The organism is Dyadobacter pollutisoli, from assembly GCF_026625565.1.
GTDB lineage: Bacteria > Bacteroidota > Bacteroidia > Cytophagales > Spirosomataceae > Dyadobacter > Dyadobacter pollutisoli.
In genome coordinates this window covers 60,172-117,842 of record NZ_CP112998.1, presented here as the reverse complement: position 1 = coordinate 117,842, position 57,671 = coordinate 60,172, and the positions used below count along the sequence as shown (strand labels likewise).

At 41.9% G+C, this 57,671-nt stretch carries 56 protein-coding genes (2 of these 56 only partly in view); 9 read left to right on the top strand and 47 right to left on the bottom strand.

All coding sequences use genetic code 11. The annotated features are described in order from the left end of the window. The 6 genes from ON006_RS00555 to ON006_RS00530 all read right to left on the bottom strand — a co-directional run. A protein-coding gene (locus ON006_RS00555) for an efflux transporter outer membrane subunit (protein ID WP_244824604.1) crosses the window boundary here: on the bottom strand, positions 1 to 172 show its start. It extends 1,232 nt beyond the left edge of the window; the window shows 172 of its 1,404 coding nt (coding positions 1–172); the start codon lies at positions 170 to 172; its stop codon lies off the left edge, out of view. An 8-nt stretch (positions 173 to 180) separates the two neighbouring features. Further along, positions 181 to 3,360: an efflux RND transporter permease subunit gene (locus ON006_RS00550; protein ID WP_244824603.1), complete on the bottom strand. Its 3,180-nt coding sequence runs from the start codon at positions 3,358 to 3,360 to the stop codon at positions 181 to 183. A 7-nt stretch (positions 3,361 to 3,367) separates the two neighbouring features. Further along, positions 3,368 to 4,531, bottom strand: coding sequence for an efflux RND transporter periplasmic adaptor subunit (locus ON006_RS00545; RefSeq protein WP_244824602.1), 1,164 nt, complete (start codon positions 4,529 to 4,531; stop codon positions 3,368 to 3,370). Between the two features lie 63 nt (positions 4,532 to 4,594). Beyond that, positions 4,595 to 5,161 carry a carboxymuconolactone decarboxylase family protein gene (locus tag ON006_RS00540; RefSeq protein WP_244824601.1) on the bottom strand — a complete coding sequence of 189 codons (567 nt, stop codon included), beginning with the start codon at positions 5,159 to 5,161 and terminating at the stop codon, positions 4,595 to 4,597. A gap of 14 nt (positions 5,162 to 5,175) precedes the next feature. Next, positions 5,176 to 5,742 carry a cupin domain-containing protein gene (locus ON006_RS00535; RefSeq protein WP_244824600.1) on the bottom strand — a complete coding sequence of 189 codons (567 nt, stop codon included), beginning with the start codon at positions 5,740 to 5,742 and terminating at the stop codon, positions 5,176 to 5,178. 11 nt (positions 5,743 to 5,753) lie between these two features. Beyond that, positions 5,754 to 5,975 (bottom strand): 2TM domain-containing protein, encoded by a 222-nt coding sequence (locus ON006_RS00530; RefSeq protein ID WP_244824599.1) that lies wholly within the window; start codon positions 5,973 to 5,975, stop codon positions 5,754 to 5,756. Between the two features lie 1,826 nt (positions 5,976 to 7,801). Between ON006_RS00530 and ON006_RS00525 the strand changes: the two genes are divergently transcribed. Beyond that, the gene (locus ON006_RS00525) at positions 7,802 to 8,971 is read left to right on the top strand and encodes a hypothetical protein (protein WP_244824598.1); all 1,170 of its coding nucleotides are present in this window, start codon (positions 7,802 to 7,804) and stop codon (positions 8,969 to 8,971) included. Further along, positions 8,968 to 10,815 (top strand): sensor histidine kinase, encoded by a 1,848-nt coding sequence (locus ON006_RS00520; RefSeq protein ID WP_244824597.1) that lies wholly within the window; start codon positions 8,968 to 8,970, stop codon positions 10,813 to 10,815. The genes ON006_RS00525 and ON006_RS00520 overlap by 4 nt, the downstream gene beginning before the upstream one ends. Before the next feature lie 69 nt (positions 10,816 to 10,884). Here ON006_RS00520 and ON006_RS00515 read toward each other — a convergent pair whose 3' ends face one another. From ON006_RS00515 to ON006_RS00475, 9 genes are all read right to left on the bottom strand, one after another. Next, positions 10,885 to 12,660 (bottom strand): esterase/lipase family protein, encoded by a 1,776-nt coding sequence (locus tag ON006_RS00515; protein WP_244824596.1) that lies wholly within the window; start codon positions 12,658 to 12,660, stop codon positions 10,885 to 10,887. Between the two features lie 76 nt (positions 12,661 to 12,736). After that, positions 12,737 to 13,192 carry a hypothetical protein gene (locus ON006_RS00510; protein WP_244824595.1) on the bottom strand — a complete coding sequence of 152 codons (456 nt, stop codon included), beginning with the start codon at positions 13,190 to 13,192 and terminating at the stop codon, positions 12,737 to 12,739. A gap of 228 nt (positions 13,193 to 13,420) precedes the next feature. Next, positions 13,421 to 14,290 (bottom strand): hypothetical protein, encoded by an 870-nt coding sequence (locus tag ON006_RS00505; RefSeq protein WP_244824594.1) that lies wholly within the window; start codon positions 14,288 to 14,290, stop codon positions 13,421 to 13,423. Positions 14,291 to 14,930: 640 nt separating this feature from the next. Next, positions 14,931 to 15,707 (bottom strand): DUF2272 domain-containing protein, encoded by a 777-nt coding sequence (locus tag ON006_RS00500; RefSeq protein WP_244824593.1) that lies wholly within the window; start codon positions 15,705 to 15,707, stop codon positions 14,931 to 14,933. A 350-nt stretch (positions 15,708 to 16,057) separates the two neighbouring features. Next, entirely contained in the window at positions 16,058 to 17,044 is a 987-nt protein-coding gene (locus tag ON006_RS00495) for an esterase-like activity of phytase family protein (protein WP_244824592.1), read from the bottom strand. A 40-nt stretch (positions 17,045 to 17,084) separates the two neighbouring features. Beyond that, positions 17,085 to 19,262 (bottom strand): hypothetical protein, encoded by a 2,178-nt coding sequence (locus ON006_RS00490; RefSeq protein WP_244824591.1) that lies wholly within the window; start codon positions 19,260 to 19,262, stop codon positions 17,085 to 17,087. Then, positions 19,262 to 20,305, bottom strand: coding sequence for a S8 family peptidase (locus tag ON006_RS00485; protein ID WP_244824590.1), 1,044 nt, complete (start codon positions 20,303 to 20,305; stop codon positions 19,262 to 19,264). The genes ON006_RS00490 and ON006_RS00485 overlap by 1 nt, the downstream gene beginning before the upstream one ends. Then, positions 20,305 to 21,591, bottom strand: a complete 1,287-nt coding sequence (locus ON006_RS00480) for a hypothetical protein (protein WP_244824589.1) — start codon at positions 21,589 to 21,591, stop codon at positions 20,305 to 20,307. Before ON006_RS00480 ends, ON006_RS00485 begins: the two co-directional genes overlap by 1 nt. Positions 21,592 to 22,972: 1,381 nt before the next feature. Further along, a complete protein-coding gene (locus ON006_RS00475; protein WP_244824588.1) occupies positions 22,973 to 23,209 on the bottom strand; it encodes a helix-turn-helix domain-containing protein in 237 nt (78 codons plus the stop codon). A gap of 115 nt (positions 23,210 to 23,324) precedes the next feature. Here ON006_RS00475 and ON006_RS00470 point away from each other — a divergent pair, with 115 nt between their 5' ends. Together ON006_RS00470 and ON006_RS00465 are read left to right on the top strand one after the other, a co-directional pair. Continuing rightward, positions 23,325 to 24,116 (top strand): RNA polymerase sigma factor, encoded by a 792-nt coding sequence (locus tag ON006_RS00470; protein WP_244824587.1) that lies wholly within the window; start codon positions 23,325 to 23,327, stop codon positions 24,114 to 24,116. Positions 24,117 to 24,119: 3 nt separating this feature from the next. Next, a complete protein-coding gene (locus ON006_RS00465) occupies positions 24,120 to 25,211 on the top strand; it encodes a hypothetical protein (protein ID WP_244824586.1) in 1,092 nt (363 codons plus the stop codon). A 369-nt stretch (positions 25,212 to 25,580) separates the two neighbouring features. On the opposite strand, the gene ON006_RS00460 is transcribed toward ON006_RS00465, so the two are convergent. The 14 genes from ON006_RS00460 to ON006_RS00395 all read right to left on the bottom strand — a co-directional run bounded on the left by ON006_RS00460 (position 25,581) and on the right by ON006_RS00395 (position 35,907). Beyond that, on the bottom strand, positions 25,581 to 26,426 hold the full coding sequence (locus ON006_RS00460) for a relaxase/mobilization nuclease domain-containing protein (protein ID WP_244824585.1): 846 nt from the start codon (positions 26,424 to 26,426) through the stop codon (positions 25,581 to 25,583). Beyond that, positions 26,423 to 27,082, bottom strand: a complete 660-nt coding sequence (locus ON006_RS00455) for a plasmid mobilization protein (protein WP_244824584.1) — start codon at positions 27,080 to 27,082, stop codon at positions 26,423 to 26,425. The genes ON006_RS00460 and ON006_RS00455 overlap by 4 nt, the downstream gene beginning before the upstream one ends. A gap of 253 nt (positions 27,083 to 27,335) precedes the next feature. After that, positions 27,336 to 27,860 (bottom strand): hypothetical protein, encoded by a 525-nt coding sequence (locus ON006_RS00450; RefSeq protein WP_244824583.1) that lies wholly within the window; start codon positions 27,858 to 27,860, stop codon positions 27,336 to 27,338. Continuing rightward, on the bottom strand, positions 27,853 to 28,551 hold the full coding sequence (locus ON006_RS00445) for a P-loop NTPase family protein (protein ID WP_244824582.1): 699 nt from the start codon (positions 28,549 to 28,551) through the stop codon (positions 27,853 to 27,855). The genes ON006_RS00450 and ON006_RS00445 overlap by 8 nt, the downstream gene beginning before the upstream one ends. Beyond that, the gene (locus ON006_RS00440; protein WP_244824581.1) at positions 28,541 to 28,930 is read right to left on the bottom strand and encodes a hypothetical protein; all 390 of its coding nucleotides are present in this window, start codon (positions 28,928 to 28,930) and stop codon (positions 28,541 to 28,543) included. Before ON006_RS00440 ends, ON006_RS00445 begins: the two co-directional genes overlap by 11 nt. Beyond that, positions 28,914 to 29,237, bottom strand: coding sequence for a hypothetical protein (locus ON006_RS00435; protein ID WP_244824580.1), 324 nt, complete (start codon positions 29,235 to 29,237; stop codon positions 28,914 to 28,916). The genes ON006_RS00440 and ON006_RS00435 overlap by 17 nt, the downstream gene beginning before the upstream one ends. Then, entirely contained in the window at positions 29,234 to 29,503 is a 270-nt protein-coding gene (locus tag ON006_RS00430; protein WP_244824579.1) for a helix-turn-helix domain-containing protein, read from the bottom strand. The genes ON006_RS00435 and ON006_RS00430 overlap by 4 nt, the downstream gene beginning before the upstream one ends. Before the next feature lie 106 nt (positions 29,504 to 29,609). Next, positions 29,610 to 30,386: a hypothetical protein gene (locus ON006_RS00425; RefSeq protein WP_267609940.1), complete on the bottom strand. Its 777-nt coding sequence runs from the start codon at positions 30,384 to 30,386 to the stop codon at positions 29,610 to 29,612. Positions 30,387 to 30,492: 106 nt separating this feature from the next. Then, positions 30,493 to 30,897, bottom strand: a complete 405-nt coding sequence (locus ON006_RS00420) for a hypothetical protein (protein ID WP_244824577.1) — start codon at positions 30,895 to 30,897, stop codon at positions 30,493 to 30,495. Positions 30,898 to 31,219: 322 nt separating this feature from the next. Beyond that, positions 31,220 to 32,059 (bottom strand): oxidoreductase, encoded by an 840-nt coding sequence (locus tag ON006_RS00415; protein ID WP_244824576.1) that lies wholly within the window; start codon positions 32,057 to 32,059, stop codon positions 31,220 to 31,222. Positions 32,060 to 32,102: 43 nt separating this feature from the next. Then, the gene (locus ON006_RS00410) at positions 32,103 to 32,642 is read right to left on the bottom strand and encodes a YceI family protein (protein WP_244824575.1); all 540 of its coding nucleotides are present in this window, start codon (positions 32,640 to 32,642) and stop codon (positions 32,103 to 32,105) included. 72 nt (positions 32,643 to 32,714) lie between these two features. Continuing rightward, positions 32,715 to 33,596: a helix-turn-helix domain-containing protein gene (locus tag ON006_RS00405; RefSeq protein ID WP_244824574.1), complete on the bottom strand. Its 882-nt coding sequence runs from the start codon at positions 33,594 to 33,596 to the stop codon at positions 32,715 to 32,717. Between the two features lie 369 nt (positions 33,597 to 33,965). Beyond that, positions 33,966 to 34,499, bottom strand: a complete 534-nt coding sequence (locus tag ON006_RS00400; protein ID WP_244824573.1) for a hypothetical protein — start codon at positions 34,497 to 34,499, stop codon at positions 33,966 to 33,968. A 7-nt stretch (positions 34,500 to 34,506) separates the two neighbouring features. Beyond that, the gene (locus tag ON006_RS00395) at positions 34,507 to 35,907 is read right to left on the bottom strand and encodes a hypothetical protein (RefSeq protein WP_244824572.1); all 1,401 of its coding nucleotides are present in this window, start codon (positions 35,905 to 35,907) and stop codon (positions 34,507 to 34,509) included. A 481-nt stretch (positions 35,908 to 36,388) separates the two neighbouring features. Here ON006_RS00395 and ON006_RS32170 point away from each other — a divergent pair, with 481 nt between their 5' ends. Continuing rightward, a complete protein-coding gene (locus tag ON006_RS32170) occupies positions 36,389 to 36,613 on the top strand; it encodes a Kazal-type serine protease inhibitor domain-containing protein (RefSeq protein ID WP_244824571.1) in 225 nt (74 codons plus the stop codon). A 174-nt stretch (positions 36,614 to 36,787) separates the two neighbouring features. Here the strand turns inward: ON006_RS32170 and ON006_RS00385 are convergent, their stop codons facing one another. Then, positions 36,788 to 37,543, bottom strand: a complete 756-nt coding sequence (locus ON006_RS00385; RefSeq protein WP_244824570.1) for an IS3 family transposase — start codon at positions 37,541 to 37,543, stop codon at positions 36,788 to 36,790. Between the two features lie 13 nt (positions 37,544 to 37,556). Continuing rightward, entirely contained in the window at positions 37,557 to 37,691 is a 135-nt protein-coding gene (locus ON006_RS00380) for a transposase domain-containing protein (protein ID WP_244824639.1), read from the bottom strand. A gap of 240 nt (positions 37,692 to 37,931) precedes the next feature. Between ON006_RS00380 and ON006_RS00375 the strand changes: the two genes are divergently transcribed. Genes ON006_RS00375 through ON006_RS00365 form a run of 3 tightly spaced genes read left to right on the top strand, consistent with a single transcriptional unit; the run spans position 37,932 to position 41,149 of the window. Next, complete coding sequence (locus ON006_RS00375) at positions 37,932 to 39,185, top strand: site-specific integrase (protein WP_244824569.1); 1,254 nt, start codon at positions 37,932 to 37,934, stop codon at positions 39,183 to 39,185. Then, positions 39,178 to 40,149 carry a tyrosine-type recombinase/integrase gene (locus ON006_RS00370; protein WP_244824568.1) on the top strand — a complete coding sequence of 324 codons (972 nt, stop codon included), beginning with the start codon at positions 39,178 to 39,180 and terminating at the stop codon, positions 40,147 to 40,149. The genes ON006_RS00375 and ON006_RS00370 overlap by 8 nt, the downstream gene beginning before the upstream one ends. After that, the gene (locus tag ON006_RS00365; RefSeq protein WP_244824567.1) at positions 40,136 to 41,149 is read left to right on the top strand and encodes a site-specific integrase; all 1,014 of its coding nucleotides are present in this window, start codon (positions 40,136 to 40,138) and stop codon (positions 41,147 to 41,149) included. The genes ON006_RS00370 and ON006_RS00365 overlap by 14 nt, the downstream gene beginning before the upstream one ends. A 91-nt stretch (positions 41,150 to 41,240) precedes the next feature. Here ON006_RS00365 and tnpC read toward each other — a convergent pair whose 3' ends face one another. The 16 genes from tnpC to ON006_RS00285 all read right to left on the bottom strand — a co-directional run bounded on the left by tnpC (position 41,241) and on the right by ON006_RS00285 (position 56,714). Beyond that, the gene (tnpC, locus tag ON006_RS00360) at positions 41,241 to 42,593 is read right to left on the bottom strand and encodes an IS66 family transposase (protein WP_244824566.1); all 1,353 of its coding nucleotides are present in this window, start codon (positions 42,591 to 42,593) and stop codon (positions 41,241 to 41,243) included. A gap of 33 nt (positions 42,594 to 42,626) precedes the next feature. Then, on the bottom strand, positions 42,627 to 42,998 hold the full coding sequence (tnpB, locus tag ON006_RS00355; protein ID WP_244824565.1) for an IS66 family insertion sequence element accessory protein TnpB: 372 nt from the start codon (positions 42,996 to 42,998) through the stop codon (positions 42,627 to 42,629). A gap of 1 nt (position 42,999) precedes the next feature. Beyond that, positions 43,000 to 43,308, bottom strand: a complete 309-nt coding sequence (gene tnpA, locus ON006_RS00350) for an IS66 family insertion sequence element accessory protein TnpA (RefSeq protein ID WP_244824564.1) — start codon at positions 43,306 to 43,308, stop codon at positions 43,000 to 43,002. 240 nt (positions 43,309 to 43,548) lie between these two features. After that, complete coding sequence (locus ON006_RS00345; RefSeq protein ID WP_244824563.1) at positions 43,549 to 43,860, bottom strand: transposase; 312 nt, start codon at positions 43,858 to 43,860, stop codon at positions 43,549 to 43,551. A gap of 50 nt (positions 43,861 to 43,910) precedes the next feature. Beyond that, positions 43,911 to 44,552 carry an HNH endonuclease gene (locus ON006_RS00340; protein ID WP_244824562.1) on the bottom strand — a complete coding sequence of 214 codons (642 nt, stop codon included), beginning with the start codon at positions 44,550 to 44,552 and terminating at the stop codon, positions 43,911 to 43,913. 47 nt (positions 44,553 to 44,599) lie between these two features. Further along, a complete protein-coding gene (locus tag ON006_RS00335) occupies positions 44,600 to 46,606 on the bottom strand; it encodes a DUF3732 domain-containing protein (protein WP_244824561.1) in 2,007 nt (668 codons plus the stop codon). Further along, positions 46,607 to 47,089, bottom strand: a complete 483-nt coding sequence (locus ON006_RS00330) for a three component ABC system middle component (protein ID WP_244824560.1) — start codon at positions 47,087 to 47,089, stop codon at positions 46,607 to 46,609. After that, positions 47,089 to 48,234, bottom strand: coding sequence for an ABC-three component system protein (locus ON006_RS00325; RefSeq protein ID WP_244824559.1), 1,146 nt, complete (start codon positions 48,232 to 48,234; stop codon positions 47,089 to 47,091). The genes ON006_RS00330 and ON006_RS00325 overlap by 1 nt, the downstream gene beginning before the upstream one ends. Positions 48,235 to 48,373: 139 nt before the next feature. Next, positions 48,374 to 49,450 carry a hypothetical protein gene (locus ON006_RS00320; protein ID WP_244824558.1) on the bottom strand — a complete coding sequence of 359 codons (1,077 nt, stop codon included), beginning with the start codon at positions 49,448 to 49,450 and terminating at the stop codon, positions 48,374 to 48,376. Then, positions 49,447 to 50,730: a hypothetical protein gene (locus ON006_RS00315; protein WP_244824557.1), complete on the bottom strand. Its 1,284-nt coding sequence runs from the start codon at positions 50,728 to 50,730 to the stop codon at positions 49,447 to 49,449. Before ON006_RS00315 ends, ON006_RS00320 begins: the two co-directional genes overlap by 4 nt. A gap of 269 nt (positions 50,731 to 50,999) precedes the next feature. Next, complete coding sequence (locus tag ON006_RS00310; RefSeq protein WP_267609902.1) at positions 51,000 to 51,830, bottom strand: IS3 family transposase; 831 nt, start codon at positions 51,828 to 51,830, stop codon at positions 51,000 to 51,002. Positions 51,831 to 51,835: 5 nt separating this feature from the next. After that, positions 51,836 to 52,120 carry a transposase gene (locus ON006_RS00305; protein WP_244825190.1) on the bottom strand — a complete coding sequence of 95 codons (285 nt, stop codon included), beginning with the start codon at positions 52,118 to 52,120 and terminating at the stop codon, positions 51,836 to 51,838. Positions 52,121 to 52,158: 38 nt separating this feature from the next. Continuing rightward, a complete protein-coding gene (locus tag ON006_RS00300; protein ID WP_267609939.1) occupies positions 52,159 to 53,088 on the bottom strand; it encodes a PDDEXK nuclease domain-containing protein in 930 nt (309 codons plus the stop codon). A gap of 82 nt (positions 53,089 to 53,170) precedes the next feature. Next, positions 53,171 to 53,797: a recombinase family protein gene (locus ON006_RS00295; protein WP_082217960.1), complete on the bottom strand. Its 627-nt coding sequence runs from the start codon at positions 53,795 to 53,797 to the stop codon at positions 53,171 to 53,173. A 470-nt stretch (positions 53,798 to 54,267) separates the two neighbouring features. After that, positions 54,268 to 55,023 carry a response regulator transcription factor gene (locus ON006_RS00290; RefSeq protein ID WP_244824699.1) on the bottom strand — a complete coding sequence of 252 codons (756 nt, stop codon included), beginning with the start codon at positions 55,021 to 55,023 and terminating at the stop codon, positions 54,268 to 54,270. Continuing rightward, positions 55,020 to 56,714: a sensor histidine kinase gene (locus ON006_RS00285; RefSeq protein ID WP_244824700.1), complete on the bottom strand. Its 1,695-nt coding sequence runs from the start codon at positions 56,712 to 56,714 to the stop codon at positions 55,020 to 55,022. The genes ON006_RS00290 and ON006_RS00285 overlap by 4 nt, the downstream gene beginning before the upstream one ends. Before the next feature lie 591 nt (positions 56,715 to 57,305). On the opposite strand from ON006_RS00285, the gene ON006_RS00280 reads away from it, so the two are divergent. Continuing rightward, positions 57,306 to 57,671, top strand: partial view of a hypothetical protein gene (locus ON006_RS00280; protein ID WP_244824701.1) — the 5' portion only. 327 nt of this gene lie beyond the right edge of the window; 366 of the gene's 693 nt are visible here — the first part of the coding sequence; its start codon is at positions 57,306 to 57,308; the stop codon falls past the right edge of the window.

Here is a 57,671-nt window from a genome sequence, read left to right as displayed (position 1 = left end):
TATCGGTAAAAAATGCGTTCCATGGAAGGTCCGCAATGCTGCTCGTATCTTCATCAGGCTGGTCGCGAAAATGATCGGGGAATGCCGCAGTGACTTTCGGGGTATCCCTGGAAATTTTACAACCGTTTGCGGCTAACATCATCAGAATCAAGAGGGTCGTTATATTTTTCATCTGACTGGTTATACAGCGGTTAATACAAATTGACCCGCAGATGCATCAATGACAGCTACCGGCTTTCCGGAAAGTTTTTCCTGCAAAGCCTGAAAAACGACAAACTGTACCGGGATGATCAAAAGCCCCAGAATCACCCCGGATATCATCCCGCCCGCAGCTCCAATGCTGATCGAATGATTGCCCTGGGCGGAGGGACCGGTTGCCGACATCATCGGAATCAGTCCTGCAACAAATGCAATGGAGGTCATCACAATGGGCCTGATGCGTAGCCTGGCGGCTTCAATAGCGGAAGTTTTTAAAGACAAACCCGCATGCCGCCGCTGGACGGCAAATTCTACAATCAGGATAGCGTTTTTGGCCAATAAACCAATCAGCATGATCAGCGCCACCTGCACATAAATGTTGTTTTCAATCCCAGCCAGCCCAATCGCTAAAAATACACCGAGGATACCGGTCGGGATGGAAAGGATTACAGCCAGAGGAAGAATGTAACTTTCGTATTGAGCAGAAAGCAGGAAGTATATAAACAGCAGGCTCAAACCAAAAATGACGGCAGACTGGCCTCCGGAAGCAATTTCTTCCCTGGTTTGTCCTGAAAATTCGAAGGAGTAACCCGCCGGAAGCTGCTCAGACGCTACTTTCCGAATGGCTTTAATGGCGTCACCTGAGCTTTGCCCCGGCTTTGGAATGGCCGTTATGCTGATGGAATTGAATAAGTTATACCTCGAAGCAGTTTCTGAGCCGTAAACCCTTTTAAACTTGACCAATGTAGTGAGCAGGACCATATCGCCCAGCTTATTTTTGACCAATATCCCATCCATGGAAGCGAGTTCTGCCCGGTCTTTTTTGTCTGCCTGCACCATTACGCGGTAATATTTGCCAAAGCGGTTAAAATCCGAAGCCTGTGCACTGCCGAAATAACCCTGCATCGTAGCCAGGATATCTTTGGTGCCGACACTCAATTGTTCCGCTTTCATATTGTCAATTTCCATTTCAAACTGCGGGTAGTCGGCCCGGAAAGTGGTGAATGCTACTCCGATTTCGGGTTGTTTCATAAGCTCGCCGATAAAGCTGCTGCTGATGCCGCTGAATTTGTCGAGCCTGCCGCCCGTTTTGTCCTGCAGGACAAGATCGAGACCATCCACATTGCTGAAACCGGGTACTGTTGGAAAGGTGAACACAAAGAAATCTGCCCCTTTGATGGCAGATAATTTCTGACGGACAGTATCGACAATGGCATTGATATCTTTCACCTCTCCGCGCTCATCGGTTGGTTTTAAAAGTACAAAAGAGATACCCGCTGAAGGACTGATGGATAATGTCAGGAAATTGAATCCGCCTACGACCAGTACCTCTTTTGTTGCCCCGACAGATGCCAGTAATTTTTCGGCTTCCGCCATTACTTTATCGGTCCTGTCCAATGAAGCACCGGCTGGCATGGAGAGCGATATCGCGATAAAGCCCTGATCCTCTGCGGGAATAAAACCAGAGGGTGTTCGGTTAACCATCCAGACCGCCAATGCAACCACCAGCAAAAGTCCGCCCATACTTGCCCACTTGTACCGGATCAGGTAGTCCAGGCTGCCGGTATATTTAAAAATCAGTTTGTCAAAACCGGAGTTAAATCCGGCAAAAAATTTGTCCTTAAAAGTCAATTTTTTATCTGTCGCGCCTGCTTGCTGATGATTGGATTTCAGAAAAAGAGCTGCCAATGCGGGGCTGAGCGTTAAGGCATTCACAGCAGAAATGACGATGGCGATCGCAAGCGTAAATGCAAATTGCCGGTAAAAAACGCCTGTGGAACCTTCCAGAAACCCAACCGGCAAAAAGACGGCTGCCATCACGAGTGTTATGGAGATAATCGCGCCCGTAATCTCGCTCATGGCAGATACCGTTGCTTCTTTGGGTGGCAGGTGTTCATTCTGCATTTTGGCATGCACGGCTTCCACGACCACAATCGCATCATCGACTACAATACCAATGGCGAGGATCAATGCAAATAATGTGAGCAGATTGATCGTAAACCCAAAAAAGGACATGAAAAAGAATGTCCCCAGAATCGCGACGGGCACTGCAATGGCAGGTATGAGTGTGGACCGAAAATCCTGAAGGAAAAGGAAAACAACAATGAAGACGAGTACAAATGCTTCGAGCAGGGTATGTTGCACTTGTGAAATGGATTGGTCCAGAGAATCCTTGGTGTTATAAATGACCATGTACCTGACGTCTTTGGGAAAATCCATGGAAGACTTTTCAAGAAAGGCTTTGACCGCCATCTGGATCTCGCTGGAATTGGAACCCGGCAGCTGAAATATGCCGATCGGGAGCGCTGTGCGGCCTTTCACGCGTGATTTGCTTCCATACGAGTACGAGCCGAATTCTATTCTGGCGACATCTTTCAGTCGAAGCACGGAGCCGTCGGCATTGGCGCGTATCGCAATGTTTTCATATTCTTCCGGCTTATTCAGCTTGCCTTTGTATTTGATCACATACTCGAAAGACTCCTCGCTATTTTCGCCAAACTTGCCCGGCGCCGATTCCAGGCTTTTATCCTGGATAGCGGCATTGACATCGCCTGGCGTCAGATTATAGGTGGCCATCTGAGTCGGATTCAGCCAGACCCGCATGGAATAATCCTGATTGGAACCGAGTATAAATGTTTGTCCGACGCCGGGTATCCGTTTGATGGCCGGTATCAGGTTGATCTGCGCATAGTTGGCCAGGAATGTCTGATCGTATGATTTACTGTTTTCGGAGTACAGGTTGAGCACCATGATCAGGCTGTTTTGCTGCTTGGCCGTGTTAATACCCTGCTGAATCACCTCTGCGGGCAATTTGCTGGTCGCCTGCGCAACCCGGTTCTGCACATTCACCGCCGCCTGGTCAGGGTCTGTTCCCAGTTTGAAATAAACCGTAATCGCAAGCGAGCCGTCATTGCTGGCTGTCGAGCTCATGTAGGTCATCCCCTCAACACCATTGATGGATTCTTCAATCGCAGGGGCAACGGATCTCAGCACCGTTTCCGCATTGGCACCGGGGTAAACCGCGTTAACCCGAACTGCGGGCGGCGCAATATCGGGAAACTGCTGAAGGGGCAGGCTTTTAAGTCCGAGTAACCCAAGAATGACCAGGATCACCGAAATGACGGTAGCAAGTACGGGCCGGTCTATCAATTTCGCGATCATAGTGAGTTTATTTGAGTGCCGAACGAGGGTTGTTATACGTCACTAACATCTCCGGCTGGATGGTTTGTCCTTCCTGCAAATGGTCTATGCCGCTCATGACGATCCGGTCGCCTGCTTTGAGCCCTTCTTTAACCAGGTAACTAGTCCCACTTTTGCCAGCAATCCGAATAGCTTGCCGGCTGAGCTTGTTTTTTTTATCCAAAGCAAAAACAAAGACTTTGTCCTGGATCTCTATCGTAGCTGCGGCAGGTACCAGCACTGCATCACGATGACTAAGACCAAGCCTGACCTTGCCCGTATTACCGGACCGGAGCAATCCCTGCTGATTTCGAAAACTTGCCCTGACGGTGATCGAGCCAGTATTTTTATCAAACTGACCATCAAACATGTCGACTTTTCCCTTTTGTATAAAAATGCTTTCATCCGAAAGAACAAGATCTACTTCCGGTACCTGCCTGATTTTTTCCCCCAGCGAATTGCCAGGGTATTGTGCTTTGAAGTTGATAAAATCCTGCTCGCTTAACGAAAAGTAAACGTGCAGCTGAGAAACATCCGACAGTTCGGTCAATGGTGCGGGATCCGATGGGCCCACCAATGTTCCCTGCTTTTTGGCTAACCGGCCGATATATCCATTCACAGGCGCTTCTATCGTGGTATACCCCAGATTGATTTTTGCTGATGCGATAGCGGTCTGCGATTGTTCGAGTCGTGCCTTTGCCATTTGCAATGTAGCGTCTGCAATTTTCAGCTGATAGTCTGATATAACCTTGTTTTCAACCAATGGTTTGAGCTTATCAGCCTCTATCTGCGCATTGATCACCGACGCCTCCGCAAAATGCATGCCCGCAATCGCTGCATTCAGCTGCTCGCGATAAGGCAGCTCATTGATCTTAAAAAGCGTTTGCCCCTTCCTGACAAATGCACCTTCATCCACAAAAACACGGTCGATATACCCATTTACCTGCGGCCTGATCTGTACGTTTGCCACCGCTTCAATGCTCGCCGGATAATCGTGATAAGTCGTGACCTGACCAGCACTCAGGCTCACAACCGGCACACTCGCCAAAGGCTGCGCGGTTTGCGATTTTTCCTGGCTGGAACACCCCATCAAAAAGGCAACTGATAAATAAATGCTAGCGCCAACAAATCTAAACAATAATAACTTTCCCATTTCCCGACTTGATTGCAAATATTAGTTGAGTACCCAAGAAGCAGATCCCGCTGAATGCTTTTTTCATTTCCGCTCCGGAGCTGGCATATCGAATCCATTTAAAATCATGGCGATGAGACAATAGCCGCTGATGAGAAATATCAATTCCCCTACCCCATCTTCTCCCAGCAGCTGCGCCGCATGGTTATAAGTTGAATCAGGAACAATGTGGCCGTTAACCAGCGCAAAGGCAATATCATGCGCAATCGTCTCCTCCTCACTTAATCCATTGGGGCGGCCACCGGCTGCAAGTGACGCAATAATGCCCGGTGAAAGACCAAAAGCTTCGGCCATGATCTCGTGTGCATAGAGTTCAAAACGTGAACCAAAAGCACCGCCAACCGTTAGAATTGCCACTTCACGTACAGTTTTACCAAGCGTCGCGTGCATGTCCAGGGTACGGAGAAAGCTCAAAGCCGCTACACCAAACTGCGGAAAATGTAACATCGGCGCAAAAGGGCCAAGCAATGCACCCTGATCATCGATCATGACAACCTGACTTTGACTTCTACCTACTAAATTGGCGATCTCATCATGAACATAGCGAAGCTCAGGATTCAGTGCTTCTGGTGGTAAAGGTTTGATACGCATATAAGGGTCTTAGCTTATTGTAATTCATTGGTAAACTGCCCGTCGATCAGAATAAAGGCCACGCGGCAGGTTTCGCCCGACCGGTTTGCCCAGGCATGGTTGGTACCCCGCTGAATAATGATATCACCGGCTTTGGCAGTTGCTTCTCCACGGTCGACGATCAATGTCAGCTCTCCTTCCAGCACAATCCCGTAGTCGATGGTTTGGGTGCGATGCATTAAAGGATGTGCCGCACCCTCTCCGGATGTGGAAGCTTTCTCACCGCCCATAGCCTTGAATTTAGCTGCCGCTTCCTCTTTGCTAAGGCTCCGGATCTCTTCTCCTTCCGGAGGGAAATCAATAACCCGGATGCGCGTGCCGCCTTTAGGTGGCGACAATATCAGGCTGGTTTCCTCGGGATCTTCGGGCCTGCTGCCGATCAATGCCGGGGACTGCAATGTACTCCAAACCTCGTGAAACTTGGCGCCATTGGGGCCACCGATCATATAGGTCCGCTCGGGGGAAGCTTCCGACAGGATAATAGCTTTCCCGTCCGCATCGTGACCCGTCAAAATGCGCCTGAATGTTTTTTGCTGGTTCATGCTGGTATTTATTAACTAATCCTTCGCTTGAAAACATATACCCCCAGGTAGTGGAACAGTATCCCTACTGCCCAGGCAGGTGTTGACCAAAGCGGCCACGGATAGGACCTGTCTGTCCAATACCATACTGCCCATATGGCAGGGACGACAAGCAGAAAAACAAGGAAATGAATTTTGAAACCCTTTTTAGGGTCGATCTGTGCTGGTGCATCTCGGTTAGTTAGATTTTTCATGCCTCAGTATTGTAATTAATAGTGTTTTATTCCTTTGATCAGCCAACCAGTTTTCGAATATCGAAAACTTACATATGGGTAATTCTTATGAGAAGCTCAAACTGCTCAGTTAGTCTTGCTTTCACAATTGCTAAAAATGTTTGAAAAGTCTGCCGAATCGAAACTCTACATATTGTTTTGCAAGAATTTTCCTTGAAATCTCACCCTTCTCTCTTTACAAATTTACAACAGCGCTACTCTTACTGAAAAGGAGGAAAATCACAAAAAAAGTGTGATCGAAGTCACAGTCCGCATGGTTATTTCCAATGTAGCAGAAAGAAGAGGTGTGGGCCCATAACGCTATGTCAAGCTGTCAAATACCTGTTCGACTATTCCCTGTCTCAAACCTTTCATGCGTTTACCAGCTATTGTTTGTTTGCGCAAAAGAGCACGCTGGTATTCTTCCGATAGATCTCCTTGACAATTCTCTTCGTGCTGTCCTTCGCAATACATTTCTGTTTTAATGGACACACGTCGCGCAGTCACTTTTGATAGTCCAATGTGTCTTTAAGTGCTTGCCCTCTGTACTGTACTCATGTGACCGAAATTGTAATTTCTTTCCATTGTGTAAGTATCCCTAGACACCAGACAAACGATAACAAGGGTTCAAGAATTTAATTTAGCAACAAGGTCCTCGTCTCGGTTTAGCAAACAAAACTCATAGTTTATTAACGCCAAAGACACATAGCTTTTTTCCGGTGAGCACTCAAATTCACAGGAAAATGCTCACCGAATTGCTCACCAACACGAGGAGCTTTTTTGGACAGTTTGTCAAAGTTGATACTGACAATCAACTAGTTAAATGCCTTAAAACAAGAATAGCGGAGGAAACACCTCCGCTATAACTAATTGAATATTATGCACTTAGGCACCCTGCAGAGAGAGAGGGATTCGAACGATTGACTTAATGTATTGAAAGCCAATAAAATAACGAAATCTCAAAAATGCGTTCCACGATGCACGAAACGGTTCAAATTCCCAGTGTAACCTTTTCTCCTAACTAGTTGATTTTCAATATATAACAACTCTATATTGCTTAAAGTTAAAACATTGATTTTGTAAGAAAAAATGGCAAGACGTAAATCGTGGAATTTTAGTTAAAGTGCGCCAAAAAAATGGGTTCCATTTCATGGTTTTAAGAGGCATTTTTTGATTTCGTAGATCAGCCCATGCAGGAGATTATTTTCTGAACGATCGTTCAGAAAATAATCTCCTGCATTTCGATATCAAAAACATGGAGACAAGGGTAGATGGTTTCTGATCGAAGTTTGAGCCTAGCGATTCTAAATTCAACAAGCATTTAAGAGTATTTGAAAACCGTTTCTCATTTTGTAGTTTCTAGAATAATCTCATATCAACAATATGAATTATTCATTATCAGTGCGACCGCTGTCGATTCAACGGTGATATTTCCATTTTCTTGGGGTGAGGAGTTGTATGAGGTGGATTGAACAGATCGGGAGTCGATAAATTCAAGTGGCCGCAGAATCTATCAACAATGAACGTATATCAGCCAACGTACTAGATTCTGATGCTGCACCTACTTGCCAAAACAGCGCCGTTTGCAGTACAAACCAAACCGGCATATCAAATTTGAACGATCCATCCATATTTATATTATTAAATACGCTTAAAACTAAGGAAAGTTATCAGAAAAAACCGATATTAATGCCGTGAATGAATATGCTCTGACTAGCTAATCATAACCTAATATGGTTGTAGCGAGGGAGCATAAATTTATTTATAAAATATAGAGTGAATAATAACTGACAACTCCTTCTGTCAAGATGAAAAAAATATCAGTCATTGCCACCATTTTGGTAATTATAGCTGTGCCGTATCTCGGTGCATATCTACATCACCATGGGAATTTCCCAGAAAACTATTTTGTATTTCCGCCGACTGAAAATCGGAAGCCGGAACCAAACTCCCTTGTCTTAGGAATCACATTTGTATTCTTCGTCTTAGCCATACTTCTTTTTGTGTTTCCGCAGGTTTTTGGATTCAAAAAATACAAAGGTCCAAGGCAAGCTATAAGAACGGGCCACAAATTACCATATTGGTTTTGGATCGGCTTAGCAGTCTGGTCAATATCCTTTATATCGTTTGCTTTTAAATGGAGTGAACCTAAATGGTTCGTACAATGGGCTTTTCTCCCTCTATGCTGGGGATTCATATTTATACTGGATGGGCTGGTATTTAAATTTGATCCCAAAGGATCGCTATTTTCTAACAAAAAAATAGAGCTAGCCTCAATGGCACTTACGTCGGTTTCAGGTTGGTTGATCTATGAGTATCTCAATTTTTTTATCGAACACAATTGGTTTTACCCTGCTGCAAACTTGATGTCGAGAAAAGTATACTTTCTATATGCAGCATTAGGTTCAGCAGCATTCATTCCGATGTCCTTTGAGTGGTATCAACTTCTTATTGCACTCAAAATTCTCAATTACAAATATAAACTCGGCCCAATTGTCGCATATTCGAAATCAGTGAGCGTCATTCTTGTCGCTGTCGGATTTGGCCTACTATTCGTAACTCCCTTTATATCCGATAATATTTTCTATGGTATCTGGATAGCACCAATAATAATTCTCGCATCACTAATGAGGTTCCTAAACTTAAAGACCCCATTTACTGAAATTAGAACTACTGGAAATTGGACTTTTTTATTGGTATTTGCCTTAACTTGGCTAGCTCAGGGCCTTTTTATTGAAGGTTGGAACTGGGCTAGTGGTTTTGATTTACCAAACGGTTCACCATATTCCAATAACCCAGCTTATTGGAATTATTGCATTCCATTTGTTTCAATATTTTACGTTTTCGAAATGCCCTTCTTTGGATACATGGGATACCTTTTATTCTCTATTCACTGCTGGCTTTGGTGGAGCGTCATACAGGGAGCTTTTTTTCCATCTCAGACACACAGTCTTAGCGACGATTTTGTCAAGTCATGACCCGTTTTATACTTGCCTGCGCTCTACTTCTAGTTTCTATCGATTACTCGTACTCTCGTGCAATTCGATGGAATCCTCGCAAAACCTATATCAATATCGGAAACCGCCTGGCAATATTAGAAGACAAAAGCAACTTGCTAAAAATAGACCAGGTATCTTCTGCGGAATTCGACAACAAATTTACTCCCTCACAGCAAAATACACTTCATTTTGGTCTAAACAAATCCGCATTTTGGTTAAAATTTGAGTTCTATAATAATTCATCTGAGAAGCTATATCTTCAACTAGAGCACGCCTTCATACCCACCGCTGACTTGTATGTAAGAGACTCCAAAGGCAGTTGGACAGTGATAAAATCAGGCTACAAGGTACTTATAGGTAATAAGCCCATAAGTGATCACTGGCAGTCCTTCCCGTTGCTAAGCGGCAAACACGAGTATTTCATAAGACTTATCCCCTACGTCCATCCCATTAATGTAAAAATTTGGAACAGCAAAAGCTATTTGATTACAAGTAACAAGGAAAAGCTCTACTACGGGATATACTTAGGTCTACTATTTTTTGTTTTTGCAATTCACTTGTTCCTTTTCATTAGCCTTAAACACAACTATTATTTGGCATACTGCTTATTAATTGTATCTTATATATTAACATCCACATCAGTCCTTGAAGGTTATTTTATTTATGCCTTTCCTTTTGCGGACATGATGTACTGGTATAAAATTGTTCCTGCAATAGATATGCCAATAATGCTCGTATATTGCTTGTTATTTTTGGAAGTAAAAAAATATCGCAGCAACCTATTCTATTTTACAGTGATGGTCTGCGTAATATTATTACTTTATCTCCCAATTCTTCATTTTCTACCTGATCTGGTCATTTTTGTTGCCAATTGGGTCATGGCACTACTGGTATTTATTCTAGCAATATATATTGGTGTGTCCGTCGGAAAATCGGGCAACAATCTTGGGTACTACTACAGCGTTACATACGTATTTTGGTTGATACTAGTGGCCATGGAGGAAATAAATATACAATTTGGCACACCTGAACATCTGTTTGATATTACCTACGTTTCAATTGCCATTTTAGTCGAATCCTTTTTTTTATCAATTTTACTTGCCAAACGACTTCAATGGGATAAAGAACAAAATGATCAAATTCGATTTGAACTGCAAAAAGATTTAATAAGGATTCAAGATCGATTTGACAATGAAATGTTGCAAGCTCAGCTAGAAATCCAAGAACAGACTTTCAACAATATAAGTCAGGAAATACATGACAATATTGGGCAGAGCCTTGGGATTGTTAGTATCAATCTCTATTCATTGGATAACATAGTCAATGAAAACGATGAACAACGAATCTCAGAATCCATAAATTTGGTGAGTAATGTAATGAATGAGCTCAGAGATATTGCAAAATCCCTCAACAGCGATTACCTAAGAAAAATTGGATTGCTCGGTGCATTGGAACAGCAGGCTTCAATCCTGAGAAAAACCGGTATTTTCGAAGTGCAGATTCTATCGAATGACCAAATTATCCTAAGTGATTCAAATAAGGAGTTGCTAATATTTCGAGTTCTCCAAGAACTATTAAGTAATATCGTAAAACATGCCAAAGCAACTAATATTGTGGTTAATGTAGACTATCAACATACTCACCTTTCCATAACAGTTCAGGATAATGGGAATGGTTTTGACGTTGAGCAAATATTCAAGTCCAAGAGTAGTGGATTAGGGTTAACGAATATTAAAAACAGGGTAAACATGATCGACGGATCATTTTCTATAAAAAGCAGCCCAGCAAGCGGCACAGTTGCAACAATAAAAATTCCGGTTTAGAATACTCGTAACCGATCTTCCTAGTTTTTCGCCTCAGACCATATTGTGCCACCTATTCTTTACACCTACTCAAACCTTGGTCAAGACGAACCAGAGAAATCTGCAATACAAAATCAAGGCAATGGTGCGATAGACATATGCATATTGATAATAACATGGAGACCAGATACAACTCCATATCAAAAAGCCAACGCCACCAAACAAAAGTAGTAACAGTAGCCAGACTAGCGGAGAAAGGTATCCTAATACTGCCACTGTCCTTGAACGCTTGGGCACAATCAGTAATGAGTTTGTTGGCGTTGAGATCTTACCGTTTACTGCGAAATCAGCAATGTCGCCCCACATATCCTCGTTAATAGCTGCACCATGGCTGCCACTAACAAACTGGATCTGAAACTGTTTGAGACCTGTAAAACCTTCATGACCAGCCCCGCCGATGTCTTTAACTCCAAGAAACGGCACTTTTTGAAAAAAATTCGGAAAAATCGCAACAACCCAATCCGCCGAAGCAACATAGTTCAAGATTGACTTTACTCTTCCATCCTGAATTAGCGAATTCCATTTATAGGTTGTTGGGACCACACTGCCGGCAAAGAGCACGTTTTTGAAATGGCATGCAGGATAATCTTCCAGCGCCTGGGCCAACAGATATGTGCCGTTACTGTGTCCGACATACGAGAAATCGGCATTTGGATATAGCGCCAGATCCTCCGTGTACTGATCCATAAGCCACTCCACTTTGGCGCGTCGGGTTGATGGCAACAAAAATGACAACATAGGAAAATAGCCATAGCTCGACGTCTCAATAGCATATTTCCTTTTTGGACTGTCACCCAATAACTTGATCCTATTGGCAATCTTCTGAGTCCAGAATCCTCTATCACGTATACCATGGATGACGAAAATGACATCAGTAACACTAGTATTAACCGGGAAATTTACAGCATCTAGTGGTACAACAGTTCTTTTTAAAAGCTCCTCCTTAGTATCCAAAAGCGCACTACGCAAAACCTTATAGCGAGCTTCTCCTTCGGTGTCATTCCCCATCTTCACAACATTTGAATGACTGGATTTAGGCACCTCGAGATAGACAAAATCACCCCCTGTGACGAGATCCACATTATCTTCCGGTGATACGATATCGTCCACTGTGCCAAGAAGCTGAATCACCAATGCACCTCCCTCCCGCTTTCTGCCTTCATTAAAGGCACGTACCATGGCAAGCCATTGAATACGAAGCTGTATTATAAACGAGGCCCCTTTCTTAACTTGAAACAGCAAAAGCCGCGTTCTAAAAAAGAACATGACCAGCTTACCGAGAATTACACCTGCCCTAATGTACAAGGAATCTAAAATGGACAAGTCACGGGCTGACCATCCTCGGTTCATAGCGGCTAGCAGGATTATTCGTTCTATCTTAATTGCCCATTCCCTTGATTGCTTGATTTCAATTTTTCTCTCAAAGGGTGCATTTGAATTTTCACCACAACTATAAACATAGATTTTACGAGCAAATAAAGCACCGATGCTATGGCCAATTAGAATTATGCGCTTGTAGTGTTCATGGTTATTGTCCTCAGCATGGTATTCCCATATGGCATCAATCTGCTCAACTAATGCTTTTACCAGATGTATCGGATTCGCAAATGAAACCCACGAAGTAGGAACATTGGGAAACCAAATATCAGAATGCGGTTTGTCCTTGATAAGACGGTTCTTGATATCTCTCAATGAGGTCGAGTCACCAGCAGTTGCGTGCAACAAGATAACAAGTTCTGAAGAATTGGCTGCCTTAAAAAAGGTTGACTCATCATCGGGCTCAAACTTGATTTTTATTTTTGACATATCATGAAAAGACAATATTTATTTTCTATATTCATTAATTTGTACTTTCTTTTGGTACTCACTACAATCCTGAAAATCAACCTGGTTTCGCCAGCCGAGCCTTAGAATTGCTTTTGCTTATAATAATACCTAGTACCACCAACAGTGTAAGATGGAAAATATAAAAAACAAATACCGTTTCCGGAGCGATCAATCGATACTCAAAATAATCCTTAACAATAATATCTTGAAATGGCGGTGACAATTTTCTCACTATTCGCACCAACAATCTGTAAATGTTGTCAGCCATTAGCTTAATCTTATAAACGACAAATAGCTCCAAAATAGCCGTAATACCGATCGTGATAACCAATATGGTCTTCGCAAACTTATGAGAAGAAATGAACTTGGGTGCTTTGTCAGCTGTTAAAAACCAACCAATAACTGTAAGTATTGCCAAGGACATGGTTATTTCGAAGCTAATATATCCCTCATGAAGATCTTTCAAATCTTCAAAATAAAACCTATAAAGTTCCAGCAATTGATCATCCATGTATTACGAATTTCCTGTTTGAGTTAAATATTCTAATAAATAGTAATTGGTCTTTCATCCCTCATTCATTATGAGATGGTTACTACAATAAGAAAACCCACCTCACATCTTTAAATTCCCATTGAATATAGTCAGAAGAACTACTATTTTGACATACATAAATATTTGCAAGAATAATATTGTTGTAAACCATATCTCGCTTAACTTAAATTAAAATTACTCAATATTTCAATTACTATTTTTGTATATTCCAACAAAAATACTGTCAAGTACAGCCACTAAATTTTTATCAATTGTCTTGAAAGCAACCTCTGTCGAATTGTTTGGGAAATTTATTAAAGAGAAGATAGCCTCCTTGTCATCGCTAATCCAGATAAACATCGGCAAGTCAAATTTTTCAGTTTCCCTAAAATTCAGATTCTCTCTAAGAGAAGTTGCCAGCTTGCTATTATTCCTCTCCAATAGGTTATAGAAGTGGAGCGGTTGCAGTTTCTCAAATGTAATCTCAGATCGATGCTTAGAAAGGTAGTTTAAGATCTTTTGTTTTCTATCAACCTTCCATTTCTCAAAACCACCCTTATCTCTCATAGCAGCTTCAAATTGTTGACGGCTCTTCTCTGTCCGCTTTTCAGAGCCATAAGTAACCATCTGTATTTCAAGTGAATCATCCTTATTGTTAAATAGCAAAAAGTCTCTATATCTATTATATTCTGCTGGGCTTGAAAATTGTCCATAGCAGGGAACGTCAGCAAGTATGTGTAGTTTCCGCTTTGATCTACGGAACAATCTATTTATTTCGACAAGATTCTCTGGAAACTGGCCGATAGACTGAGTAGACATCTTCTCAACTATTCCTTCAATTTGCGATGTAAGATGACGATGAGTTTTTGTGGTAACAGCGATATTCTTTTGGATCATCAAAGTCTGCCGTTGAGTAGCGATGTTTTGTTCATTGGCTTGATACATCTTAATTAAAGTAAATACGATAGTCGTAATAGCCAATAATCTTGAACCGTAACGCATAATAGACCTCAGCGTCACGCGTGAAATCTGATATCCTAAAATTAAAATATGAGAAGGCGATTCTTGATTTTCCATATTGAACGAAGGTTCATACTTAGGTTATAGAATTAAAAGTTCTCTCACATACCCGTAGATTCTGCTGTCACATATACAAGGTGCTAGTGCATGACAAGTTTTTTGTGAGGTAAGTATTTTGATTGCAATGCCTAAACGGGCACGATCATTGAAAGTTTCTAATAATAGAAACAGCACCAAACTTCAAACCTCAGTTAACAATGATTCATTATTAGCAAGAAAAAAAATAGATTGACCTAGGGTAATTTTATCTGTCGAATTTTAAATCAACGGACATACTCTTTGCATAGAAATAGTCGTAAACGTTACCCTGTAAACGTCTAACACCTCAAACCGTCCTACTATGACTATTACCGTTTTGTTTAAGATTTACTCCAAAACGACAAGTTAAAATCCTGCGTCCTTGCAGTTTCACCTGTTTAGAGGAGAAATTATTTAGAGATAAGGTTGCATGCATAAGCAATATTTTCAGTATCAAAATTCGCTTAATTAGCACTCACTAACAATACTGATTTTTTAGTATTCTGAGGACCAATTTTCAGGCTTAGAATTTAGTAATCTTGCTAGTCCGAAGCGTTAAGTTCCGTCCATTGACGCACATCATATTCTTTGGTGAACTTATTGTCAAAACTATAAGTCATCAAAAGTTACGTTGCATCACAAGTATGCGCTGATTGCCTACAGCTATTTTTCCGGTGGCTGTGAGCGGAACCTCTTTGACTTTCACGGTTTGGCTCACATTGCCTCCTATTGTGAAAGCAATGTTGTTCCTTATCGCCACCACCACATCACTGTGTGAACAGAAGTCTCCAGGGAGGTCGTCATATGAGTGCGCTGCGTTTCCGCAGGCGAGACCTGTACGAAAATAACCTACGAGATCACCCACTTCGAGTATCCGGTTATTCAGTCGGACGGCCCAATAGGCTCGGGAGGCATCATTGTTCAAAAATGCTGTTTTGCTATCACTAAAGTATGTGGTATGGCGCTGAGAGAATTTGAATGATTTTGTGAGTAGAGCTTCTCTCACCACGAAACTTATAAATACCGCCGACCAAGCCACACTGACCGGCTTCGGTGCCAAAGGCACCGAAGCCCAGTAGGCGTCTATTCGGGATTTGGATTCTGGATGATTTTCATTGCGTTTGCCAAAGAGAAAATCCTTATATTCTTTGCCTGCCGTTTCAATCAAACGGTCTACTTCGGCATTTATGGGCGTGCGTAGCAAGGAGGCATGGACAAAGCCATTTAACTGGTGGCCATCAATAAATGTGCTGCATGGCTGCCAATCGCCACTCGCTCCTGCAAGCGGCCCGTTCATTGTCACAAGGTGGCCTACCGGCAGTATTGCCAGTGGAGCCTTTGATGTGTTCGGCTCAATCCGTAGGTTTGCCTCCGGTGTGTTAACTCGTAAATCCATTGAAAAATTGGAAGTAGTGACTAAATAATATGTTTCTTATTTCAAGTAGCATTTGCAGCGATACCAATCTGAATCCGGGTGTCTTTAAACTCCAGGACCTCTCATTGACATCGTACTGGTTATCGCTCAAAAAATCATACATTCAACAAATCTTGGATGTGCTGCACTAAGCTTCCCACCAAAATCTTATCATAACCAAATATCCCCAAAGCACTGTTTCTTTTGCTGTAAGTTCACGTAATGTCATAGCTTCTACCATCGCTAATGCTCCCTATCAGTATTAAGATCGCGCTAGTAAAAAAAGTTTAGGATGTTGAACAATGCTCGTGACTGTCGGATTTCTTGGCTAATCACTTTCTTTTCAGAACTATCATCTGATTTCGCAAAGTTGGAACGCTAGCCCTTCCGGTTTTAGGATCTACTTCATCACTGAAATAATCGTCTCCCAACCCATCGTCAGCAATAACAAACAAAGTTTGCTTTTGTAAGTCACCCCAAGCCATACCTTCCACATTACAAACCACTGGCACACTACTAAAATCAAAATTTAGTGTGTCATTTGGCTCTAATTCGTGTGTTTTACTATTAACCGTTACACTTCGGATTTGTGCAAAAACTCGATTTGGGTTACCACCAGGCTGTTTTATATAACATCTCTCTAAGACTAGGAGACAATTTTCATCTACGGCAAGTATCTCTGAAATTCCGCCAGGCCTATCGCTTTTGTCGACTGCATCTGCATCATATCGCCTGATTTTATATTTGAAACGTTCTGGTTGCTCTTGGTCGTTATCCACCAAAGGATTCTTATAGCGATAAAAGTATACGATTTCGTTAGCAATATCAGTACCGCTTTCCCATCCTGCTTCTGCCGCAATCCACAGTGCACCGGAAGGGGAAAGAGCTATTCCTTCGACTCCTTTATTTTTACTTGGTAAAGGTAGTTTAATGATCACGCGAGGATTTGGAGCGTGTAATTGCCCTATGCTAGAGTAAACACCTGTATAAGTATCGGTTTCCACCGAGAAAAAATAGGCATCTCGAATTGAATCATACCTAACACTTTCAAAGTAGTAATCTGTCCTGATATCCTCGCTAAGATTTCCTCTATTGAAATCACGAACATTGTTGCAATTCCTGAATTTAAAATAATGGCCCCGATCATTTGCTAGAATCCATTCTTCTGTCCTTGGTATGTACTCAATTGCTGAAAGCCCGTGGAATTTGCTGGTTATCGATTTTAGAATGGTATCACTCCGGATTTCGAATTTGTTTTGACACGCTCCGCAATACGGAGTTAGCATTACAAGTAAAACTACTGCTAGAATATTTTTCATAAATGGATTGAACAACGCTGACTGTTTGCTGATTAGTAGATCATTTTGCCTTTAGCCTATTTTTTAGAGTAAAAAACGGCATGTCTACTGCAAGAAAGAAGCTCCACCTTACCTTGGGTTTGCTAAGAACTGTGCTGTTACTAACATCAATTTTGGAAAGACCGGGGCCATATTGAAAGCCGTAACCTAATGACAAGGGTAGATTACCGAAGAATCCGTATACTAGAAATATTCCCGGTGAGAATATTTGTCCAAGCTTGATCGTGTACTCTTTCGAAACAGCATTCGGATCTACTGTTCCATTGTTTTGAACAACATTATCTTGCTTTTTTAATTTGTAGTCTACGATTGCGCCCAAGTCAAATAATGAGGCAAAGTAACTTAGTGAGCCGCCCCGTCCCCAACTTTGGAATCCCGGAGTAAAAGAAATACCAATAGGCGCGCTTACACCAAATCTATCCGCCCAAGCACCGGTGGACGATCCTGTTCCGTTAGAAGTAGACCAATAGGCTCCCAAATATGTCTGAACTGAGATATTTCCATGAGAACTCTTTTTTATAGATGAGCTACCTACTGGTAAAATAACATTCTCCAGGGCCGCTTTGACTGCTTCTTCATCCTTTGCTTCAACCATGTTTGCCATGAATAGAGCATATGGCTTGACTTTTTCAATGAAAGTGATCATTTTGCTTAGGCTATCATTGACTGCCTTTAGAGTACTTTTAAGAAGATTGAGCTCTTTGTCGATATTAGTAAAATCTGCGTCGGCAGGCATTCTTTTCCTCTCCTCCTCCTTACTTTTCACAACAGAGTCCCTTTTTTTATTTCCTGAGGTTAAATTGTGAACCTCTTTTAAAATGTCGACTGCATCATTAACAGCCTGAGTGTACTGTTCAGAATATATGTCCTTATACAAACCATTAGCCTTTCTTGGAATCGTAAGATAATTGTCTTTTATCAATTGGGAGTCGAAAATCTTGAGGATGCTGAACGTATAATCTAGAACATCCAAAGACACACCTATATAACTATGTATGTTTTCGTTTGTAAGTTTTTCCCTTTTGCTAATTTTATTTTTTATCTCTTTATAACTAACTGAGAACTTATCTGTCAGATTTGCAAATTCAGCTATTTTACTTTGAAAAACGAATATTTTATCTTTTTCACGCTCCAAAATTGCAGTCAGCTTAACCGGCTTAAGTTCAAAGAAGAATTCTATATCCCTATTTTTTACTTGTTGATAAAGTAATCCAATAAATATTTGGGTAGATATCGGATCAGCTATCAGATTTCTTATCTCCTTAGGAGATACCCAAATGGTACTGTCCTTGCTAAAACTTGCCGAATCAGTTCGAAGTGCTTCCGAAAACAAAGCAGCAAAAGCCAAGGTGGCTCCCATATTCTTAAATTCGTTGAGGGAGTTACTAGTTACGACTGGATTGAATTCAGGAAATTCAGAAAACTCGCAAATTACTTCCGCCAGATTTATAGTTCCAGCCTCTAGGTCATGTAAAAGTCGTAATGACCGTATGGCTACTCTCATTTCTGGAAAATTCCTAAGAAGCTCATTATATTTGGGCAATTCAAGTACATCATCCAAATTGTAGGTTATGAGTTTTAAATCGTCAAGAAATCCATTTCTCAATGCCGGAAGCATCTGTGGATAGGTATGAGTTAGAAGGTTGCTAAGATTAGAAGTCGTTTTCGGAAACAGAATTTGAAACTCAGGATTTTCTTGCGAGAATTTCTTAAACCTATCAAAGAATGCTACCGTAAGTTCCTGCTTTGCGCGATCGATCATGATGTCTGCAATTGCATTAGCAAATTTTGTGACATCTATCCCACCTAGTGAACCGAGCCCTCCGAAATTTACAGTTTTAAATTTTTGAGTTTGATTGTCCAGTTCACCACTTAATTGATTGGACGCAACTTCAATAAAAGGATTATCAGATAGATCCTCTTTAATTCTAGATAGAATATGAGAGCTAGATGTGTCGGTTTTTAGAATATTCCCTGAATTAATATATTTAATAAGTATGGAGTTAAAGACGGTTAGATTCGTAACGGTTGGAAACAAAACAACCTTTCCGGTAGTAACCGATCTTTCAAATTTAATATCACTGTTGATTCTAAGTACGTCATAATAGACACTCTGCGAAAGGCATTTAGTTAACGAAAATATCGAAATTATCGCGATAACAAGTAGGCGTTTTTCCATCAAGCTCTGTACATTTTAAAGGGTTCAATACTATCACTTATAACGAAGGAGTTTTGGGCAAGAAAATCCTTCACTCTACTTATTCTGTTAGATCTTTGTATGTCATTTGTAGACAAAAATCTAGCAACAAGTCCACAAATTATCGGACAATATGCACTTGAATTTGACAAAGTACTTATAGGATCTATATCAAATATACCTGTTGTAGTAATTTGCCTGTTTAAAAAGAATACGTTAACTTTCCTAATAACATCGATATTAGAAAAGTTGCTGAATGCTCCAACTAGAATTATTTCATTAATTAAAGATAGCGGGTTCAATACATTTTCATTTACACCACTTTTATTTCCCGCAGCAATAATTACTGTTCCCTGCGATATTATTCTTTTTATGTTTTCACTAAGGCCGACTACTTCGGATTTACTTAAATCAAAACTAAAATTCAAAATATCTATATTGCCAGCCTTCACAATACTATCCAATGAAGTTTTTAGCGCATTTGATTCTATATTTCCATTTGAATCTGTAATTTTAAAACTTCGAATTTGTGATCCCGGAGAAATTCCTGTAATGAATCCTTCGTTACCGACCATAATCCCTGCTACATTTGTTCCGTGTGGGTTTGTTAATGAAGGATCCGCGCCTTTCAAATTGTTCTCCTCATTACCTATGAGCGCATTCTCCAGAGATTTATGCCTAAAATCTATACCGCTATCCAATATGCCAATGATAAAATTTTCACCACTGCCTTTGATGAGAGATTGATTCTGAATAATAATCCTTTCAACTAGATTATTTAGACTTTTTGGAAGGATTGCTCTCTCTATTGGTGCTATTATCCTGGGCAAAACACCGCCACTCCAATAATAACAATCACCATCATCTCTCAGCCAAGTATCAATTCCCTCAAACATATCTCCCTGATACAGCTTTCCGTCCACTTCAATCTCACTACCAGGAGGTAAAAATTGATAGGTGGGGGCATCAAGGCGAGGTCTACTTGCTCTAACATTCAGATTTCTTTCTTTTACGGTTACTTTCATTATCCAACCGTCTTAATTGTTTTTATCTTTTTTTTTTCTGGGTCTGAGCTGTCATCCTTTGGAGCGATAGCACCTCTAAATTTCATTAGCTTGTTAAGTAAATCAAACCAGAATGGAGCACCAAAGGAAATAGCTAATGCTGTTAAGATCCATCCCAGAAATCGAATCGGATCGCATTTACAGAATTCTTCCCAGAACTTGGATGTTTCCCATCCAAGCCCCAAAACATGGTTTATTCTTGGTATGTCTGTTCCAAGTTCCTCTGTCGCAATCTTGTCGATGGTTGATTCTATTTTGACTTTTGCAGAACCAGACACTCGTTCTTTGGCCACATTAAAATCATTAATCTGAGATATAATTTTTGCTCTTAAAGCGGGACTATTCTGTAATTTGGTGGCAATTGTTATAGTATCAATATTGAAGAAAATAGCTATGAACAAACCGATTACTAGAAGCATAAATTGGTTCCATTTTTTGTACAGTCCAGTACACTTCTCCATCATTTCAACATACCAAATCTCCAAATATTCTCGAAACTTGGTTACATCACCTTGCGCATCGACCCATATAGAATTTAGATATTTTGCTGTTTCTTCTGGAATTATATTACCACGGTGTCCTGTTTCACAATTGGAAGTACCAGCTTGATTTAGGTTTTTTTCGGTGGAATCTGGTTTTGATTTGTTCAGCAAATCTATTAGATGATCATATTTGTCGTCCAGTTCTTTTATAAATTCTTTTTTATCAGATTTTGGGTCGGCTAATATCCGCCTTATTAGCCGAAATACTTCTTCTTCTTCTTCAGCGCCTACAGTCTTTTTATTATGCCCAACCAAAAATTGGAATATTTCGTCTACTTTATTTTTAAGTCCCCACTTAGTATTTATATTGTTTTGTGATATAGTAGCAGTCCAAGTTATTTTTCCGTCCTTCAAGGTTTGCTCGATGGTAGGCCTAAACGATTCTCCTGCCTTTACCGCATCTCCTCTTAGTAAATCAATAAGTACTTTGGAAAAGGTTTCCTTACTAATATATGTTGGCCTCTTTCCAAACAAAATATTCTCTGTCAAATACTTAATACCGGGATGACTATAAAAGACTTTTGTGAACTCTTTTTTGCCGCTACCGTCGTCAAGCATTTGGCCGATAATTTGCTTAAGAACACGTCCCCTGAGTCCCAAAATTGAAGTGGCTATAATTTCCTGCAAAATTGTTCCAAGTAGACTATATAGTAGATAAATAAATACCAAACCTATCACTACGTCTAAAACCTCGCTATCAAACATGATATTCTAAAATTTGTCTTTCAATATTTTGTACAAATATTTTTCATGCGCTAAGCCTGCTTTGGATGGTTTTCAATTACTCGGCCAATACCGAGTATATCAGCGAACCGAAAGCAATCAACGATTTTATATAATTCGGAACACCATTCTTTACAATGGGCCACGTTTCTGATGAAATCTAGGAAAAGAATCCCTATTGGTTGCATGACTATTGATCATGTCAAAATTACCTAGTCCTTATCCTTGCCACAATACTGAAAATTAAGTATTTTAGCATGCAAGGAAACTCGTGAGATAGTTGAGCCTCCGCCTCATGTGATATTGGTTATGCACAGCGAGGGATTTGAACGATTACCTTAACGGATTGAATATCGGTAAGATCTCTACCTTCTAGAAGCTCTTTCCATGATCCACGGAAGACCCAGAATTCCTATAGATAGACACCGTCTAACTTATTAATTATTAGGGACTGGAAGTTTGAAATCTTGGTTTAATATTTAAGGATTGGGTAGGGCATGCTAGAAACAGCATGCTAGAAACAGCCAGCTATTTCAAACCTTGCCAAGCCTCCTCAGCCTGGTCTGGTATGCCCCGAAGGTAATTTATTTTAGAACGATCATTCAAGAATTAGATATAAAGCAAGCGTTCGACCTTTTCCGAATTTGAAAGCATGGTGTCGAAGATGGATGTCATTAATTTTATGTTTAAGCCTGCTTCCTCGCCAAGTGTATGGAATCGTCTGGCAACATTCCCTTTTGATAGTTGAGGTGGTAGTAGGCCATCTTCCAGCGCGAAATCGGAATCATTTACATGAAGACGGCCGATAATCGCCCATGCCGGTTCGATTATCGAAATTTTTTTAAATGGGCATCTCCATTTGAGAATAGATAATTGAACACGATCAGCTTAAAAAGTCTAGGCGATTCTAATCGATAGATTGGAAGATATTTTTTAATTATGTTAAAGACCTCCAAGTAGTTACCCAAGTACTTGTAGTGTTCCAGTGTGGCTTTGTAGTCAGGACAATCGCTGCCTATCAATCGAAGAAAAAGTGACGGGCATATCGCCCTGGTTGCAAGTTCATCTGGCGGTTTAAGGTGCGACCGGCTACCGAGTGGTCAGCTAAAGAGCCGGTTGACTGAGTGCAGGCTGGCAACCGTCATTTTTTGCTTTGAAGCTTTCGTTTGCGCTGAACACGTTCAGTTAGATTAGCTGCTCATAGAGATTCTATAGTTAGATATGGAAACTCGGGTGAGGGAATTGAGCAGATGGAGGAGAATGAATGGAGGTGACTAGAATATGGCAAAATGAGCGGAGACAGGTTATCTTCAAGCTTGTTTCAATTTGTGTTGACTGGCAACCTTTCAGATGTCGAATGACATTACAAAGGTTTGAAGACGGGGCTAAAAAAATCACTTAGCTCGACTGTGAGCGCTTCTGCCAAGCGCACCATTGTGTTGAATTCGACATTTTTCTTTCCGTTTTCAATTTTGCTGATTTCGCTTCTCTCCATACCGATAGCTTCGCCCAAATCAAGCTGTATCATATTGCGATAAAGCCGAATTTCTCTGACGCGTTCCCCAAATCGGATGATTTCCTTCGAATAGCGATCTTTCACTTGCCATGTATTTTGCGAAAGGTGGCAGCATTTACGAAAAAATAAAGTGGGTTATAACTCACCTTTTAAATGATTTTTCATATATTTGTAACTGTTGGGTTATAAAAGTTTAATCATGGCATTAAGTGAACTCTCTCGTCCGTCCGTGTGTAACAACCAAAACCTGCTGCTTTTCCGTAGCGGCGATGAGCGGGCACTTACTTACTTCTACAAGCGGACTTATGATAGTTTACTTTACCTTGGCACAGGCCTTGTCAATGATGAATTCCTGGTGAGCTGCATCCTACAGGAATGCTATCTGAAAGTGTGGGGACACCGCGATAAAATCGAAAGCCTTTCTCATGCTTACCGGTTTATCCGTCTGAATCTACGCTGGCAGGTTTTGAAACAAGTTCAAAAGCCAGTATACCAGGTATACCGAAGAATGATCGAAATAGACCACTTGGAACCACTCCTTGGCGAAAAGCCCGATGTGGAAAGTTATTTTGTCGATCACGGCGAAGGAAAAAGATGGGATGAAATTTCGAAAGCTATTTCCTATCTACCCAGACAGCGCCAGCTGATTGCCAGCCTTCATTTCCAAGAAGGATATAGCCCGAGGGAAGTAGCTAAGCGGATAGGATCAAGTACGTCGCACGTTACGAGCGAAATCCAGAAAAGCATGGAAGAGCTAAAAAAGATTGTAGCGCCACGCTCAGCCGTTCCTGTGAAACAAGCAAAGCAATCCAATCCTTATGATCATATCCTAAGCAGTGAGCAGGCAGCCGTCTTTCAGTTACGACAAGAGCAGAAAAAGTCCTTCGCTGACATAGCGTCAATATTAGGCTCCCCGCAAACCCAGGTGCAACAGCACTATATCAAAGCATACCAACTGGTTAAAAATCACTGGAAGCAAAACGGTAGGTAGATCATGGAAAAGCTTTTCACTACGCGAAAGATCCGTCTTCTGATCGATGCCGACGACATTGATCAAAAGAATAAAATCTTAGATACCCTTTACCAATGGCGTTACATCTGTTTTAAAGCTGCCAACCAGATCTATACCCATCATTATGTCCAGCAGCAGCTACGGGAAATGCTCTACTTGACCGAAGGTGTAAGAGTTAAACTTTCCGATATCAAAAAGGATGAGCATGGGATCCTATCCACATCCAGGATGAATACCAGCTATCAGGTACTTGCACAAAACTATAAGGGCAGTATTCCTATGCACATCATGAGCGCTCTAAACGCCAACCTGGTAGCTAGTTTTAATAAGATCAGCAAGCCGCTTGCCGCCGGTGAGAGCGCCTTGCCAAATTTCAGAAGAGAAATCCCGGTCCCTTTCAAAGGAACAGACGTTAAAAAACTGACCAGTAGCCGGGATGGTAAAGTATTTCGTTTCACACTCTTTGATATTCCATTCAGGACGTACCTGGGAAAAACAGGCCATGACAAGCGGGAGATGCTTGAAAGCCTGATCAGTGGGCAGGTCAAACTTTGCGCCAGCTCGCTGGTGCTCGATAAAGGCAAGATTTTTATGCTGGCCGTCTTTCAGACCGAGTTTGATTTCCAGGAGCTTGACCAGGACATCATCGCAGAGGCGAGCTTGTCGCTGGATTATCCGGTAATGGTCTCGGTTGGCAACAAACGCTACACAATTGGGAGCAAGGACGAGTATCTATACAAGCGGCTTGCCATTCAGGCGGCTATCCGGCGCAAAAGGAAGGCGATGACTTTTATGAACCAAAACAGCCGCAAACAGCTCAGAAAATCAACCATCGAAAATTTGATGCAATCCGAGAAACGCTATGTATCTCACAAGCAGCACGTATACAGCAAGCGGTTGATTGATATATGCCTGAAAAATAAAGCGGCGACCTTGTTACTGGTAGATCAGGCCCAGAAAGAGCAGCAGGCCAAAGAAGATGCCTTTCTCTTCCGGAACTGGGGATACTACGGCCTTAAACAAAAAATTGAACGCAAAGCCGAAAAGGCGGGGATCGCGGTGCTGATTGAATGAAATTTTACAGAGGCTGCTTGTACAGCCGCAGGATGAAACCACAAGTAGTTTCATTAAGTGCCGAACGCGCATACAACTGGGTTAGCTTAATTAAAAATAAATAAGCAAATGTGACCCGAAATGAAGCAGGTAACCGGTTTTGGGTTACCTGCATTTTTATTTATAATCAATCGATTAGTCATTGACCGAGGCTTACTTTCTGCCAGGCGGTTCTCAGGTATACCAATGCTTTGAAACGACGGTTCACTAGCCAGGTCACACGGTTTGATAATCGTATCACATTCAAGAATGGAGATTTAACAATACTTTTCACACTAAAATGGCATATTGGGAGCTGAATAAGGGAAGCTACTGGATCTAGCAAGCTGATTACAAATGCAGCCCGATATCTTTTCTTTTTCTCCTTCTCTTTTTAAGCTTTGGATTCTGGCCCGTCTCCCCAGTCTGACTCATCCAGTTTTCCAGCGAAGCCAGCGAATAATCCCTTCCGATATCAGAGCCCTTCACCTTCATTTTTGACTGTATATGAAAAAATGCGATCCCCCGTCCTACATAGGTTTTGTAGCCCTCCTTTAACAAACGCTCTTTCAGATCCTGGACCGAAGATACTTGTGGCTTTAAACGGTCTATGAGTGCTCTTAGCTTGGCATGCGCTTTGTCCTGTAAAGGAATTTTCTGACCCTGTGCCCGGTTGATCCGCATATCGCGCGTTTGCGTCAAATCAAGCTCATTTTCCATTCTGCGAGCGAACTTACCGGTGCGCGCGTAGTTTTTAAAGTGGTCCGCGGTGTTCTTTCCGTTATGATTGATCCGATTGGCGATGATATGAAAGTGTAAATTGGCCGAATCTTCGTGCTTAAAGACTACCATCTGGTTGTTCTCAAAGCCAAACTCCTTGGCAAATTCGGCGACTATCTGTCTGATCTTATCATTACCAGGCTTTTCACCAGGCGAAAAGCTAAAGGACTGATGCCAGATGTATTTGGTAAGCTTCCTGTTTTTGGCGTGGTTGTCGGTATACTGCCTGGCCAAGTAGTCCAGGTCCAGGGTTCCATCCTCCCCAGTTTTGATGGCAAGGTTCTGAATGTAAACCAGCTCCCCTCTGATATTTTCCGCCGGGATCTTCTCGCCAGCGGTGAGCGGCTGGGTCTTGTCATAATAGCAGTACTGCAAAATCCCTTTCGCGTAGCTGCCCAAGCCTGCTTTTCCGATCATTTGCTAGTCTTTTTTATAAATTCATTCAGCGCATTTTGTATCTGGTAGTGGACCGAGGCGATATCTGCCGCCTCGGTTTTCCAGACTTGCGGGATTTCCTGTAAAGGTTCAGTGTAGTAGCTTTCGTGTTTTAACAGCAGCCTGTTTGTGGCCCGGGCCACTCCCCTGGCTTCCAACAGGAATTGCTCTTTACTGTCCCCATCGTCGATCAGGATATCCAGATAATCCGCAAGCGACATCATCCATACGTCAATTTCAGTCAGCGTCCTGTGAAAGCTTCGGACTTCAAAGCTTTCAAAAACCCACCGGGTAATTAGCTCAGCCAGCAGTCTGACGCGCTGGCTGCTTTGCTGCCACTGCTCGCTGAGCATCTGATGGTCTTTGGTCTTCAAGACAGCCAGCGACAGGATACCTGCCAGCTGTTCCAGTATCCGGATTGTTTCCGCTGTTGCTTTGGGCAGCGTCCGTTTCTGTGGCCGTTTAAAAGGTACATCCAGCGCGGATGTGAGAAAGAACTGACTGGCTGAAAGCCCGCTCTTTTCAACGAGCTGCTTGATCTGGTCTTTCTGGTCCGCTGTTACCCAGACGGAAAAATGGTCTCTTTTGACAGCCTGCTTCTCCTTGGAAGGCCTGCCCTTCTTTTTCTGGTTTTTCATATGCTTTTGCTTTTTAGGTATGAGCCGACAGGCGAATACCAGGGGTCCAGGGGTTTTCCCATGGCCAGCCCGCCGGGGAGTCGCATTTTGCGACGTACCGGCGATAGCTGGCTGTGGAGAAAACCACCGCTTATGTTTGTAACCGTTTGAAAGCGTTTGCTGCTGTTCTAAAAGATTCGGGATTGTTCGAAAGTGTTTGCAGTCGTTTAAGAACGTTCGGGACTGTTCGAATCCGTTTGAAAAAATGCGTCATTTACTGGCTTCCGAGCGGCACCAACACATGTCTTCCCTGCGAGTTATAGATGTAGTGCTTGCCGATCTGGACTTCACCCTTTTTAGGCAAGGGCTCTAATTGCAAGTACAGCACCCCGCGGTCTTCGATGATTCTCCCTTGCTCCATGATCTGTCTGTATGCAGGCGCGTTTTGGTATTGATCCAGGATTTTTTGCCGCTCGCGATAGAGCTGGCCATCTCGTATCAAAACAAAATACAAGACCAATAAGACAATGCCGGTAATAGAATAAGGCAGGCTTACACCTAATCCGTAGAAGAGTGCCTGAATGCGATCCTGAAACTGCAAAGGATGTTTTAAGTTTTTGAGCCCGGATACAGCCCCCTCGATGGCCATAATGGATTGTTGGACGCGCGTTTCCAGATTTTGAAAATGCTCATCGGTTTCTGACAAAAACAGCGCTGACCAATCATCGATCTGCTGGCCGTACTTCATCTCATATTTGCCCTTGGTCTGCGTAAGACGGGCCGGTCCGGCACTATGCATCGCTGAAATTTTCTCTAATTTCCTTTCTGAGCCTGAGCCTTGCGCCAGGCGGGTAGTCTTTGAGCGCATAACCGTGACGGATACCATCCAGGATCTGCCCCCCAAGAAGCGAGGCCGGCTCGAAATCGCCGAAACGTTTCAGAGATAGCCCAAGTGTGGTACAGTTATCTTCAAGCTCTTTTGACAGGTTAGGAAACTGGTTAAAGCCAAATAGGTTTTGCCAGACCACGATCTCGAACTTGGGGCCAAGGGCCGCCCTCATTTTTTCCAGGAATGCTATACTGGCCAAATACGCCCCGCCGCCGCCAATGATGATATGGAATATGGCTGTAATACCCAGCTCGTCACACCACTCCTTTAAGTCAATATCCCGAGTGATCAAAGCAGGCAGCTGCTCGCTTTCCGGCGCGCCAAAGTCCATAAAAACTTTCTCGAAATGGCTACCCGACAGGCTTTCCACATAACCTATGAAAAGGTCGCGCATGAGCCTTTCTCGGTTGTCCAATAGCGAAAACGCTTCAAAGCGGTCGGGACCCAAAAAAGCCAGTTGCCTGGATGATGTCTTGGTCGAGCTGTCCAAATCGACAAACAGCGAAGCACCGCCTGCCTGGGAAAGTGCCCTTAGGTAGGTATGCAGGCTTTTACCTACACCGCCTTTGGCCTGCACAATAAAATGGAATTCAGTTTTCATTTTTCTTTGCAAATTTTGATTCGTAGTTGAATTGGTCTTGTAGCTTGATTTCATCGGGGTCACTCACTTTGAAGGCGCCGGGCGGATTGCTCCCAGGCTCTGATGAATGCTCCGACCTCGGTCTGGGCTTCTGGGTAGGTGTGCTGTTTCTACTGGCGGTGATTTCGCTTTTGCCTTTAAAGTAGAACCGGCAGTAACGCACATCATCGGCTGTGACCAGCCCCGGTCTGCCCAATTTGGCACTGATCAGATCAGCGATCCTGGCGCGGGAGAGCCCGGTCAGAAGCTCTTCTGCAAAAAGCGCAAACAGGGCTTGCCTTCGTTTTCTGTCCTTTTGCTCGAAGAGCTCGACTAGTAGCTTGTCATCGATCAACATCATCAGCCAGGTTTATCCCGGTAAGCACTATACGACTGCCGAGTTGCGGGTGAAAGGAAGGCTTGTAGCTCAGGTAGCCATAACTGACCAGCTCCCGCAGACACTTGTGATAGGTCGCACCGGACTTGATCCTAGAAAAGCCCATCAGTTTGCTGCGGCTGGCATGAAACGGGAGTTTTTCGGTTCCTTCTCCGTAATAAATCAGCGCGGTATAAAGGCTGATATGGTAGCTATTGAGCCTGTCATCGGATTTGACGGCTTCAAGTAGTCTCCTGTCCAGGACACTACTTGCATAATCTGCCCTTTTCATCGCTTAACCCCATTTTGGTTGAGCATGGCAGCGATGTCGCGCTGATTGTAAAAGAAGCATCCACCGATCTTGGTGAACCGCAGGTGCCCCTGGATGCGAAGGTTCTGCAGGGTGCCCGCTGAAATGCTTAGCATCTTTCTTACCTGCGCGCTTCTCAGCCAGGTGGCCTCCGAGGGCTTCTGCTGGGAAAGGATGGATTGCAGCTCCGCAATGATTTCGGTTTTCAGGTGTTGCAGATCCTGCTTGGTAATCATTTCGACATTCATATTTCTGCAAGTTTATGGTGGAACATTCCGGCATTAGGCCTGCCGGCTGCTTGCAAAATTGAACGGGAGAAAGCTCACCGCAATGACCAAAACTGGCAGCTGGTCATCACTTAGATGGCTTTGACCTGGTCAGGACAATATCAAATAGCCTTAAATCAGTTGGTACCTGCGAGCCTTTGATCATTTCGGCATCTTTCTGCACGGGAAAGTAATTGCGGGCTGTCTCGATAGGTATGGGTTTACGGTTGTGGGTAAAATATTTGCTGATCAGCTTATACCAGCCGCTCTGACCCTGAAAATTGAAGAGCCTACGCTCGTCAGGTAGAACCAGGTTTTGCAGTTGATGGACCAGATGTATGAAGGTGGGTAGGTGCTTGTCACGAATATCGATCTTGCTGCTTGGTTCAAACTGCCGAAGCGCTTGAAGTTGCCTTTCGAGTTCGGCGATGTGTTTTTTGAGGTCAGAGATTTCCTCATTCTTTTCGGCAATAACCAACTCCAAGGCCTGTGAGGAATTCCATTGGTCGATCGAGTGAAGAAACGTTTGAAATGCCCGTAGTTGGTTGATTTGCTCTTTTGCGCGAAGGGCTTTTCGGGAGAACGGGTCTACCAGCTTCAGTACAGCGATCCGCGTTGCAACGATATCAGAAACGTAGCGGTGAAAGTGCTGCTCGTTCCCATTAACACTGTCAATGTAGTACCGAAGATGAAAATTGTAATAATCAGTGAGCTCGTGATCAACTAAATTGTCGAGCTTTAAAAGGAAATGGTTGTCGTGAAAAGGGCTCTGAATGAACAGTGTTCCAATCTCGAACCTATGAGGTTTAAAGTTCCAGGGATTACGGATTTTAAAGTAAGAGTACTGCATGGTTTTTTTAACCATAAGTTACATATTACTCGCGAAAACCGCAACAACTTAGTTGATGGCATTAAAAGAGATTTAATACAACACCTTTTATACATTATTGATTTTAATATCTACTAAGGGATTACAACTTTCGATTTGTTGTAATTATTGCAACGCCGACATTCGCTCTTCCGTTGTACTTGGCGCGTAACTTTTCGTCGTTTGTAACAAGTGTATATTTAACAATGTAATGATCCAGAGCCGGATGTATATCTCGAACCTTCATCTCTTTTCCATCGACGACATAGACAAAATTATTTTTCCCGTCTAAGCTAGCTCGTAGCATTGGGGAAGCGGAATCAGGCCTCTCGACGATCTTCTCAGAACAGCCTAAAAAAGCCAATGCACAGACAAAAACAAAAAACTTTCTCATAATTCCGTCGAATAAAGTGAAGTTTAATTTTTCAGATCCTAAGCTCAAGTCGTACACAAGACTGAGAACGAGCGCAACAGCGCCCACTGCCTTATTAACTCGCCCGTGGTTCATTAAATTGTACAATTGGGTTAAATTAAAAGATTGAACGAAAAGTATCGCGGATTCGGTAGAACTTTTTTTTAGTGAGAAGGTTGCTACCTGTAAATCTCACTGCCCTCTTTGAATATTGAAGAGTTTAAAATTTACCTTTTCTCAAAATATGCTCGCCGAGACTAGCTGCCATGAAGCATGGTAATATGCTTTGAACTATATAGATGCTAATATTTGCTCTATATGTAACTTTCAAAAGGCTGGTGGTCGATTATGTACAATCTTTTAATTTAACCCTTATCTGGGCGATTTTCATTTTGAAACAGCCTCTTTTCTTGTAGATTTAATAAACTGCGCTGGCTGCAACCTCTCGCCAGTTGTCTAAATCCTGTTGTACGCTTTGTAGCTTTGCGGTAAGGGTGCTAATCGCAATTTTCCCTAAAGGTAGGCGGAGGGGTGGGTTTTCGGTTTGAGTTATTTGTATGATAGCGGCAGCGGCCTTTACAGGATTCCCCTCCTGTTGACCATTTACTTGTTGCATCCGGTTTCGGAAAGCCCCCGCCGTTGGCTCGTAATCGTCAAACCTATTGGCAGCTTGACGAAGCGAGGTATCGGCAAAATAGGTACGGAAGGGCCCAGGCTCGATCAAGGTCAACTTGATACCCAATGGAGCGATTTCAGCCGCCAACGCCTCACTAATTCCTTCCAAGGCGAATTTACTGGCACTATAGATACCAAACCCCGCAAATCCTTTTATCCCGCTATGAGAGGAAATTTGAATAATGTGGCCGCTTTGCTGCTGACGAAAGAGTGGGAGAAATGCTTGAGTGATGGACAGCGTACCGAAAAAATTAGTCTCGAAGGCGGCCCGAATTTCGCTTTCTGACGCTTCTTCAACAGCCCCCGCAAATCCATACCCGGCATTATTGACCAGCACGTCTACCCGACCGAATTGAGCGGTAACGTTGCTTACTACTTGTGCAATTTGCTCGTTTTCATTTATATCCAGCTTGAAAGCAGCCCCTTTTTCTGAGTTGGCGCCATTGAATTGATCGACCTGCCTGGAGTCGCGGAAAGTACCAATTACAAAGTCTCCGTGATTCATTACCGCTTCGGCAAGAGCTTTTTCCAAACCGCTCGATATACCCGTGATGAACCAGATTTTGGCTTGTTTATTTGTCATCGTAAGTTTATTTGTCATTGTAATATGCTTCCTAACTCGGTGTTTAGTGCTTCAATAATTCAATCTGGCAACTTATCTTGACCATTTCGCCAACGGCCAAGCCCCCAAAATCCATGATGTTGTTCCACGTCATACCCCATTCCTTACGGTTAATAGCACCGGTTACATTTAAACCCGCTTTAGTATTTCCGAATGGGTCTTTGGGTACAATTCCTCGAAAGTTTACGTCCAGCTCGATGGGCTTACTGACACCGAGCAACGCCAACCTACCTGCCATTTTGTATTTTCCCGGCTCGACAACGCGTATACCGGTGCTGGCAAATGTCATTTGCGGGTGTTTTTCGGCATGAAAAAAATCCGCCGAAAGTAAGTGTGCATCTCGTTGCTTATCCAACGTATCGATGCTGCTGACATCGACGTTGATTGTTACGCTGGCATCCGAAAAATCGTCTGTCTCGGTATCCACCGTGCCATCAAATTTGTTAAAATGGCCTTCGGTTTCGGTAATGCCGAAATGCGTTACCGAAAACCCAATCTTGCAGTGTGTAGGCTCAAAAACCCACTTAGTTAGTGCTTGTGTCATCGTCCTGGATAAAGTTAAATTGAGGAGACAAAGTTATCTCAATGCTCATCCTGGAAGTTATAACGGAACTGACTATAGTGGGTACTTTTCGGACATAACCTGTTTAAAAGCCGTTGGCGATAAGCCTGTTTCGTCTCTGAATACGCGGGCGAAATAAGAGGGATCAAAGAAACCCAATTGTGTAGCGACCTCAGAAACGGTCATTTGGGTAAATGTTAGCAAGCGTTTAGCTTCGAGCAGGCTTCGGGATCGGATTACTTCGCTGGCTGTTTTTCCCGTCACTTGTTTGCAAATCAAATTTAGATGGTGCTGAGTGATGCTTAAGTCGGCGGCATACGCCCTAACGGATCGGTTTTCGCGGTAATGTTGATCGAGAAGATTTTTTAGTTTTTTATAGAGGATCACATATTTACTGGCCGTGGTTTTGCCCGCTTGCGTTTCAATACGACGCTGAATCTGCCCCAGCAAAACGTGGAGCAACGATTGACAAATAGCCGCCGATGAATCTTTCCGTTGTTTCTCCCGGCCCAACAATTCGATCATGTGGCGAATCTCGTCGAAATCCTCCTTAGCCAGTTGCAGTAGGGGGTTGGCATAAAAATTGTCCAAAAAACTGAGTTCAAAGAGCTTGTCTTTATCTTGGTGATTGAGCAAGAAAAAGTCTTCCGTGAACAGTATACTGCCCCCGGCTAAATGCTCCCATTCCTCAAAAAAATGAAGTTGACCAGGAGAAATAAAAAACAGGGATTGGGGCTTTAGTTCATATTCCGCGTAGTCAATGGCCTGGCGGCTAATTCCCGCATCAATCCACAAGATTTCATAGAAAGTGTGCTTATGCGGATCATCCACATTGGGTTCCTCCATTTGCTCGAAACGCATTAATTCAAACTCGGTGCTGCTGTCCGGTTCATTAATGAAGTGGCCAATGGTATAGGTGGGAAAAATGGACTGCATACTCAAAACGGGACACGATCAAGGCTCTTCATTAACAGTAATCTATTAAAATAGGTTGGACGTCGATTTTAGACCGTTGGGTTAAATTAAAAGATTGTACGGCTGCGGCCGCCGCATAAAGTACCGTTACCCCTGCTAGAAAGCTCGAATAGTACTTTTTCATAAAAATTGACTTTTGGCAAATATTTTATATCTGCCTATCTTCACAATTATACTGGAAAAATCTCGATAAAATCTTCAATGATATCGCTGAGATTTGAATACAGGCGATTTAAGCCCGGTCATTTAGCTACGCGAAACCCGTGGTACTTTTGGTTCTAACTTTTAATTTAATACAATATCGGGTCGCTACGGCTGCATTTTGGTGATTTAAAGATTCTTTACACCTGAAAGTGCCAATGGAGCCGAATACCATATATATTTCATTCCCTTAAACTGCTTAGAATCTAGCTTTATAATATAGTCATTCTTTAATGTTTTTTCAATTAAAGCAATATCATCCACGGATATCTTGGAATTGCTTTTTATTAAAAAATTCAATTCTAAAATTTTACCTTGACGTGTCATCTTATAATTTACAATTACTGTGTCATCCGGGATAGGTCGTGATTTCAATTCAAAGGATTTCTTGATGAGTCCATCTCTCCTTTTTGATTCATCTTTACCCATGTCAATTGTTGAAAATGCGTTTCTGGAAACATCCTCAGGTATGACCGCGAGATCATTATCAAGTTTGTTTGATGTATTCGAGTACATCTTCCGCCCACTCGGGTTTGAACTCAGTTGGCTAACCTTGTATGAAACTCCATCCGAAGACACCTTTTCTTCGAGTTTCTTTAACTTCCCCTGACAAAACGCATGTTGTGCGAACATACAGATGATAAAAATCAGTATCTTTTTCATAATCTTATCATTTTGGACAACTTGAACTATTGAAAATTTCAAACATCGCTCCCGGTGTCAAGGACTGTGACGTTGTACCCGCGACATTAGGATGTGTAGTATCATATAAACCTAAATAGTTAAAATATTCAGCAGAAATGGGCCCAAATGTGGTCGGGAACTTGGTCCCGCCTTGCGTAATTTCATCAATCCAAAGAGAATATTCATCCGTTGGAATTGTCGGCATATCCGGCCAACCGTGAATATATGCCATTATATCTTGAAATAGTGCCACTTCGAATTCTATATTGACGTGCCCATTCGTTGTATATTGCGTTGTACCGCCAGAATAATATGCATTTTGGAATTTATGAAAAAACTCTTCCATCACTATGTCTTCGGTCATAAAGCTTTGAGATTTAAAATACATCTTGTTGCCCACTGGGTCATAAAAGGCATCCGCAAGACTAGGACTGAGATTGGGATCGTACCTGATATCTAACTTTGCGTTCCGTGAGGTTAGGCCAACATACAAAGCCCTGAGTGCGCAACTTTTCTCGAACATCAGGTCCCATTGTGCGTTTATTTGCGCTAACATGCTTGCGGTCAGGTTATTAAATCTAACAAGGTTTGAAAGTCTATCGGGCAATGGATAATATGGATTATTGTCCGTTGAAGCTCCCCCCCCGGAGGAGCTCTGAATTCCTCCCACAACTGTTAGATAACCGTTTGAGTTACCAATTGATGCAGGCATGACATAATAGCAAAATAGTGTTGAATACATATATTGACATGGGGCATAGTACCCTATGTCGGGTATGTAGGCACAGGAGAAATACTCGACCAATCGGCAGTCATAGCCTAATGTACGACCATTCGGCCCCTGTATACTTCCTTCGGATACAATTGCGCCGTTTTCGATACCGACTGCTTTTACAAAATTTCCAAGCTCGTCTTCAACAATAACCTGCCCGCTCCACTTCGCCGAAGGATCAGCCATACTTTTTTCTTCATCTTCTACGTATGTGGCAATTTCGAAGTCGTGACCTGTGCCATTCTTTGAGACAATAAAGAAGCTACTGGCACCATAAGAGTCATATATTCTATTTCGGCCAAGGATAAAGATTTCTTCTTCGAGTGAGAACGGCACGATCATTTTCTGACCGTTTGGGGTTTCAATAGTGTACGCCTCGTTCCATCGCAGTTTGCGTTTGTTAGTTTTGTCCCTTTTGTCTTTTCCTGTAACTTTTAATACAGACACCATTGTCATGGCCTTGGCGTAATCATTTTTGACGTTGTTTAGATCAAATCCATTGCCAGGTACGTTTGTCAAACCATTCAATAAATGATCACTCGGATTTTTACATGCATATAGCAATCCTAATAATAGTACCGCTACGAGCATCGAGATGTAGAACCTTTGTCTCATAAATAGCTCATGTTTAACCGATAGATATTTTTTACGAAATATTATAGCGATGATAGCGAATTGATATTTCACAAAAAAGAATGAATTGATTCGCAGGACGTATTTTCGACCAATTTTCAAAATGGTTAGACAAATGACTGATATTGATAGACGAAGTTGTATCAACAGCATTGTACCCAATATTTTATTATGAGGTTGGACTACCGAGGGCTTGGCGAGGGTGTAAGCTTTCCCAAAAAAAGCGCGGTGATTGTCCTTACCCCGATTAATGAGCCAGTTTTGACTTGAGTCAAAGATTAGCTTGTGTTGGCCATTCGTTTCAACTCTTTGATCGTTTCGACACTATCGCAAATTTCCAATAATTTGCCACTTACGGTTTTTAAATATGTTTCGGATGATAGCCTCTTTTTTGCAATTTCATTATCCTGTAATAAACCGTCGATCGTAGCAAAATCGTCATTTTCTATTATTAGCCTCGAATATGAATCTCAAATTGTATCATCTACTTCTATTAATCATAATAGGATGTAGCGAAAAGGATCTAAACCGGAATTGCGTCGAGAAGACAAGAGACAATTCTGGGTGCTATGCGGTTTACAACCCGGTTTGCGGCTGCAATAGAAAGACATATAGTAATGACTGTGAAGCTCGCGCTCACGGCATGGAAACTTTTACCGCCGGCGGATGTCCCGAGAAAAGCAGATAGAATTCATGTTAAGTTCGAGTCTCATTTATGCAAAGTGGTTTAGCCGTCTACGTGACAGGCTATTTTTTGACTTCCAAGATATTGGAAACAATGAATTTAACACCTGTACCTTTTGTAGTTACTTCCGCAAAGCCCAGATAATAGCAATCCATTTTCTAATCGTGTCTTGACCCCTTATAAGTTGGACACTTCTTCCAAAATGGTTGTGTCACAGACCATCGCTTCGTCCCATTTTTGTTGGGGCGTCACGAAGCCGATTGAACGATGCAGGCGGCTTTCATTGTAATGTTTGATGAAACGCTGAATTGTGTCTTTGGCCTCATAATAGCTAGCAAATTGGTTACGCTCAATCACTTCACGTTCTAAAATACTGTGAAAAGCCTCGATGTAAGAGTTCTCTTCTGGCGTTGCAACATGCGTGAATTGCTGCTTTACATCCGAATTTTTCAAAAAATTCCGAACCTTGTGGGCAATGAATTGGCTGCCGTTATCATTTCGTAATATTACACCTTGGAGCTGATAAAAATGGTTAACCCGGCGAAGCAAGTTTATTAAATCAAGCTGCCGAATGCTGCCCTGGAACATCCAGTCGATAATTTTACGGGTATAAACGTCCAGAATACACAGCAAATAGTAATTGCGACGTTCACCATGAACCCAGACATATTTAATATCCCAGCACAAGTATTCAAGTGGCTTACTAGCCTCAATACGACGAAATTGAACAAATTCACGCTTTCCACTAGGTCGAATCATTTTGTTCAATAAAAGGCCATTGGCAAGCATAAGCCGGTACACTTTCTTCTTATTGATCCGATACTCTTTTTTTAATTCGTGAGTAGCATACTCATACCCAAACGCGTTAAATTCGGTATCAATGAGCTTTTTAATCGTATCCAACCGACGAACCCATATTGTGTAGTTTGGCATTCTTTCAGGTAGGCTAAGCGTTCTTATTCCGGAATTTGCTCCAGTTATTTGGAAGCAGTTGGTAGAGGTTTTTTTGTTTGTGTGACTGGATCCTTTCGAAGACATCTTTGAGCCACTCCTGCTCGTCTACACCGTTTTTCTTGCACATAGCCATAAATGAGTACATTGCTGCTGTCATCTCAGCAGCCTGGTGAGAACCGGCGAACAAAAATGCCTTTCTTCCAATCTTATGTAAAGCTTTACATAAAATCGGTTATGTATAGTTTACGATTATGTAAAGTAAGTATGCTAAAGTCGCTTTTAAGCTTCGTAGAAAGTGAAAGCGCTTTACATAATAATATGCGTTGTTTTAGTGATTGCGATGTTGCAATCGCTAAAACAACAAGCTATGAGAAAAATACGCACAATTTTCGACCAGCTCATCTTTGACGCAGGCGAAGTGTTGAGAACCAAATTGTCAAGGACTGATAAAACGGTCAACTGGTATCGTATCTATTGGCGACGAATGTGGCGTGAGCTACGGGGCCAAAGCATATCCGAATTCACCTCTGATATTGGCAGGCAATACTTACTTGACCGGTTTGGTGAGCTCGATTACGCTACACTTTCCAAAAGAGATAAGGATTTTGTGAAAACTGTCAGTGTTCTATGTGAATTTTATGACACTGGTACTATAGCGAGATCTCGGGAACGGATCAAACTGGACGGCGCAATCGGCGAGCTGGTTAAGCAATTTGCTGATCACCTGGCTACTCTGCGTTTAAAGTCAACAACAATAAGGGAGCGCGAACATTACCTGAGCAAGTTTCTTCTCTATCTGAAAGATAAGGGCATCACTTCCGTCGACAAGGTGGATAAATTAGTAATTATGGATTATCTGAGGACCTTGGATATACGGTATTCCACTGTTGCTCATATGACATTAAGAGCGATCAGAACATTTTTAAAATTTCTCTTTGAACAGGGATTGATAAAAAAAGATATCTCACTTTCTGTCCCACAAGACAACTATCAAAAACAGGCCAAGCTTCCGTCTGTTTTCAACGTCGATGAGATTCAAAGAATGATCAGCAAGATAGACCGCGCCAGGCCCTGTGGTAAACGTGATTATGCGATCGTATTAATTGCCGCCAGACTGGGCCTGCGAGCATCTGATATTGCCGGGTTGAAGTTTGAGAATTTGTTTTGGGAACAGAGCATAATATCGATATTTCAGTACAAAACCGAGCGGCAACTCCAACTTCCTTTACTTGCTGAAGTTGGTGAAGCGATTATTGAGTACTTGAAATACGGAAGGCCAATTTCTAATGAACCGTATGTGTTCCTGTCAGCTGGATCTCCCTTTAGACGGATGCATACCCCTGGCATAACGAGTCTTGTGAACCGCGCATTTATCCTCTCAGGCGTTAATATTGAGCATCGGCACCATGGGCCTCATGCGCTTCGTCACAGCCTTGCCAGTTTACTTCTGGAGCAGAGTACCGTTTTACCGGTTATTACAGAAGTGCTCGGTCATGAAAACTCCCGTTCAACAAAATACTATTTACGGATAGACCTTACATCCATGAAGCAGTGTATGCTTGACGCACCTGCTGTGGCTGATGGCTTCTATAATCAGAAAGGAGGTTGTTTTTATGCATAGTCACTTCACCGGCATTTATGCCCCGTATCTGGATCAATACCTGGATTACAAAAGGCGATTAGGCTTTAAGCAGCAAACAGAGGAATCCATACTTGCAATTTTTGACCGCTTTACTGTTAGCCGTGGCGAAACTCGGCTGGGTATCACGCCAGAGCTTTCGCAAGCATGGATGAAAACCGGCACCAACCTGTCGTCATCCTATAATTTTCATCGCGCATTGCTCATCAATAAACTGGCATCATTCCTTAACGAACAGGGTATCCACTCTTATCTGATGCGTTTACCTGTATGTAAAATGGATTTTACACCACATATTTATTCACAGGATGAGCTTGAGCACCTTTTTGAAGCAGCAGATCATTTTCGCATCAAGAAGGGTTTACGTCAAATCATGTTTGCCATGCCTGCGCTTTTAAGGTTACTGTACTGTACAGGCCTCAGAGGCGGAGAAGCATTGGCTTTATCGGTTGGTGATGTTAACCTCGATGACCAGACCATCCTTGTACGCGACAGTAAGAACGGACAGCAGCGCGTTATCCCTTTTTCAGATTCGTTGGCAACGGTACTTAGGCAATATGCCTTTTACAGGAATGAGTTGCCCGCTTGCCTGGTAAAAAAGGACCGCTTTTTCATCTCCCTGGCTGGAAAAAGGATATCACGTGATTGTTTCGGACGCTGGTTTTCACGTTTGTTATTGGCCGCCGGAATTCCAAAAGGTCGCGGTATAACCCCACACGCATTGCGCCATTCATTTAGTGTCCATTCCCTGGCAATGATGGCCGAACGTGGAGCGGATATCTACTGCTGCTTACCGGTACTCTCAACCTACCTTGGTCACAAATCTGTAGAATCGACAAATCATTATGTCAGGCTGGTATCTGCCATGTACCCTGGGTTGCTGAAGGATATTGACAGGATCTGTATAAACGTTTTCCCTAACACGTCAGGCTATGAAACCTACTAACTTCTCAAAATGCCTGACAGGTTTTTTGACCGGGTATTTGGCGCACGAGCGCGGCGCAAGTAAGAACACTATCAACGCTTATCGGGATACTTTCATCCTGTTCATAAGTTACATGGAAGTCCAAGGTATCCCTGTATCAAGATTAACACTAGAGAATATTAATCAAATGGCAGTCATCGGTTTTCTTGACTGGCTACAGGTAGAACGCAAAAATGGTAACGCGACCAGGAATGCGAGATTGGCTGCTATCCATGCTTTTTTTCACTACATGCAGTATCAGCATCCTGAACATCTTTACGAATGTCAGAAGATCTTATCGATACCGATGAAGCGCAAGGCGACAGTACCAATGAACTACCTGACAATTGATGCGATTAAAATACTTTTACAGCAACCGGATACCCGGACTGTTAGAGGTAGACGTGATCTGGCTTTACTTTCGTTGATGTACGATACGGGCGCACGCGTTCAGGAGATTATTGATCTGACGCCGTCTAGTCTCAGGCTTGACAAGCTGAGTACAATCCGGATTAAGGGTAAAGGCAACAAAACTCGCATTGTGCCAATGCTTGAGGAGCAGGCTAGGTTATTAAAGCCTTATCTGAAAGAACATGATCTGGTCCAGGCCCATAATAACGCACACCCACTGTTCTTCAATAGCCGAGCCGAAAAGCTTACACGGGCTGGTGTAAATCATATTCTGCTCAAATATGCTGATATGGCCAGAAAGACAACAGATCAGGCTCATTTACCGGAAAAGATCAGCTGCCACACGCTGCGGCACAGCAAAGCGATGCACTTGCTACAAGCAGGCGTCAATCTGGTGTACATACGCGATATTCTCGGTCATGTTTCTGTTCAAACCACGGAAGTATACGCACGAGCCGATTCGCGTGCCAAACGGGAAGCCATCCAGAGAGCATACACATCAGTTGTACCGGAAAAGCAGCCGGTCTGGTTGTCGAATGAAAACCTTTTGGACTGGCTCAAACGTTTTTGACCATCGTTATTATGTAAAGTAACGTGACAGAAAATTGCCGTTTGTTAAAAATGGAAGGTGTAATTAGTCACTTACTTTACATAATCTTTAACTATGCATAACCGATTGCAAGGGGCCTGATTACGTTCTCCGCGAGATTGTTATCAATTTCAATTTGCCCGTGAAGTGCGTAGGCGCTTAGTCCTTCCCAGCGTGGTAAGGAGTAGGCTATGGCCTGACCGAGTGGACTTTTAGGGATTACGAGGGGGAGCTGTTGTGTCATCCACTCCTTTAATTCCAAAAGAACCGGTACTGACTCTTCCTGCCTTAATTTTGTTTTTTGCTCCCAATTCAGTTGCTGATCCCGCATTTGTTGTTCGAGAGCGTAGAGTACCTGCATACGTTCAAGCACATAAGTCGATCTTTCTTTATCGTATTTAAGAGCGTCAACAAATTTTCGGCGGGCATGGGCCATGCAGTAGACCAGAAGGATATCTGGATGGTTACCAAAGAGCTTTTCGTAAACGGCGTACCCGTCAACCTGAAGTATGCCAGTGTACCCTTCCAGCATCTGCTTAGGCCCACTTTGATCGCGGCCTTTACGATAGTCAAACAGCGTCAGTTTGTCACAGGGAGCATTATATATCCACATGTAGCCCTGGTGGATCCCATTTTTATGGTCTCTATCAAGCACTTTTAGAGGTGTTTCGTCGGCTTGTAAATACTTTTGATTGAGAACGAGCAGTTTTAAAAGCTCCCATAAGGGAGCCAAGTGCTGCCAACCTTTCATGATCCAGTCTGATGCAGTGGAAGCAGGGACATTTACTCCTAACCGTCTGTATTTGTCTATCTGCCGGTGAAGGGGAAGCCCAAAAACATATTTATCAACAACCATTTGGGCGATGACTGCTTCGGATGGGATGCCCTTTTCGATTACACGGTCTGGAAGCGATGCGGTTATGATGCCCTCACCATTTGCACGGGCATATTTGTAACGGATATAACGCTTCACATAAAACTCAGCAGGAATAAGGTCTAATACCTCCGTGACCACTTCTCCGATTATGGCGCAGCCGGTAACGTCTTCGGTAGGTTCAATGATGATGATCTCACGGCGCAGGTTCTCAGGAAGTATCATTCTCCCAGTGCCCTTTTCACGTTTTTTGGCAGGAGTTTTTTCCTTTACAACATCTGCGACTTGCTGTGATAGCTCTTCTTGCTGCGTCTGGTCGGTTCCCAGTTCAAAGAGATCAATCTGGTTTGCATCCGTGTGGATACTGGCCAGTCTTTCATTCTTTTTGCCGAATATATACCGCTTATATTTATCAAGCTCAAAGTTCAGGGCCTGGATCTGCTCATCCTTTTCCGATATTAATTCCAGCGACTTTTTATGTGCAGCAATCGCCTGCTCATAGAGTAATTTATAGTCCGTCGCCGCGTCTTCCATTACCCGAAAATACAGCAAAAAATCAGCCTAAACAAGCTTCTATGGTCCTTTTTAGGCGGTTTTACTGCTTATTTTTATGACCTGATTTGTGTGCTGATAACGTTTTCTGAGGCGGACGGAATCCAGCATTACACCCTGTAAAAGAAGTGTCAATTGATGGCTGGTGATGGCTATATTTTCTGACTTTGGCCATTCAAAAGTGCCCTGTTCAAGCTTTTTGATATACATGGCAAACCCGTCCCGATCCCACTGCAAGAGCCGGATTTGATTAAGTCGTTTACCTAAGAAAACGAAAACATCGCCGCTCGATGGATCAAAGCCCAGTTCATTGCGTACCAGTCCGGCTAGGCTGTAGATTCCATAGCGCATGTCTGTTGGGCTCCGGTATAGGAAATACCGGCAACTAGTAGATAAGGCCAGCATTTTAAAGAATGAGCTTCCTGATAAAAGATGCGTCAAGAGAACCGAAGAGCTCTATACGCGCTCCGGATGGAAAAGTGATTGCTGCCAGCGCCTGTTGGTCTTGGCCCAGTAACTCCGGTTGTGGAACTGAAATCTGACTGAACCCAAGGGGCGGTGATATGGTGGCTACATTCTTGCCGCGGAATTTTTTAACCCAGTAATTGAATTTATGGTATCCCATACCATTCCGATTGCAAAAAGCCTGTTTGCTTATCCCTTGCGTCTGCCACTGATCGTACAGCTCACGCATTTTTTCTGTCTCATTTTTCATGAAACAAGATTACGAACTATGCGAGTCCGTTGAAATATGGTTTTATCGGACGCATACTTTTAATCCGAATTACCACATCTTCATTAGGAGCCAAAGCGCCATCCAACTTCATCGTAACCTGACTGGCCTTTGCTCCTGGTTTGCCATTTCGAGCTTTGTAATAAGATACGCTACGCGGTAACTCTAACCACTTACACAGTTGCTTTCGCGTTGTAGATTGCTGATATTGAGTCATGACGGCTATCTTTTCCTGGGTCCGATAGGAGTTTTTTTTAGCAGTTCACTTTTCACCTCCAGTTCGAGAGCTTGCTTGGCTACTATGCGTTTCAAGCGTTCGTTTTCTTCTTCTAAGGTGCGTAGTTGCGGATCAACTCGTGGGTAGGAATCCCGAAGGCCATCCTTGCCGCTCGCCAAATACTTTTCCTTCCACCTCCTCAAAAGAGATGGTGACAGGCTATACTTTCTGCTAACCTCGGAAGGTCCGCTCCGAATAGATTCCTGTACGATCGAGTACCGATCTTCGGCACTGAATGTTCGCCGTTGTTTACTCATGATTCCTAAATTAAATGGACTAAACTGTTTTTACAATTTTGTCCAACCATTTAGGGGGCTAAGACATAACATAGGTCTAATGGATATATTATTTCACTGGGATTGGTAATTTGGTCTCTCATAGGCTGAAAATATGAGTGATAAAGTGGAATATATCCAAATCTCCAAAATACCTGAAGATATGCTGCTTTTAAAAGAGACACCAGCACTTTGGTATCTAAAATTTTTGTTTTCGATAAAGGTTTAGCAGAAAATTCTGTGAGACCTTTGTCGATTTTCGCATTCCATTTTTCAACAAGTCTTTTATCATTGTTTTTCTCAGACAATAAGAAGTTTGCCACGCCTAAATGTGTTCTTGTTAATATTCCTCTCAGTGTCTTTTGCTCCCCGACGTCCAGATCGACCGTTATTGCACGGTGCTCTGGAAAATCTCTATTAACAAATAATTCCATCGCACCTTTAAGATGTGGCTCGATTTGCCATCCGGCATCATTATTACACTTTCTGCACGTTACAACTAGTTTCCTTCCCCCTAATGATTGTTGGGGAACATGATCAATAGTAAGATCTTTTGACTCAATATTGAAATATTGCAGACAAAGCGGACACAGGTAATCTCGGCCGCCGTCATGAGCAACTCCAAATCTATTTCTCACATGAGCAAGCTGGTCTAAATAAGGATGCAAATTCATTGAGAATGCTAAAAACGAAAGGATCAACTATTACTAATAAAGGGTATTTACTCTTGAATCCACTCGATTGGAATTAAAGCTCGTGATCCAGACCACTCCTCAACCATATGAATGTTTTCAACTCCTTGCCACGTAATTTCAGGTGCATGCTCAACGATGATTATCTGTAAATTAAAATTTGTCCTCTTTGCGCAAGCAGATGCCGCAGAAAAAATTTTCCTAGTTTGTGTCAGGTCTTCGGACTTCTCAGCAAAGTCCTGAAACGTAACAATATCATCAGATATCGTAGGAACGTCCTTCGGAAAATACACTTGACTCGGTTGGTCGATTACAAGGAAAGAAGGAACGAAGTTGTTTTCGAGAGACAAAAAATGTTCGTGTAAAGCAAAAAATGCCGAAAGATGGTACCCCATCCAATTCGCTCCGCTACCAACTTCCCATAAATAGTCTGCCCTATTCGAACTTGTTGATGATATCTTCAAGGTAAGGTTAGCAATATCAAGTTCAACTGGATCATTGGGACGATCGATATCGAGCATGACAATATATTGACTCATCAAATTTGATATCCTTCGTAAAACCGTTTCTTTATTGTGGCTTTTCCTAATTAGATCTAGCTTCCTATTTGTATCTGAAACCTGCTGGTACAGCTTGTCAATACTTTTCTGGATGCTACTATCAACAGTCGTGGAGCCCACATTAGCTAATGCCTCCTCTAGCCTTCCTATAAACTTATAAAGCGACTCAACTGTGCGACGACGCTCATTCTCCTCCTTGGACTTTGTATAAAACTCCCTTAAAACATCTCTTACTTTGTTAATTTTAAATTCGTAATCACGGATCTCTGACTTTACATCCGCAACTTCCTTGTTCAGATTTACATCGTTAGTGTTAACACTTCTAGAAATTACCTCCAAGTTCTTACTGTATTCATCCAGTGTTTCTAACTGCTTCTTGGCATTGTCATTAACAGATTCGCAAAAAGGGCAGATGTTTGAATGTAGCTTTTTGTTAAACCAAGAAACGGGTTCAAGCCTTCTGCGCTGACTTTCAAGGGTTTGTCGATATTGCACTGACGACATATTTAAACTTTGCAGTTTTGACAGTCTGATCTTTCTTATTGCTACTTCATTAACTAAATCCCTCTCCTGCGCGTCCAAATTTTCCAGATATTCTACTTCTCTTACAGTGGCACCCGACTGATAGGCAGGAATCGGATTCTCATTAAAGTCCTCAACAATCTGACTAAGTTGAAAAAGATATTGCTCCACCGTGTATGAATTTAGCTCCAAGGGTATGTCTTTGACTAACCCTAGCTGAACGGAGCGTAGAAACAAAGACTGCAAATTACCTAACCATGATTGTACCGCTCGATTTTTAGTATTCAGCTCTAATTGGTAAGTTTTTAATGAAATGTCTAATTCTTTTAACTCACGTTCCAAAGACAACACCTCATTACTAATCGCACCGACAAGTAATGGAAAAATCGTTTTTAGCTTCTGTTGATGTTCATGAGTATCCGCCTTATAAAATAGCGCATAGGGATTGGCTACTATGTGTTGCGGAAGAAATTGAAAAGCGCTTGTATCTCTAAAACTTGCAGCCCCTCCAAATTGATTTTTCAAATTCTCTAAATCGAACCGTTCGGTAGATAGCCCAGATAGTTGATTAAATCTATTAACAACCGCATCTCTGTTGGTTTGAAATCTACTTGCACTCATTAAAGCATCAATGTCAATCGGTTCCGCCTGTTCGATCATAATCATCTCAGAAGTTGAAAACTTAGTCCCGGGTTCCTTTCTTAGGACAACCAATTCAGTAGTCTCCGAAATGAGATGAAGTCCAAACCATTGAGTTGTATCACGTATAATTCCAACAGGGATAGAACAACTCTCACTGCCCAAACAATAATCAATGATATGAATAAGAGCTGATTTACCCTTATGGCTTTCACCAGTGATCACATTCACCTTACTGACATCAAATGGTATTATCCGTTTGCTCTTACTTTTATCCTTTGGGTACAGAACTATTGCCTTAATTTTTAGCTTCATTCAAAACGTAAGTTTAAGCATAATGCACACTTGTTCAAATGGCAGAGTGGAGAACCAATAGCCAAGCCTATCAGCACCGCTCAAAATACCCTTAATTTCATTGTTGTATCTGGAACTGGTTACCGGAATATTGCTAGGTAAAAGCTCGTTAGACACCCTATCATACACAATAATATCACTCTGACAAGCAAGATTTAAGGCCATAAAGGTTTGATGTGCCATATCTTCCATCCTTTGTTGCAAACCGGCTGGTATCTCTCGATAATCCCCAATTGCGTTAAAAAATCCCCCCTCAAATCTCTTCCTATGAATGCTATCCAAAGTCTTTTGATGGTAAAGTAGTGGAAGGACAGGCATAACAATCGCAAGGTCTGGCCCACTCCTGGCATCAGTTGTTGCGCTATAAGTTTTGACAAACTTATGTAAGACTAAAGCGCTGAGTCCGACATTTTGAATAATGTCGTGTTCGATTATTCTAGCCATTAATTTTTAAAATGTTTTTCCCAATGCGGATGCCAGCCAATGTCTAGCGAATCTGAAAGCTTGTAAAAGCTTCCTTTAGTAAAATAAGGCTCTGTATCGTTACCTCTGAGCTTAACAACGAAACCATTTACAGTTGAATCATATATCTCAAATGCCAGCTCCGACAATTCCGATTCACTAAGGTTAATATTGCAATGAACCATTTTTCTTCTAAAAGACTCAGTCCACCTTTCAAAACACAGGTCATCCATGGCTAATAATTCCTTTCCAGTTATATCACCCATTAAGGTCAACCTAGTTCGCTGATCCTCTGAATAGAAAAAATCAACAATTGCGTCAACAATAATTCCCTCCTTATCATAATGATCTATAAGTTCAAGTTGCTTAATGAATACTTTGCCTTTTGCTTCCACTATATCATTGTCAGTAATAGTTACATCAACATATCGCTTAGCCAATACTTTAATCCGTTTATCTCCAATACTCTGCATTGTTCTTTGAAGTCGCCTGTTTAGTTCCGTCTTACGAACTATCGGAGCAAAACCTTTGTCGAGCTGAACTAAAATATGATCATTAAACCAACCACGAAGATCAGTAATGACATCATCACGTATATCGTCGTTTAAGCCTAGCCTATTAGCAATCTCATCATTTCTTTCTACGAGACAATTGGCATCCAGCAATGAAATCTGGGCTATCATCGCCTTCAAAGTCTCTTCGCTTGATAACACATGGCTTATAATGCTCTGCAAACTAGCAGGGGGACGCTCGACAGACGACTTCAAAAGTTCAATAACCAGATCTATTTCGCGAATACTATGAGCATCACTTATTTTCCTTATTAATGAATTTTCCGAAATGTTCTTATTTGTGACACATAATAGCCGAGTACGACTAACATCCATCTTTCCATTTCTAATATCACTAATCCAGATGAACAGCGTATTCCAAAGATCCTTACTTCTATCGGCATACGGCCGACCATTGTCTACAATACTGTTCTTATCTTGTTCTCTGTACAATATATTTCCTGTATCATCTATTATCGCAACATCATCAACAATTTCAATTGCGACAGCCTCATTGTTGTTACACGAACAGAGCAAAACTAGTGCTCTATCAGGCTGGAACAGATATCCCGCCATGGGACCAGGGGCAGTATGAAGTGAATGTTTGCTCAACAGTCTATAAAATTATAACACTTGTATCAGTTATGTGTAACCACTTATTTTCATCATAAAAAACTCTCTATTATATCGAACATCGATGATATCAGACAGCACTTTAAAGTATCAACATTCCAGAATATATTTCATTAAACTCAGGTGGTAAATTAGCCGCTTTACAGAGATAGCTTGATAATCGAGACGCATAGTTTGATAATTGAGGCTCGTTCCTAACCAGTGTTGGCGCAAGGCTAAATCTGGACTTATCACCGTCTGCAAGGAAATGAAATGAAATCTCCTTAAGATAAATTGGAACATAAGAAAACACTTTGGGTTGTTCAAATACAAGTCTTATTAGTTCTAAGAACATATCCCATTCGGGCAGTGTTAACTCCTTTTCCGGTACTGGATTTCCAGAGAATCGATTTCTAAGATTATTCAAAAACTCGTAGTTCTCGATTCCGCCATAGATAAACACTTTAAGATCATTGTTCAACTCTTCCTTGGATTTCGGTGTAAGATACCTATTGAAAAGTGTAACAATGATGTTGTTTAAAGCAATTGCTACAATTGAAAAATGATTTAAAACCGTAGCTAAATGTAAGGGGTTAGATGGATTAAACTCACCTTTGTTTTCCCTAAGTATTGCGAGAGACGAGCGTAACTGATAATTAGAGCTGGATTCGTTCCAAAATTGAGTCTTTGAAAAGTCTAAAAAAGTTTTAAGCACCGGAAATCGCTTGTCTACTTCAAACAATTTGTCCCAACACTCAATGTCCTTCAAGGCACTTATAATAGTAATGGATTGATTAGTAGTAGCTTTTGAGTATAGTCCAAAATCTGCTTCAGATAGCAATTGGATGTCAAGTAAACTTGATGTTATTTGATGCTCTTTCTCTATATCCTTGGATAAGACAATCAACCCTTTTTTCGAACCAATGTAATCCATTAGCCCCTTCATCCATAAGCTTCTAGAAATCGGAGATTGTCCTTTCAATGTCTTACAATCACCTAAAATTGGGTGTAAACTCCCCGATATATCGGGGTACATTCCAAGTACATCAACATCCGTTATCAATTTGGGAACGTTCGAAATTCTATGCTTTGACAGCATATTTACCTCCATTTGAGGATACCAAAAATTATCTACAAAGTACTCAACAACTTTAATTTTAAGAAGTCTATCTTTAATCATTTTCCTAATCCGGTTAACAAAATATTATCAAATTCTTGCATCGTTTCCTCATCCAATGCAATCGTAGCGTGTGTTCTAAGATTATTTGACGATATGATTGACTCTATATACGTTTGATCCTTCTGTAAAGCTAAAATTGCGTTATCATTAATCTCCATATTTACAATATTCCCTGTGTCAATAAGGCTAATTGCTAAATCTAATGCAGCAGTATTTTCTTCTGAGGATACTAGGTGAAATTGATACCTGTCTCCGGAAACCTTGACCATTTTCCCTACTTTTATAACAGCAAGCTGGTGATATTGTTCAAATGTCTCCGAAGTTGATTTTAGATAACCATTCCTTTTTAAAGCCTTTAATAGTGCAACAGGGCTATAAATTCGAAATTGTTTTGCTAGAAATTGTCCCTGTCTTACAGAGGCAACTATTGCCATTGCCCGTTCATAGATTTCTCTTTTAGCGGGATTTAGTTTTGAATTTCCTGGGGACGGTGAAAATATAAAGAAGTTTTCACCTGAATGGGTAGTTTTGATTGAGGGTGGTCTAACGGCTCCATCAGCTGCTAGTCTCTTCAAGATATTTAAATCGTCTATCGAAATCGAATTTTCGTTTATTCGCATTGTCGATTCAATAATAGAAAGAGGTAAGCCTTGAGCGCTTTTTACTAACTCTAGAATTCGTTTTATCTTAGTGCTTCCAGCTCTTGCTGTCAAGTCGGCGAATACATCAGCATTTTCCGAAAAAAACAATGGACTTAACAAGATGTTCTTCCCTCTCGCTCTTTTAGTTAGAATGTAGCCACCTTCATGTCCTATTACCAAATTTCGGTCAACCAGCTTTTTTTCAGCACCAAGACTATAAAGATTGCTTTGCTCGGTTGGCGCACTAGTAAGCTTTGAAATAATTTCCAAAGCAAGCTCTTCCGGCTCATTCAAACTAAGTTTGTTGTTCGCGAACTCGCCGACCTTTTCATAGACACTTTCAAAAAACGGTATCTGTGGTTGAATTTTATGGATTGATGACCCCTTCGTAATAAGTTTTACGAATTCTATTTCTTCTAAGCTTTCGAGTAAGTCTTTGAGAAGGAGTGGTGAAATTCTAAAGTAATAGCTGGAAACTAACCTAAGCTTCTCATATTCGAGTATTGGCAGTCCTCTAAGGTGCAGAGAGAGGCTTACCATCATGCCTACCTTAGGTATAAATTCAAATTCTGGTACTTCTTTGCCAGCTAATGATACATGGATATCGTAACATTTAGAGGCAATATCTTCTTCCGACATGATTTAAGGAGGATAGTTTATTCTCAACAAATATAACAAAAGTTACATATTTTATAACATACCTAATAATTTATCAAGCTATTCATTCTCAATATTTTTTAGCTCAGATTCAATTTCCTCAATAGTTGGGAAACTTTCGCGCAGATTTTCCGGAAGCATTTCCGTAAATTTAAATTCACTAATCCCCATAGGCTTATTGATATCTCTCAAAGCAAATTCTGAAACACTCCCGTTTTACTGGACAGCCAAATGGATAAAGTTAATTTTAATTAAGATGCTTTTGATTCAAAGAACAAGTCATTAGGGATAAATCCAGTACCGGTGTGTTTGCGTTGACCGTTGTAAAATTCCACATATGTTTTTACTCCTCTATACAGATCCATACCGCCGTTGGGAGGGTTTAAGTATACATATTCTTGTTTGAGCGACCTCCAAAATCGTTCGATGAAAACGTTGTCAAGTGCTCTTCCCTTCCCATCCATTGACACCTTTATGCCACTGCCTAACAATGAGTTAACAAAGTGGGGGCTAGTGAATTGGCTACCTTGATCGGTATTAAATATTTCGGGCCGTCCCTCGGTACGAATAGTATCCAAGAGGATTTCCCGGCACCATTCCATGCTCATTGTGTTCGATATGCTCCATCCGACAATCCTTCGGCTATACACATCGATGATGGCAAACATGTACATAAATCCACGAAACATCGGGATATAGGTGATATCGGCCTGCCAGACATGATTAGGACACTCAATTTTCAAGCCCTTTAACAGATATGGATATTTGTAGTCTGTTGCTTTGGCCTTGCTCAGGTTGCGTTTGGGATAAATCGTGCGCAAATTCATGAGCCTATATAGCCTTCGTATACGCTTTACTCCAACGTGGTAACCTAAGCCACGCAGGTAATCAGTCATGCGTTCCACTCCATAAAATGGACATTCCAGAAACTTTCGGTCTATGGCTTTCATCAGGCGTTGATTTACCAACGATTCTCCCTTTGGCTTAAAATAATAGCTACTCCTCTGTAAACCAATTAGTTTACATTGTGCTGAAACGCTGAGATTGATGTATTCCGGAGAAATAAGTTCGCGTTTTTCCATGGTTGTCATTTCCCCAAGACTTTTTTTAGGAAATCCACCTGGACCTGAAGCTCCCCGATCTTGGCGTACAGTTCCTGCTCCTTAGAGTTCTCTGCCTCATTTATTGCCGGTGCCTCTTTGTCGAAAACCAACTCGGCTTTCTCTAAAAACTCTCGTTTCCAGGCCGCAATCTGCGTTGGATGGATTTGGTACTTAGAAGCTAAGTCCTGGACGGTGCTTACCTCCTTGATGGCTTCTATGGCCACTTTGGCCTTGAAGCTCGCGCTGAATTTTCTACGTTCCCTTTTCATAGTCAACTACTAAATTAGAAATTTTAGTAGCTGTCCAATTATTGGGGAGTATTATATTCAGCCTCTACATTGTTCTTGTCGCGGCAAAGTAATATTCCTATTGTAGGCTTATCATCCGCTGCCTTCAGAATAGAATCCACAGCAGAAAGGTAGAAGTTAAGCTTTCCAGTGTATTCAGGCATAAACTTTGTATTTTTAAGTTCAATAACTACATAACATTTAAGTTTCACGTGATAAAATAGCAAATCCAAAAAATAATCAGAGTCTCCTACAATTAAATGGTATTGTCTTCCAATAAAAGCAAAACCCTTTCCAAGCTCGAGCAAGAAATGAGTTATGTGTTTAGTGAGCTGTATCTCTATGTCCTGCTCCTTAGCTTTTGGTCCAAGTGTTATAAAATCGAAGACATATGGGTCTTTCAAGGTTTGTTGCGCTAAATCGGAAAATGGCTTAGGTAGAGTCAAATCGAAATTTGTCACAGAAGCTCCTGCCCGAACATATAAATTGGACTTCAGCTGCAATGCTAGAATATCCCTGCTCCATCCATTTTCCAGGGTTTTCTGCAGATAGAAAGTCGCTTGATCCAAGTTATCTGATTTAGTAAATATTAGGATATTATGACCCCATGGTATTTGTTTAATCAGCCTCTTGGCCAATTGGTCAACAGGTTGTTGACCAATTGGCCAAGAGTAGAAAGAATAAAATCTTTTACAATATTTCAGATTTGAAGATGACAAACCTTTAATGTCTGTAAAGTCTTCTTTCAGATCTTTTGACAACGTTTCTATCAGTTTATCACCCCATTGTGTATCAGCTTGTTTTTCAACAATAAGCTTTCCTAAGTCCCAATAGAACTCAATCAATGCTGAATTCGCAGCAACTGCTGCTCTGATCTGTGAAGAACGAATTTTAGACTTAATCTCACTAAGCCATATCCCATAGTTGTCGTCAAATTTTATATCGTCCATTTCTCTTCCATCAATAATGCATAAACACTAAGTTATTCGTACCATTGATTAACGGTAATGGATAACAACATGTAAAAATTATTTAATTATTTGGCAGGTTAGAAATAGAAATCTTTTCGGACCGTGTCCAACCTTCTATTTCTATCCCCTCGTGCCTAAGATAGTTATAGAGCGTCGTTTTGCTTCCAATCTTTAATTGTTCGCAAATCTGATTGGTTGTGTATTTTTTACTCAAATACAAAGTTGCTGCTAGGCCGGCAAGCTCCTTCGATTTTTTAGTCAACCCTTTTGGCCTACCTCCTACTCTTCCGCGTGCACGCGCAGCCTCCATCCCAGCCAAAGTACGCTCCATCAAAATCTCTCTTTCATTTTCCGCAAAGACTGAGCTGAGCATATACCAAAGCCGACCCATCTTGGTAGAAGTGTCAATTCCCTCAGAAATACTCCGGAAGTCCACTCCCATTTCCTTCCATTCCACCATGAGCTTAATAAGCTCATAAGTTGTCCGACCAAGCCGATCAATTCTCCACACAACTATGACATCCCCTTTTCGAAGCTCCGAAATCATTCGTATATATTCCGGCCTCTGCATTGAAGCACCCGAAATCTTTTCATGATATATTTTCTCACATCCTGCTTTCTTGAGGGAGTCAAATTGCAGGTCTTGGTTCTGCTCAGTCTTTGAAACCCGTATATATCCAATAACCATCCAAATAGTACAGTTTAACGTGCCAGTTAGCAATATACAGTAATTTGTTTTGGTGTACCACTAATCTGGAATTTAAAAGTGCTGAGAAAGGTCCTTTTGAGAACTAGAAGGGAAGAAAAATTAAAGGCGCTGAGAGTACATAAAAACCACCGTTTTCGACTTAATCGGTTTCCAGACGCACCGGTGAAATTCGGGAGATATTGACAGACATCGTTTTTTCGGACACAAATTTTATTAAAAACGATGACGCTAGGGCTAACGAATCACGTGTAATTTAAAACCGAACGTCCAGGGCCGGAAGCTGAACGAACAGGTTATTTTTGGATCCAATATGTTGATTATGAAGTATCCACCATCCCGAAGACTTACTAATATTTCAAGACATTGAAACTGTCTGAAAGGAATTAGTAAAAAGTCTGTTGTGGTGTATTAAAATTCGTTTCAATTTTACGTGGTTTAATTCTTAGAAACTATCGTTCGACAAGATTAAATCTTTTAATTAGGGTTTCACGTCGACCCTCAGGTATTGTCAACACATGAGACGTCAGATGTACACTTTCCTGCCAAATTTTCTTAACATGATTTAGATTAATTGTTTCAGAGCGGCCCAATTTAAAAAAAACAGGCGGTAATTGACTAGTGAGCCTTCCGAACTTCACTGAGACGAGAAGGGAATCCGAATTCGAGATACTATGACGCTGGAGTTCGCTGCTGGTCAGAAACAGATTTGTACTTTTTGTTGCTGCTTTTACATAGATGATCTCGGATGATCTGATGTTCACCAAACCGTCTTTCGTTGGTAATGCGAGAAGCTCGGGTTCTTTCCTTTCTGGATTTCCCGTTAAGCCTTCATCATAATTATTGAAGGCCAAATCGATTTGCGTGGATAATTCACGCACACGTAACGGTTTTTGCAGGAAGGCCGAAGGATAGGTTTCCCTCATTCGTTGCTTGACCTCGTAGGGCGCATTTCCGGTAATGTAAATGATAGGAATCCATTTGATTTTCAGAAGTTCTGTAGCGGTCATAATTCCGTCCTCGGGGCCATCCAGTTTAATGTCGATTAACGCCAGATCTACATTTCCCTTTTTCATGATGCTCATTGCCGATTCATAGTTTTTTGCAATGCCAGCAATTTTCCAGCCTTGAATTTTTAGGTTTTTCTTAATATCAGTTGCAAGGAGTAGGTCGTCTTCGACAATGAGGATGTTTCGATCTTTACTCATGGATAAATAAGGTCGGTTTGATTTGGATTTAAAAGTTGAATGAGTGTCTTATCTGCAAGAAAAGAAAGCTCAAAACGGCACCCCTGGACTGAGCGGTATTTATGTTGGCCTTCTAACTGCTCAGCAAGCAAATCAATAAGCTCCAATCCAAATCCATTTAGAACAGTTTCCATATCAAAACCAGGACCATTGTCGTGAAACAGGAAGTTTACCTTGTCTGAAAGGACATAGCATCTCACATGAAGCGTCGAAGACGGACCTGTAAAAGCATATTTACAGCTGTTGGTCATCAGCTCGTTTAAAATCAGTGCAAGAGGGGCCATCTTTTTTACATGTAAGAAAAATGGTTTTACGTCTAAGGATAGCGTAACATATGTCATACAGTAAACCCTGAGAACGCTCTGTATAAGATCTCCTAAATACAGTTCGACATTGACGAACATTGGCATCGTATCCTGATACAGCCGCCTGTGAATGAGAATAATTGATTCTACCCTAAGCAGACTTTCTTCAAGAAGTTTGGCAGCAGCCGGATCTTGTGACTGATGCGATTGCAGACTGAGGAGATTGGATACGAGTTGAAGATCGTTTTGGGTTCGGTGACTTTGCTCTTTCACTAATCCAGCGTTGTATTCGCTCAACGTCCTATATTTTAAATACAGGCTATTGTGTTTTGAAGAGAGCTTGCTATATAGGATTGCTGCAATTGTAGAGATAATAAGAAGTAGCCCGACTGTGTAAAGCATACGATTTTTTAAAGTGGCGTTGCTTTTCAGCAAAGAGACTTCTTTACGTTTTGCAGTCAGGGCCACTTCTTTAAGTTTCGCTTCTTCATTTCTGCGAACCCCTTCCACGGCCTCGTTACGGTATTGAAGAAATGCACTTTCCCTCAATTCTTCGAGTTCTCTACGATATTCAAGAGCCTGCATCCATTCCTTTTTTTGTTGATGATATTCTGCCAGGCTATATAGTAAAGACGTTTTTAGGCCGGGTTTAAAACTGGAGTTTCCAAGTAGGTCTTTTGCTTTAATTAACCATGGTCGAGCACTCCGATGGTCTTTGTTCTGGAGATATTGGTTTGCGATGTCGATTGCTAATTCAATGCTGTTGCTCAAAAGCCCTTGTTTTTTGTCCAATTTCCATGCTGTAATTTTAAATGACAGGCTTTCGGGAATATTATTTTCTTGTCTCGAACAAATGCCAAGGTATCGATACATTTGTCCTTCATCAATGGTAGAATGCAGGATCTGGGCGAGTTCTAACGATTTTCTGAAATTCGCTTTGGCTTTGTGTAAGGAAGACCTAAATCTGGTTTTCTGTTTCACAGTGCTCTTTTCCCATGATAGCAAATGACTTGTTCCTAACGCGCCATAGGCACTCATAATGCCTTTTGATGAATTTCCTTTCCGGAAATTTATCAGTGCCAGCCGGGCGTTTCGCAACGCCTCCAGCGGATTCTCGAGAATAAATTGAATCTCTTGCAATCGCAGGTAGATCTTCCCAATGTCTTCAAAATCACTCAGATCTTTACGTATGCGAAGCGCCTTTTGAAGCCAGGTTTCCGCAATAGCATAGTTACCCAGGTTGATGTGGCGTTTTGCCATCAGGTAGGATGCTTCGGCTATCCCCGTAGAATCTCGTTTGATCACTGCCTCATTATAAGACTTTATGTCCCGTTTGAGCCTGGACATAAGGTCCTCAGTATTGTCCTGTGTTGAATTTTGAGCTTCACAGAAAAAACTAACAAGCAGGAATAGACACAACGTCATAGCCGCGATTTCAGGGAGAGTACGCCTTACAAGCATTGATTTCGCTGAGTTGTAGGTTATCTGTCGGGTCTTCTATCTGTCAATATACAAGAAAATGGTGATCAAATCTTGGAGCACAGCACGTCTTTTAAAGAGAACTTGTAAGATCCAATAAAATTCTATTCCTCAAAAGCATTTTTTTCCAGATTCAGGGCTGTTATAGCCGGATTCACGACCAGGTCTGGAATGCGTATGGGTAAATACATTTTTTTTGGAAATGTAAACTCAATTCAATCAGAAATCTTGCTAGTGAAATCAGCCTCAAGCCTTTGGACGACTGGGTGGTCTTTTCCAATTGCGTGCAAGCGCCTCCTTAGTAATTCCATTCCTTTTATGAATGTTTTATCCATTATAATCCACCACAGCTAAATGTTTCTATCAGCGTTGTTCAAATCAAGGGGCTTGTGTTTAGCCACCGTCTTAATGTTCGCGTTCTGTTCCATCCAGTTTGCACACGCTCAAACTAAACCTGAAGTGTTGACCAATCAGAAAATAATCTCGCTGGTGAAGGCGGGGTTGGACAAGTCCATTATCCTGACTACCATCAATACCGCTGAGGGGCAGTTTGATCTGTCGACGAGTGGGTTGATCAGTCTTAAAGCCCAGAAAGTTCCTGACGAGCTGATCGCAGCAATGCAAGAGAAACAAACCCAGCCAAAGCGACAAACCTTGGCGCCCAATGATACCAGACCGAACACTCCTGTGGCGGGCAAGACGCCAAAGGTTGGATTAATTAACCAACTATATGTCGTGAACAGCGCAGGAAACAAGATTGAGCCATTAGACAAGGGGATAGCCAATATGGGCTTTAAAGCGTCCCCTTTCGGCACAACCGCTCAG

Bases quoted from the DNA above. Each gene is read 5' to 3' on its own strand.
- ON006_RS00325 (WP_244824559.1), bottom strand. From the start codon at position 48,234: ATGGCGGGATATCTGTTCCAGCCTGATAGAGCACTAGTTTTGCTCTGT.
- ON006_RS00525 (WP_244824598.1), top strand. From the start codon at position 7,802: ATGAAAAAAATATCAGTCATTGCCACCATTTTGGTAATTATAGCTGTG.
- ON006_RS00410 (WP_244824575.1), bottom strand. From the start codon at position 32,642: ATGACACAAGCACTAACTAAGTGGGTTTTTGAGCCTACACACTGCAAG.
- ON006_RS00345 (WP_244824563.1), bottom strand. From the start codon at position 43,860: ATGAGTAAACAACGGCGAACATTCAGTGCCGAAGATCGGTACTCGATC.
- ON006_RS00385 (WP_244824570.1), bottom strand. From the start codon at position 37,543: ATGCCAAACTACACAATATGGGTTCGTCGGTTGGATACGATTAAAAAG.
- ON006_RS00450 (WP_244824583.1), bottom strand. From the start codon at position 27,860: ATGCATAGTGCCGGACCGGCCCGTCTTACGCAGACCAAGGGCAAATAT.
- ON006_RS00405 (WP_244824574.1), bottom strand. From the start codon at position 33,596: ATGCAGTCCATTTTTCCCACCTATACCATTGGCCACTTCATTAATGAA.
- ON006_RS00460 (WP_244824585.1), bottom strand. From the start codon at position 26,426: ATGATCGGAAAAGCAGGCTTGGGCAGCTACGCGAAAGGGATTTTGCAG.
- ON006_RS00520 (WP_244824597.1), top strand. From the start codon at position 8,968: ATGACCCGTTTTATACTTGCCTGCGCTCTACTTCTAGTTTCTATCGAT.
- ON006_RS00540 (WP_244824601.1), bottom strand. From the start codon at position 5,161: ATGCGTATCAAACCTTTACCACCAGAAGCACTGAATCCTGAGCTTCGC.
- ON006_RS00330 (WP_244824560.1), bottom strand. From the start codon at position 47,089: ATGGCTAGAATAATCGAACACGACATTATTCAAAATGTCGGACTCAGC.
- ON006_RS00420 (WP_244824577.1), bottom strand. From the start codon at position 30,897: ATGAACCACGGGCGAGTTAATAAGGCAGTGGGCGCTGTTGCGCTCGTT.
- ON006_RS00435 (WP_244824580.1), bottom strand. From the start codon at position 29,237: ATGAAAAGGGCAGATTATGCAAGTAGTGTCCTGGACAGGAGACTACTT.
- ON006_RS00535 (WP_244824600.1), bottom strand. From the start codon at position 5,742: ATGAACCAGCAAAAAACATTCAGGCGCATTTTGACGGGTCACGATGCG.
- ON006_RS00425 (WP_267609940.1), bottom strand. From the start codon at position 30,386: ATGGTTAAAAAAACCATGCAGTACTCTTACTTTAAAATCCGTAATCCC.
- ON006_RS00290 (WP_244824699.1), bottom strand. From the start codon at position 55,023: ATGAGTAAAGATCGAAACATCCTCATTGTCGAAGACGACCTACTCCTT.
- ON006_RS00370 (WP_244824568.1), top strand. From the start codon at position 39,178: ATGCATAGTCACTTCACCGGCATTTATGCCCCGTATCTGGATCAATAC.
- ON006_RS00400 (WP_244824573.1), bottom strand. From the start codon at position 34,499: ATGAAAAAGATACTGATTTTTATCATCTGTATGTTCGCACAACATGCG.
- ON006_RS00305 (WP_244825190.1), bottom strand. From the start codon at position 52,120: ATGAAAAGGGAACGTAGAAAATTCAGCGCGAGCTTCAAGGCCAAAGTG.
- ON006_RS00485 (WP_244824590.1), bottom strand. From the start codon at position 20,305: ATGAAAGTAACCGTAAAAGAAAGAAATCTGAATGTTAGAGCAAGTAGA.
- ON006_RS00340 (WP_244824562.1), bottom strand. From the start codon at position 44,552: ATGAATTTGCATCCTTATTTAGACCAGCTTGCTCATGTGAGAAATAGA.
- ON006_RS00430 (WP_244824579.1), bottom strand. From the start codon at position 29,503: ATGAATGTCGAAATGATTACCAAGCAGGATCTGCAACACCTGAAAACC.
- ON006_RS32170 (WP_244824571.1), top strand. From the start codon at position 36,389: ATGAATCTCAAATTGTATCATCTACTTCTATTAATCATAATAGGATGT.
- ON006_RS00375 (WP_244824569.1), top strand. From the start codon at position 37,932: ATGAGAAAAATACGCACAATTTTCGACCAGCTCATCTTTGACGCAGGC.
- ON006_RS00415 (WP_244824576.1), bottom strand. From the start codon at position 32,059: ATGACAAATAAACAAGCCAAAATCTGGTTCATCACGGGTATATCGAGC.
- tnpA (WP_244824564.1), bottom strand. From the start codon at position 43,308: ATGAAAAATGAGACAGAAAAAATGCGTGAGCTGTACGATCAGTGGCAG.
- tnpB (WP_244824565.1), bottom strand. From the start codon at position 42,998: ATGCTGGCCTTATCTACTAGTTGCCGGTATTTCCTATACCGGAGCCCA.
- ON006_RS00550 (WP_244824603.1), bottom strand. From the start codon at position 3,360: ATGATCGCGAAATTGATAGACCGGCCCGTACTTGCTACCGTCATTTCG.
- ON006_RS00465 (WP_244824586.1), top strand. From the start codon at position 24,120: ATGGAAAAGCTTTTCACTACGCGAAAGATCCGTCTTCTGATCGATGCC.
- ON006_RS00530 (WP_244824599.1), bottom strand. From the start codon at position 5,975: ATGAAAAATCTAACTAACCGAGATGCACCAGCACAGATCGACCCTAAA.
- ON006_RS00300 (WP_267609939.1), bottom strand. From the start codon at position 53,088: ATGGACGATATAAAATTTGACGACAACTATGGGATATGGCTTAGTGAG.
- ON006_RS00470 (WP_244824587.1), top strand. From the start codon at position 23,325: ATGGCATTAAGTGAACTCTCTCGTCCGTCCGTGTGTAACAACCAAAAC.
- ON006_RS00315 (WP_244824557.1), bottom strand. From the start codon at position 50,730: ATGTCGGAAGAAGATATTGCCTCTAAATGTTACGATATCCATGTATCA.
- ON006_RS00515 (WP_244824596.1), bottom strand. From the start codon at position 12,660: ATGTCAAAAATAAAAATCAAGTTTGAGCCCGATGATGAGTCAACCTTT.
- ON006_RS00445 (WP_244824582.1), bottom strand. From the start codon at position 28,551: ATGAAAACTGAATTCCATTTTATTGTGCAGGCCAAAGGCGGTGTAGGT.
- ON006_RS00545 (WP_244824602.1), bottom strand. From the start codon at position 4,531: ATGGGAAAGTTATTATTGTTTAGATTTGTTGGCGCTAGCATTTATTTA.
- ON006_RS00395 (WP_244824572.1), bottom strand. From the start codon at position 35,907: ATGAGACAAAGGTTCTACATCTCGATGCTCGTAGCGGTACTATTATTA.
- ON006_RS00320 (WP_244824558.1), bottom strand. From the start codon at position 49,450: ATGATTAAAGATAGACTTCTTAAAATTAAAGTTGTTGAGTACTTTGTA.
- ON006_RS00310 (WP_267609902.1), bottom strand. From the start codon at position 51,830: ATGGAAAAACGCGAACTTATTTCTCCGGAATACATCAATCTCAGCGTT.
- ON006_RS00505 (WP_244824594.1), bottom strand. From the start codon at position 14,290: ATGGAAAATCAAGAATCGCCTTCTCATATTTTAATTTTAGGATATCAG.
- ON006_RS00380 (WP_244824639.1), bottom strand. From the start codon at position 37,691: ATGTGCAAGAAAAACGGTGTAGACGAGCAGGAGTGGCTCAAAGATGTC.
- ON006_RS00510 (WP_244824595.1), bottom strand. From the start codon at position 13,192: ATGGATGATCAATTGCTGGAACTTTATAGGTTTTATTTTGAAGATTTG.
- ON006_RS00365 (WP_244824567.1), top strand. From the start codon at position 40,136: ATGAAACCTACTAACTTCTCAAAATGCCTGACAGGTTTTTTGACCGGG.
- ON006_RS00495 (WP_244824592.1), bottom strand. From the start codon at position 17,044: ATGAAAAATATTCTAGCAGTAGTTTTACTTGTAATGCTAACTCCGTAT.
- ON006_RS00455 (WP_244824584.1), bottom strand. From the start codon at position 27,082: ATGAAAAACCAGAAAAAGAAGGGCAGGCCTTCCAAGGAGAAGCAGGCT.
- ON006_RS00295 (WP_082217960.1), bottom strand. From the start codon at position 53,797: ATGGTTATTGGATATATACGGGTTTCAAAGACTGAGCAGAACCAAGAC.
- ON006_RS00500 (WP_244824593.1), bottom strand. From the start codon at position 15,707: ATGGATTTACGAGTTAACACACCGGAGGCAAACCTACGGATTGAGCCG.
- ON006_RS00490 (WP_244824591.1), bottom strand. From the start codon at position 19,262: ATGGAAAAACGCCTACTTGTTATCGCGATAATTTCGATATTTTCGTTA.
- ON006_RS00480 (WP_244824589.1), bottom strand. From the start codon at position 21,591: ATGTTTGATAGCGAGGTTTTAGACGTAGTGATAGGTTTGGTATTTATT.
- ON006_RS00440 (WP_244824581.1), bottom strand. From the start codon at position 28,930: ATGATGTTGATCGATGACAAGCTACTAGTCGAGCTCTTCGAGCAAAAG.
- ON006_RS00335 (WP_244824561.1), bottom strand. From the start codon at position 46,606: ATGAAGCTAAAAATTAAGGCAATAGTTCTGTACCCAAAGGATAAAAGT.
- ON006_RS00285 (WP_244824700.1), bottom strand. From the start codon at position 56,714: ATGTCCAGGCTCAAACGGGACATAAAGTCTTATAATGAGGCAGTGATC.